This is a genomic window from Lentzea miocenica, from assembly GCF_033949945.1.
Lineage (GTDB): Bacteria > Actinomycetota > Actinomycetes > Mycobacteriales > Pseudonocardiaceae > Lentzea > Lentzea miocenica.
This window is the reverse complement of sequence record NZ_JAXAVW010000003.1, coordinates 1-53,857: the sequence shown is the minus strand read 5'-3', so window position 1 is coordinate 53,857 and position 53,857 is coordinate 1. Positions and strand designations below refer to the sequence as shown.

Sequence of the window (53,857 nt, the reverse complement as noted above, 5' to 3'; positions counted from 1 at the left end):
GCCTCCAGCGGTCCAAGAACTTTGATCTCCATGATGGGAGCCCTCCCCAGTTCCAGTTTCAGCGGCGGCTTGCTGTTGTCGTGCCATCAAGTTCACCTGAGCGGGGCTATCGAACGCCACGTAGCGCGGCACGACTCCGAGATGGCGAACTACCGCTGCCGATGTGAGATATTCACGGGGCCGGACGTACCCAAACAAATCCTATGGGTAACCACTTGAACACCCGTCGTGATCAGCACGATAAATACTGGTCCTTTCGAGCGAAATTTGTTGAAACCAGGAACTGCGGCAGTATCATCTGGACCGGTTCAGAAGTTGATCGAGACGGGACTGCACTGTCTAGCATTTGCCCTGGGTTCGCCGAGAAGCCGCAGGAGCGAGCTCGGTCCCTTGGGGGAATCGTGAATGAGTCGTCCGAACCGGCGAGACCCGGCGGGATCATCCACGCCGCAGTAGCGGGCATCTGCCTGGCCGACCTGGCGCGGCTGCTTCTGAGCGACCGGGAAACGACTCATTCCGCCATATATCTCATCGCATTGGCCTTGGTTCTCGCACTGCAGGCCCTCCAATTCGGTCAGCTGAACGCACCCACCCGCCGCATCGCGCTGGCAGCACAGGCCGTGCTCGCGTTCCTGCCGTACCTGCTGGTCGATCACATGTGGATCGCGGCGCCAGGCCTGGTGGCAGGCAACGCACTGGCCCTTTTCAAGCCTGTCGCGGGCTGGACCGCGTTCAGCCTGACGATCGCCGCGACGGCCCTCCTGCAAGCCCCGCCCCCTCTGTCCTGGCCCCCGCCGTCCTCGCTGCTGGAAGCCGTGATCGTGGCGACCGCGACGGGCCTGCTCGTCTCCGGCATCGCGTTCCGCCCGCACGCACCTCCCGAGCCGGCCGGCGCGGCACTGGCGGAAGAACGCCTCCGCGTCGCCCGCGACCTGCACGACCTGCTCGGCTACAGCCTCAGCGCGATCAAGCTGAAGACCGAACTGGCCCATCGCCTCATCTCGGAGCATCCGGACCGCACCCAGGAACACCTGGTCGACATAGTGGACATCGCCGGTCGCGCCCTGACGGACGTGCGCTCACTGGCCCGCAGCTACCGCCGCCTGTCGCTGTCCGACACCTCGGTCTCGGCGAAGACCGTGCTGGCCGCCGCGAACATCGACGTCCGCGTCGAACTCGACCACAGCCCGCTGCCGGAGGAGATCGAGACCGTGCTGGCCACGGTCCTGCGCGAGGCCGTCACCAACGTGCTGCGCCACAGCGACGCCGAGAACTGCGAGATCACCGTCAGCCAGGCCGACGGCGCGGTGAAACTCGACGTCGTGAACGACGGCGCCACCGACCGGCCGATCTCCTCCGACTGCAACGGTGTCCGCAACCAGGCCGAACGCGTCCAGGCAGCCGGCGGCGTCTTCGTCGCCCGTCACGTGGGCACCGACCGCTTCCACGTCCACGCCTCGATCCCGACCGCGGCCTGAGCAGGGCCTGAACCAGGTCAGAACCAGCCGGCCTTGCGGGCGATGCGGACCGCGTCGACGCGGTTGCGGGCGTCGAGCTTGCCCGTCGCCGCCGTCAGGTAGTTGCGGATGGTGCCGACGGACAGGAAGAGCGTGGTGGCGATCTCCATGGCGTCCGCGCCGTCGGAGGCCAGCCGGAGCACTTCGAGTTCGCGCGGCGTGAGCGGGCACTCGTCGGTGTCCCACGCCGAGAGGGCCAGCTGTGAATCGATGACCCGGCGGCCGACGGACACCCCGCGGATGGCGTCGGCGAGTTCGTTGACGGGGGCGTCCTTGAGGATGAAACCGTTCACGCGGGCGTTGAGCGCGCGGCGCAGGGTTCCCGGCCGGCCGAGACTCGTCAGGATCAGGGTGCGCGTACCGGGAGCCGTGTCGTGGATGACCGTCGCGGCAGAAAGGCCGTCCATACCCGGAAGGTCGATGTCGAGGACGGCGACGTCCGGTTGGCTCTTTGCGACAGCGGGCACGATTTCGTCACCTGTGGCCACCGAGGCGACCACCTCTATGTCTGGTTCGAGATTCAACAAGGCGACCAATGCGCCCCGGACCATTTGCACGTCCTCGGCGAGTAAGACCCTGATCATCATCAGCCCCCTTGCTGGGTCCCCCTGCCCACTTTTCGAGTTTTACACTCGGTCACCGTGCCGGACAAGCATTTGAGCTGAGCACAGTTTTTACTACTCCGAATGCGCTAGGTGCAATTCGTGATGCCTATAGGCTGATGACGTCCAGTCACTGGGCGCTGACAGATAGACACGACTCCGGTCACGCGCGAGCGGAACTCCAGCGACCCGCATTACGGGTGCAATACCTCTTCACATCACGTGTGTGAACGGGGCCGGCGACGAGACCGGCCCGGCCGAAGGACTTCGGCCGGGCCGGACGACACGACGAATCGTCAGCGCGTCTCTCCCCACCGCTCCAGCAGTTCCAGCCCGCCGTCGACGGTGATCACCTGACCCTGGATCCACGCGGCCTCGTCGGCGCACAGCAACGCCACCGCGTTCGCCACGTCCTCCGGCAGCGTCACCCGGCCGGACGGGCTCTTGATCGCGAGCCGGTCCACCAGCTCGGGGTCGATGTTCATCGGGCCGTTGTCGATCACGGTCGTCACGACCGCGTTCACCGCCACCCGGTACCAGGCCATCTCCAGCGCCAGCGTGCGGATCACCCCGTGCACAGGCGTCACCGTGTAGCCGGCGACGACGACGCGGCCACCGTCGACGAACGCCTTCGCGAGCGGTTCCACGACGTTCAGCAGCGGCGTCATGTCCGGGGAGACCGCGTGGTGCACGAACAGGTCGAGCCGCCCGCGCTCCAGCTTCACCTGCTCGAGCAGCACCCGCACGGCGTTCTCGTCCTGGATGTCCAGCGGCACCACGGACGCCGAGCCCGGCTTGCCCCCGAGCACGAGCAGGGCGCGTTCGGCGTCGACGTCGCCGGGGGACGTGGTGATGATGACGTGTGCGCCGTTGTCGCAGAGCTTGCTCGCGATGGCAAGGCCGAGACCATGCGTTCCCGACGTCACCAGAGCGATCTTGCCGTCGAGTCCCAGGCGCGTGTTGACCGGTTCGATCATGATGCTGACCACCTCGTTGTCCGCGTGGTGATCGACGTTGCGCCCGGCCGCTAGGGCCGAACTCGACTACTTCTTGCGCAAACCCTCCAAAACGCGCAGGATCGCGCGTTCGACCTCTCGCCCGGTGCGCTTCGGATCGGACGAACTCGCGATGGTGCTGGCGCCCGCGGAGAGCGCCCCGAACAGCAGCCGGGCCATGATCTCCACGGGCAGCTCGTCGATCTCACCGGCATCCACGAGCAACTGCACGGCCGTGCGGAGCAAACCGAAGCTGAAGTGCTCTTCCGCCTCACGCCAGCGTTCCCAGCCCATGACGACCGGCGCCTCGTGGACGATGATCCGCTGGTACTCCGGCTCCAGGCACTTGCGGACATAGGCACGCAGTCCGGCGGTCGCCGTCTCCCACGCGTCGCCCTCGGCGGTGACCACCGCGGTCAGCGATTCGATCGACCGGGTCTCCACCTGCGTGAAAGCCGCCTCGAACAACGCCTGCTTGCCACTGAAGTGGTGGTAGAGCGCGCCTTTGGTCACACGGGCGCGTTTGACGACCTCGTCGAGCGAGGTGCCCGCGTACCCGCGCTTGGTGAAGAGGTCCACCGCGCTGTCGACCAGCGCCTGCCTGGTCGACTCCGAGTACTCGGCACGTCGTGTTCGCACGGCCGAAACGTATCTCACATACCGACGGTACGTACCGGTGGTATGGTCGTGTCATACCGAGGGTATGCGAGAGACCGGGGGTACGAGACATGGGCTGGACAGACCACTACCGCCGCCGTGACGCGCTCGACGCCGTGCTGCGTGACGCCCGCCGCGACCCGTCCGCACCGCTGATCGTGGATCCGGACGTCTTCGGGTCGCTGCACGAACTCCTGCTGGCGCTCGACCACCGCTGGCAGAACAAGCTGACCGCGCGCATGGAGGCCGCCGCACTGGAAGGCCCCGTGGACGAGCACGTCGTCACCGCGGAACTGGCCGCCGACGAGCCGGTGTTGCGAGCGGTACTCGACGCACACCTATCGCTCGGCAGTTACCGGACGGTAGGAATGACTCCATGAGTCGTTGGACCGAAGCCGACATCCCCGACCAGACCGGCCGCACCGTCCTGGTGACCGGCGCGAACTCCGGTCTCGGCCTGCGCACCGCCCAGGTGCTCGCGGCCAGGGGCGCCCACGTGATCATGGGCTGTCGCTCGGTCCAGCGAGGCCAGACGGCCAGGAGAGCGGTCACCGGGTCCGCGGAGGTCCTCGAACTCGACCTCGCCGACCTCAGCTCGGTGCGCACCGCCGCCGAAACGGTCTCCGCGAAGGTCGGCGCTCTCGACGTTCTCATCAACAACGCGGGCATCATGGCCGTCCCGAACGGCCGGACCGTGGACGGCTTCGAGCGCCAGTTCGGCACGAACCACCTGGGCCACGCCGCCCTGACATGGCTGTTGTTGCCCGCACTGAGGCAACGTCCGGGCGCACGCGTCGTCACGGTCGCCTCTCTCGCGCACCAGTACGGCCGCATCGACTTCGACGACCCGAACTGGGAACGTCGCCCGTACAGCTACCGCGGCTCGTACGGCCAGTCGAAGCTCGCCAACATCCTGTTCGCACGTGAGCTGGATCGGCGCTCATCGGACGTGACGTCCATCGCCGCACACCCCGGCGTCACGGTCACCGACCTGACCAACAACATGGCGAGCGCGCACAACTCGTTGTTCCTGCGCATCGGCGGCAAGATCAGCCACCTGTTCTCGCAGTCCGTCGAGATGGGCGCGCTGCCGCAGCTCTACGCCGCCACCTCCCCCGACGCACGTGGCGGTCAGTACTACGGCCCGGACAGCTTCAACGGGATGCGCGGCTACCCCGCCGTCTCGCGGATGACCGCGGCCGCCCGTGACGACCTCGCCGCGAACCGCCTGTGGGAGCTCACGATCAAGCTGACCGGCATCACGCCGGACCTGCCCTGACGACGGCCTCCGCGGGGGTGCCGGCGCCTTCGCCTGGGAGGGGAGCGGGGAAGGCACCGGCGGGCCCGGTCGTCACCTCCGGGCTCCACCGGAAGCCTGGTTTCAGCACTTACCCTCGGGTCGGATGTGCGTGACGCCGGACACGCGGGGGTGCAGCGTAGGGTGAGGACGTGACTGTGGTGCCTGAGGGTCGGAAGCTGCTGCGGCTCGAGGTCCGCAACAGCCAGACGCCGATCGAGAAGAAGCCTTCGTGGATCAAGACGCGGGCGAAGATGGGCCCCGAGTACCGGGAGCTCAAGAGTCTGGTCAAACGCGAGGGCCTGCACACGGTCTGCGAAGAGGCCGGCTGTCCCAACATCTACGAGTGCTGGGAAGACCGCGAGGCCACGTTCCTGATCGGCGGCGAGCAGTGCACCCGGCGCTGCGACTTCTGCCAGATCGACACGGGCAAGCCCGCCGACCTCGACCGCGACGAACCCCGCCGCGTCGCCGAGTCGGTCCAGGCGATGGGCCTGCGCTACTCCACCGTCACCGGCGTCGCCCGTGACGACCTGGAGGACGGCGGCGCGTGGCTGTACGCCGAGACGGTCCGGCAGATCCACGAGATGAACCCCGGCACCGGCGTCGAACTGCTGATCCCGGACTTCAACGCGGTCCCGGAACAGCTCGCCGAGGTCTTCGAGTCCCGCCCCGAGGTGCTCGCGCACAACCTGGAGACCGTCCCGCGGATCTTCAAGCGCATCCGCCCGGCGTTCCGCTACGAGCGCTCCCTCGAGGTGATCACCAAGGCCCGCGAGTTCGGCCTGGTCACCAAGTCGAACCTGATCCTCGGCATGGGCGAGACCCCCGAGGAGGTCACCGAGGCGCTCAGCGACCTCCACGACGCGGGCTGCGACATCATCACCATCACCCAGTACCTGCGCCCCTCCCCGCGCCACCACCCGGTCGAGCGCTGGGTGAAGCCGGAGGAGTTCGTCCAGCACAAGGAGACGGCCGAGCAGATCGGCTTCCTCGGCGTGATGGCGGGCCCGCTGGTCCGCTCCTCCTACCGCGCCGGCCGCCTCTACGCCGAGGCGAAGCAGAAGCGCGGCGAGGACCTGCCGGAGAACCTCCAGCACCTGCTGACCGTGTCCGCGTCGCAGGAGATCACCAGCCTGCTCGCACCCCGCTAGTCCCCCGCACTGCACTGATATATCGGCCGTTCACGCCGATATGTCAGTGCACGCGAGCGTCGGCTTTGGAAGTTGTCATCCGGAACTCGACGGTAGCCTGGAGATCTGGCGTGCCCAGTGCCTCACGGAGGCGTGGCAGGCCCTCGTCGTCGATGCGACGGCGGATCCCACGCAGATCCGCGTCGCCATGGGCGCGGACGACGAGGGCCAGGCGTGGCGCGGTGTGCGGGCCGGTCAGCGCCGCCTCGACCTTGCGCACACCGGGGTAGGTGGTCACCTCGTCGGCGAACGGCGCGGCGGCCGTCGCCGTGGTGATGCGGGTGGCGCCGGCGTCGTCGGCCCAGCTCCAGGTCGAGATCCTGCGGCGCGGTACCTGGGCGATGAGCCAGCGCAGGCACAGCAGCGCGATCACCACCGCCGCGGCCGCGACCACCACCAGCACCCACGTCGGCGGCAACACCGTGCCGGGCACCAGCACCGCGTCGCGGTCGATCCCCGGGACGAACCCGAGGTGCACAGCGGCCGCCGCGGCACCCGCGGCCAGCAGGATCAGCCCCAGCAGGCCGAGCAGGAAACGGTTCACGGTGTGCTCCTCAGGGCCTTGACCCGCACCACGACCTGCGGCGGCCGGGCCAGGGCGAGCTCGCCGACGCGTTGTTCGAGCGCCGCGCGGACGGCGTCACCAAGTCCGTCGGGCACGGAGCGCCGGGTGCGGACCACGGTCTTCACCCTGCGGCGGCGCACCTTCACCGCGGCGGACTCGACGCCGTCGACGTGGGCGGCGGTCCGCAGGGCGTTGCGCAGGCCGCGCACCGACACCGCGGTGCGGTCGTCGAGCGGTGCGGTCCTGGCTCGGCCCGGCACCACCGCGACGAGCAGCAGGACCAACCCGATGGCCGTGGCGACCCCGCTCGCCACTGCCATCTCGGGTGCCGACCAGGTCGTGTCGTGCAACCGACCGGCCAGCGCGTCGTAGGACAGCAACGGTGCTTCGCCGAGCGCGAGCTGGATCGCGGACACCGCGACCAGCACCGAAGCGGCCAGCAGGACGAGTGCCGTGAGAGTGGCGGGCAGCGCCCGGCGGGAGCGGCGAGTCATACCACCCTCCGCACCGGTGCCGCGGGAGCCCGCAGCACCCCCACCGAAACGTCCACAACGGACACTTGAAGGCCGGTGAGCGCGCCGACCCGTTCGACCAGGTGCGCGCGCACCCGAGCCGCCGTCGACGCGACCGGCGCCGGGTACCGCAGGTCGAGACGCGCGTCGAGCGCGGCCACTCCCCCGGTCACCCGCGCGGTGACCGCGGCGCCGAGCACGTCCGGCACCTCCAGCGCGGCACGTCCGGCGATGCGGCTCACTGCCCGGTCCGCCACGGTGGTCAGTCCCGGGGCCGAACCTGGCTGCACAGCGAGCGTTGCGGTCATCGTCAGCTCCCTGTCAGTCCCGGTCGCGGCCCAGCAGCTGCGCGAGGTCGAGCTTGCCCTCGGCGACCCGGCCCGCGACCAGGCCGAGTGCGCCGAAGACGAGCACGAGCAGGAACGCGCTGAAGCCGCCGAACGCGGCCGCCAGGCCGAGCGCCAGCCCGGTCAGCAGGCCCAGTGCGGTGGTGCTCATGGCGCTCCCCCTCACTGCACGCGGGTGGTCTCGGGCTCTTCGCCCTCGGTGTCACTCGGGATGTGCACGTCGTTGACGTTGATGTTGACCTCGACCACCTCGAGTCCGGTGATCTGCTCGATCGCGGTGATCACGTTGCCGCGCACCGACTTCGACAGTTCCGCGATCGGCACGCCGTACTCGACGACGATCTCCAGGTCCACCGCGGCCTGCTTCTCGCCGACCTCGACCGACACGCCCTGGCCCGCACTCGCGGTGGCGCCGGGAATGCGGTCGCGCAGCGCGCTCAGGGCACGCGTCGCGCCGCCGCCCAGCGCGTGCACACCCCGGATCTCCCTGGCCGCGAGGCCCGCGACCTTCTGCACCACGACGTCCGCGATGGTGGTCGATCCCTTGTCGGTCACGAGCTTTCCGCCCGCCACACCGTTCTTCTCCACCGTCTGCGTGCTCATCGCTACCCCTTCCCTCGAAGTGTCCACATCAGAAAAGACACGGCTCGCGACGAGAACGTCACGCCCCGTTCAGGTGATCAAGCGCACGTTTGTCCACATCGGTCACAACGATTCGCATGACCGCGTTTTCCCATTGCGTGCCAACAAGAGCAGCACGCAGCACTTCACCGGCCTCCGCCAGCGGCAGCGGTAGCCGGGTGGCGACGACCCGGACGCACACCAGGTCGTCCTCGACGTCGACGGCCAATCCGTCCATGTCCCACGGCATCCACGAGCGAGCGGGCGCGGACGCCGGCGTCGACGGCCGCAGCCCTTCCACCTTTTCCAGCGCCTTCAACAACTCCGCCACGATCAACATGCGACGTCCACGACGGTGACGAACACGGACTCCACCTCGACACCGGTGAGCTCCGGCACGAGCGCGCGCACAGACCGTTGCACCGCACGAGAAACGGCCGCGGCCTGGTCCTCACCCGAGATCACCACGTCCACCTCCAGCACCACGGCCGCTCCCGACCACCGCACCCGCACTCCCTCCACGGGCGCGGGCCGCAGTCCCTTGATCTGCTGCCGCGCCGCGCGCACCACCGAAGTCACCAGACCCGCCACGCCGGGCTGCACGCGCACGCCGGCCACCTGCTCGGCCGCGTGCACCGCGACCGCCGCCACCGCTGGGGTGGACACGACTGTCTCGATCACTCGCTCACCCCTCGAGAACATCGGACACGACGAGGTCGAGGCCGGCCAGCCGCACACCGATCCGTGCGGAGGCCGCGGCCAGCACCCTGCGCCGCACCTCCTCGTACGTCTCGTGCGTGACTCGTCCCACCGTGATCGCGATGCTGAGCTCGACCTCGATCAACGGGTCCGCCACCGTCGACTCCGGCGCCTCCACCACCCGGCACCCTCGTGCCCGCACACCGTCCACACCGTCCGCCGCGTACCGAAGAACCGCAGCGACCGCGCGTGTGCTGATCCGCGCCAGACCGTCACCGGGCAGCGGCACGACGTCCGCCCGTCGCACGTCGGCGCGCACGGCCGACATCACCCGGCTGACCAGGTCACCAGGCGGTTCGACCTCCTCGCGGACCATCTCCGCGGTCGCCGCCCGCAACACCTGAAGGCTTTCCCGCACCGCGGCGCAGTGCGGGCACGTGCGGGTGTGCTCGTCGGCGAGGTCCATCGCCTCCCAGACCTGTTCCACGTCCCGCCCGCACGGCAGGGCGTAGTCGGACGTCACCGCCACGGCGCCATCACCTCCGCGAGTTGTGCCCGTGCCCGCGCGAGCCTGCCGCGCACCGACTGCTGGGTCGTGCCGATCGCTTCGGCGATCTCGTCGTAGGACCGGCCGTGGACCTCGCGCAGCACCCAGCACGCCCGCTGTTCCGGCGTGAGGCCGCGCAGTGCGGCTTGCAGCGCGTCGAGCTGCGCGTTCACCTCCACGGCGCGTTCGGGCCGGGTGCGTGGTGCCGCCGACTCGTGCTCGTCGAGCTCGGTGTCGGTGTGCGGCTTGCGTTTGCGCAACACGTTCAGGCATTGGTTGGTGGTCGTGCGGTAGAGCCAACCGAGGAAGGCCCCGTCGTCGTTGAGCTGCCCCAGGCGTCGCCAGACCGTCAGGAACACGTCCTGCACCGCGTCCTCGGCGTCACCTGTGCTGCCCACGATGCGCAACGCCAGCCGGTACATCGGCCCCTGGTAACGACGCACGAGCTGCTCGTAAGCCCTCATGTCGCCGTCACGGGACCTCGCCACCAGCGTGGCGTCGTCGAGTGCGGCTGCCTCTGCCACGCTCATGCGCACACTCCCGCCCGTATTTGCTTCGTCGCCCGATGGACACGTTCGATCGCGGAACGTCACGCGGTTCCCAGATTTCCCGGTCGTGACCACCCTCACCCGGTTTTCACCCGACCGTGGCGTGACGTCCTGGCGGTGACGGCTGTCGAACAGGCGTCAACGAACTCGGCTCAGGAGGACGCGATGTCGCTGTCGGACAAGATCGGCAACAAGGCGGAGGACCTCGGCGGCAAGGCCAAGGAGGCCGCGGGTGAGGTCACCGGCGACCAGCAGCTAGCCGACGAGGGCCGCGCCGACCAGGCGAAGGCGGCGCTCAAGGACGGCGTGGAGAAGGTGAAGGACGCGGTCGGCGGTGTCGTGGACAGCGTCGCCAAGCACCTCAAGAAGTGACCAGCTGAATCAACCCGCTGGGTCAGGTGAGACGGACCTCGCTCACGACGACGCCGTCGAGCTCGCGCACGAAGTCAGCGCCGAACGCGCTGGACGGCGTGTGCGAGCCCGGCGCGACGCCGTTGATCTTGCCGATGGCGCGGAGCACGGAGTCCGCGGTGAGGCTGTAGGCGTTCGGCGTGGTGATCGCGCATTCGACCTTGGTCTGCGCGTCCCACGCCTCGCCGAACACCTCGGCCCTGGTGTTCGCGCGCTTGCGCTCGTCAGGGCCCTTCACCTTCCCGGCGACGGACTTCGCGACGCGCTGCACGATCGGCGCCTGCAACACCGGGGCGAAGACCTGCTGCAGCTGTCCGAGCACGCCAGGCACGATGGTGAACGTGGTGATGTTCGGTATACCGGTCGAACGGTATGCAGTAGACACGTCACCCCACGGGATACTGCCTACCTCACGCGGTCCTGACCGGAAGTAGGCGGTGCGCCTGCGGTGTCCGATGCGGACACTCCTCAGGTCGCCGTTCTCGCGGATCCGCCCACCAACCGCGGCAGCCTCCACGGACGTCTTGGTCGTTCCCGCGCTCGCTCCTCCTCCGACGACGAACGCGAGGTCGAGGTGCGTGGCGGTCGGCAGGGCGTTCTTCAGGATCGCCGCGACACAGTCCGTGGGCACGACATCGAACCCGGCGCCGGGCAACAGCACGATGCCCGCCCTGCGCGCGTCGATGTCCCTCAGGCCGATGGACTCGAAGACGTCGATCTCACCCGTGATGTCGAGGTAGTGCGTGCGGGTCTTCAGGCAGGCCTCAACCATCGCGGTGGAGGTGTGCGCGAACGGTCCGGCGCAGTGCACGACGGCGTCGACGTCCTCGAGGTGCGCCTGCGCCTGGCTCAGGTCGAACGCCCGGTGCTCGAGCCCCAGCGCGTCGGCGATCGGCTCGACCTTCTCCCGCGTGCGACCGGCGAGGATCGGCCGTTCCCCGCGCTTGACCGCGAGCTCGGCGATGAGGCGTCCGGTGTAGCCGTTGGCGCCGTAGACCATCCACGTCATGCCGCGACCTTACCGGCGAGTAGCGTTGCGTGAAGCGACCAAAGAGCCGATCAGCAGTAGTACGCCGAAGCCGATCGGCGGCAACGACCAGAGCAGCCGGCGATGCCTCAGGTCGGCGCAGATGTCCACATAGGCCGGACTGACCGCGGAGGCGGCGGGCTCGTCGAAACCGATGCCCAGCCCGTTGCCGCACGGGATGAGCGTGCCGCTCGGCGCCTCGACGGCCAGCATCACGAGCAGGATCGCACCTCCGCCCAGCAAGAAGGCGAGGCCGACCACAACGGCGAACGTGCGCACGGACATGGAAGAAAGTTACGTCTCAAATGGACTGGGGGATAGCCCTGGTCAGACGTATTTGGGGCTGATCCCCTAATCCCCGGCTAAACGCTCTCACGCCCCCCGTCCCACAATGCGAGCGAGAACGAACAGCGCTGCTCCACCCGGCCGTTGCGCGGATGCGGCGCAGGGTCGCCGACCTTGATCCATCCGAGGCGTTCGTAGAGCCGCACGCCCCTGATGTTGTCGACGAAGACCAACAGCTCGGCGTTCCGGTATCCGTTCTTGATCAACGCATCGGGCAACGCGCGCAGCATCGCCTCACCAACGCCCCTGCCCCACGCATCGGGGTGGACGCCCACGTAGTTGATGAAGGCGGTGTTCGCCTCTCGCGGCTTCGTCTCATGTGGACCGCCGGCGATGAACCCGACCGCCTCATCGCCTTCCAGCGCGAGCAGGAGCAGCGACGGCTCGTTCTTGAGCGCGTTCTCGATGCCGGGACGTGCCTGCGCGAGCGAAGGAACCTCGTCGTAGCCGTCCCTCGCCGTGACCGCGTGCGCCCAGATCAGCGCGGCCGTGTCGACGTGCTCAGGTCCCCCTTGGATGATCTCCATGCAGGCCAGCGTCTCAGCGACGGAGGACGACCGGAAGCGATTTAAGGCTGCTCATGATGTCGTTGTGCGTCACCGCGGGCTGCCCGTCGCCCGCGTACACGGCGCGCGGGAACCTGGCCGTGAGCTGACGCAGCACGGTTTCGGTCTCCAGCCGGGCAAGCCCCGCCCCGAGGCAGAAGTGCGGCCCGTGCCCGAACGTCGCATGCCCCGTCGTATCGCGGTCGACCCGGTACTCGGCAGCGTCCTCGTGCGCCCGCGGGCACCGTCCCGCAGCTCCGAGGTTGATCAGCAGCAGCGTGTCCTCCGGGACGGTCGTGCCGTCGATGTCGACCGGCTCCGTGGTGATGCGATGCGTCGCGCTGCGGACCGGTGGGTTCTGCCGCAGCGTCTCCTCGACGAGCGCCGGCACCAGATCGGGGTCAGCCGCCGCCTTCTCCCACAGCCCGTTGTCCAACGCGTCGTGCGCGACGTTCGCGATGAGGGCCGCCGTCGTCTCGTGGCCCGCCACGACCAGAAGGAACGCCATCGCCATCAGTTCGTCGTGAGTGAGGCGGTCACCGTCGTCGTCGGCCGCAACCAACGCACCGAACAACGAACTCTCGTCCAGGACATCGCTCGTGAGCAACGTGTGGAAGTACCCGCCCAACGCATCGCTCGCGGGCTGGGAGACCTCGGAGTCCATCGACATCATGGTCTCGATCAACGTGCGGACCCGCGCGCGATCTTGCTCCGGCACGCCGAGCACCTCGCCGATGACGTGCATGGGCATCGGCACGGCCAGCGCGTCGACGAGGTCGACCTCCGTGCCGGCCGGAAGCCCGTCGATCAGCGCCGCGGTGATCTCCTCGATGCGGGGCGCGAGCTGCTGCACCGCCGCGCCGTTGAACGCCTTCACCGCGAGCGCGCGCAACCGTGCGTGCTTCGGGTTGTCGCTGTTGAGCATGCTCGGCCCGAACAGCCCGGCAAGGTCCGCCTGCGGGCTGCCCAGCGCGGCGAGCTGACGCTTGATCTCGCGCTGCAGAGCATCACTGTCCTTGGACAACCTGCGATCGCTGAGCAACGCGCGAGTCAGCTCAAGCCCAACCGTGACCACCTGCACCCGCACGCCGTTGGGAAGCGTCACCGCGTGCAGTGGTCCTGCTGCTCGTGCGTCGTCCTCGATCCGATGGTGTTCGCGTGCACGCAAATCGCCGCCGGTCAGCAGGTTCGACATGGTCGGGCAGCCTCCAGAACTCGACTACTGCAGTGCGTCCAGCACCCCGATCGTTTCTACCGCAGGCAACCGCGGCGGAGAGGCGGCAATGGCCTTCCGTCCCAGCACCCACTCCGGCAGGTGGTGCTGCAACGCCGCGCGCCCCTGCACCGTGATGTCGACCGGCGCCGCCATCCCGTGGTCCATCGCCCGCTCGGGCTTGACCCACGCGATCCACCCGCGCAGCGCCAGCACCTCCAGGTCGTCCGCGTCCCACTGCTTGGCGGGCCGGTGCTCGAGGTACCAGCTCGTGGCACCGCGGTGCACGCCACCCTGTTCCACGAGGGCGAGCAGCTTGATCTGCTCCTGGGTGACGGTGGTGCTGACGGGCTTCGCGGCCTTGCCCTTGCGCTTCACAGGTCGTCGTCCTTCGGAGGTGGCGGGCCCAAACGTCCCCGACAAACGCGAACAAGATACGGCACCACACCGACTCGTTCCAGCTGTCCGAGTCGATCGGGCGAGGAGCACCCCGCGCTCCCGGCGTCAGCCAATGCGCCCAATCAACCTCGAATGGAATAGCCGGTCGACACCTCAGCCCTTGTTCGGAGCGACCGTAACGCCTTTGCGGACGACGCGATATGCCCACAGCTGACAGAAGTGGGCATTGAAGCGAGGTGCATGTGCTCCGCGAACTCCTGATCACCGTGACAATCGCGGGTGGCACAGCGCTGCTTCAGACCATCATGAAGGGAAGCAGTCGAACAAATCGTGCGGGGAGTCGCCACGGACTCAGTGTCGACGACGGGCTCTTCTGGTCGGACTGGACCATTTCCGCAGTACTCGCGTTGTCGGGCTCGGTCATCGCCGCAACAGGAAGCGGCAAGCCACTCGGGCCGGACGTGGGTGCGATCGCCTGGGGATACGGCGCCATCATCGCCGGCGGCATCCTGTTGCCGTTCTTCCTCCGCACGTTCGCATACGGCCCCAACGCCCAGCTGAACCGCATGGGTCCCGGAGGAAGCGGATGGCTCATCCTCGCGAACGCCGCCGGTATCGGCATCCTGTTCATGGCAGTTGCCGCGGGGGTGCAGGTCTATGAATGGTAAGAAGAAAAAGAAAAAGGGCGACCAGGCCCGTGACGTGGCCGCAGCGCTGGCAGGGGCCGCCTCCTTCGCGATTCCCATTGCCGGAGTCGCCACCGTGCTGGGCGTGGGCGCGGTTCCGGCACTCGGCGTTGCCGTGATCGCGAGCGCCGCCGCCACTCAAGTCGCTTCCGCGTACATCCGGGCCAAAGACCGCAAAGAGAAGAAGCCGCCCAAGCGGCGCGATGAGCCCGAAGAATAAGTGTGGTGGGAGCAGTTGAGGCCCTTTCAAACCACTCCACCCCAGTTCAGCGGCTTCTTGATCTTGCGAAGACCTGGCCGGATACGCCGAACGGCGCAGGCCCTGCACCGCCACCCAAGCCCTTCAAGACCCTCCGCAAGCTCAAGCCCGCCGAAGTGGATGAGCTCGTCGAGCAGTACCAAGCCGGCTCCAGCGTCTACCAGCTCACCAAGCACTACGGCATCCACCGCATCACTATCGGCAGACTCCTACGCTCCCGCGGCATCGACACCACAGCCTCAGCACTCACGCAGGAGCAGGTCAGGGAAGCAGCCCAGTTCTACACCGACGGTTGGAGCTGCAAGAAGATCGCTAAGCACTTCGGCGTGGGCGCTGAGACGGTGCGTGAACGGCTACACGAAGCTGAGATACCGATGCGAGGGCCACACGAGAGGGCGCAGAAGCGGTGAACCCTCACGACACCAGCTACCGTTCGATCCCTGGAGGCATGGGACCAAACTTTGACGGCTTGATCTGCGCCAGTGTTGAGTCGAACTCACCACGATAGAAGAGGATGGAGTCATCAAACGGCCCGTGCAAGTGGCCAGCGAGCACTGAGTACTTCGGCTCGCCCGACTTGGCTTCTTCCTTAAGTACTGGACTCTGGCGAATCTGAACCCGCCATACCGTTGCCACACGTTCCGTGAAGCGCGGCTCACATACGAACATGAACTCACACCGTTCGGTGAAGTACCTCCGCATGAAAAAGTATTCGATGCTCAGCATTACAACATCGGACCATCGCACAAGACGGCGGACATCACTGAGATCAAAACGCCGCATGAAACGTTTTAGCGTGAGCCGACTATTTATACTGCTCCAAGATACAGCCGACCGGCCGATAATACATTCAAAGTCGTCACTGGAACCAGGCTTCAACAGCCGCCCGTTGGTTCGCTTGAACACGACGCTGCACTCGCCATCCCGGTTTACCCAGTCTCGGCCGTATGGTTTGTGCGTCAGCAGGATATCGTGACGAGTGTTGTTAGTGAGGCTTCCCCGCACAACAACTTCCAAGCAAGCATCAACAGCTACGCCGTCTAGCTTTTCAAGCTTGAACCGCGTTTCGACGAGTTCAAAGAAGTTTAGCTGTTCCCGAGGCTTTTCTTCAACAGGCGGTGCATCAGCCAGCCGATACTGAATCTCGTCGATGCTCATGCCGACTGCCGGCGGCGGATCCGCCTTTGCTGTCTCGTAGGCGGTCTGTGCCGCCCGTTGGGTCAGCTTTAGTGAGTTTCTCGCGATCTGGCTTGAACGAAACGAGAAGAGCATCGAGCCCAGCGCGACGATGGCTGACGCTATAGGCAACACGCCTACCCAGTTGACCTGCACACTCACCCCATTACTTAAGCAGCCCGACAGCATCTGTAAACCTTCCAAAAAACAAGAAGGCGATGATAGCAACCACAATACCTAACGTCTTCAGCGTGGGCCAATGCACATTAATGCCGCCGCTGAGACTCTCGACAAAGCGCGCTGCGCGTCTACGCGGCAACACTGGTGGCTCCGGGTCCCCGGCCGTCATTACTCCGATGCGCTCAACGAAGTCCAGCGGATTGCGGCTGGTGGTGAGCTGCAGCGCCAGAAACCTACGCTCCTGATAGGCGATGTCGGCCGCCGGGCCATCCGCCACCTGCAGCGCGTTCAATCGAAGCGATTGTGCCAGCTGACGAGCTGTCAGCACTATCTGCTCATAGTCGTACTGCGCGAATCTTCCCTGAGCACGCCGAACCGACCACTCGATCAAGCTTGCAATCTTAAAGCTGTCCTCGTGCTGCTCATCCCTCCATGCACCAGGACGATGCAGCACGAACCTGCGCTCATGCTTCGCCGGCTGCGACTTCTTCTGCTTTTCTCGCTTCTGAGGCACTCGATAAGCAATCGTAGTCCTCGTACAGAGATCAGCGAGAGCAGACTCAGGGCGAAGCACAGTCCACAGTTGAACAAGCAGTTTTCGCAGAAGCGAGAGCGTAACCACTCCCGCGAGCACTGCACCCACCCTAATCCCGTCACTTCGACTAAAGGCATCACTCTTTCCTGGCGCCGCTACAAGCACGGCCAGAATAAACAGGCCGCACATCGATACAGTCGACAGCACGCTGCCTATTGCCCGATATACCCACCCGTGCAGGTACGTAACATGAGCCGCACTCAAGCCATTGTCTGAAACACCCCGGAGCCAGATTCGGAAGTTGGTCCCTTGACGGTACGCAAGATAGCTAGCCCTCAGCGAGCGTAATGACTTAAATGCGACATACATCAGCGCTACGATGACAAAAATCTTGAACCCGATTCTTCGCTCGCTCTCCGGGAGCCTGAGAAGAAAAACCTCCCCTACACGCTCTGCCAGGGCCGCATATCCAGTCAAGGCGATGGCGACCCCGGCGGCAACGCCGGTCCAAGAGGCTCGAATGAGCTTACGCCTCGGCATCACAAATGGGCGCCCGTCGACCTGAGGTGTCAAGGCAGCCGCATACTCGCCGAGCGCCATGAAGAGACCGAAGTGCGCGAAAGCACTGTAGGCCAGCATCATGGCGAAGAGCAGGAGGATGGCTCCATACCTAGTAAGAAACTCAGACAACAGCACTGCCCCTAGCCTGAGGTTATATAGAAGGACGGCGTTTACCTTGACGGCTACGCACCCCTCAACGTTGAACGCCAAACGGGTGAACTTCGGCATAGGACTGCAACCCCGTTAGAGGTAACACTGCGAGCGATACCACGTCAGTGACGACTGGATGCTGCAATTTCCACCATATGCGGTGCTGCCTCGACCTGGCTAAATAGAACTACCGAGCGATCATCGACGCCCCGCCGCAAGCTCGAGGTGCAGAGAGCGTGCGGCCTGGCGTGGATACGAACCCTCCCGCCAGGCAAGGGTCATGCGGTTCATAAGCGAGCACACATGGTGCAAGCCATCGTGGTCCCAGCGGACCTCTCCGAGCCCATCAGGCTGGAGCAACTCGAGAAGCACGACGCCGGCGCGTTCCGCCGGATCGTAGGCGGCAGGTTGGAAGCGGTGCAGCTCAGCGATCCTGCCGCGGGCGTCTACTTCAACGACGAGGGCAAGCTCCAGGAGCTGCCCATCAACCACCGCCTCACCATGCTGCTGCGGATGCACAACAAGCTGTTCCGCGGCGAGGACGTCATCATGGGCAGCGGCCTCATCGTGGGCCCTCCCGATCACGAAGGTGATGATCAGGACGCGCCCGCAGAGCTAGTAAAGCTGCTGTTCAACACCGCGGAGTACCGCGTGCAAGCCCGAAAGGCAGGCACGCGTAGTTGGCACACCACCCTCGGCACCGTCCTCGAGTGGACGGATGCGTACCGGCTGGCGCTGAAGATCGGGCTGGAGTGGCGCAACGTGATCGCCGACGTCCGGGTTGTACCCGAGCTGCCTGCGGGGCTGCTCGACACCTGGTACGAGATCGGCAGCGTCACACCACCGCTGCACGACGCAGTCGATCCTCCGTTCTCGAAGGACAGCTTCATCGGCTGCTTCACGCTGGCCGAGCTGGAAGAGCGCGTCGGAGAATGCTGGTGGGTGCTCGGCACCGCCTTCTATTACCGCGACGCCTGCTTCATCTGCATGGAAGAAGGCGGAGACGACTGGCTCGTCATCCGCCATGACGTTGCAGTGGGTCGCACGGCGCTCTGGCCGCGGATCAAGGCCAGCGAGTTCAGCAAGTTCGTTGCCCGGCTGCTTGCAGCCACCAAGGAGCAGTGCTTGCGGATGGAGTACTGACCCTCGCCCGTTGCGCCGACTGCGCAACGGGCTTCTTCCAGTGGCTCTATCGTTCTGGCTTGATGCGACCTGGGATCGGCCACGGCAGGTCTTTGATGGTCATCCCTTTTGAATCGTTCGCCGACGGAGAGGGGGGAGAGAAGGCCTTCAGCTGCTCTTTGCTGAGTCCGGCAAAGAGACCTTCTTCCTTGATTAGCCCGCTGCCAATATCGGCGTTCGGGTCACGGCGGCCCGGCTGGGGCAGGTACAAGCCTTCGAGTGGCGAATCATCCGGGTGATGGTAGATCGAGCGGCTTGCATGGCGAACGATTTCCTGGTTTATGGATCTGGCTACCATAGCCGTTCCGGCGATCTCAAAGTCAGGTGCGTTGGCATCTGGAGTTCTGTCGCGAGGTTGAATCATCACGGCGGCGCGACGACTAAGTGGGACCAAGAATGCATCGGCGGTGAAAATCCCTACGCCGTGTTCAGGTGGGTAGTCCGGGGCTACGGTCATGGCGACAGGGCGATCAGAGGTCACCAATGCCCGGCGAGTAAACCGAAAGACAGTCCAATGCGCGTCGTAGAGATAGCGACTCATTCCGTTGTGCAAGGACATCAGCACCTTGAGATGCCCGTTAATCTCCGGCATAAGCGTCGGGCCGCCAGGTTTGGTAAGGTCCTGCCACTCCCATTCAAGTTCCTCGTCTGAGATGGTGCGAGCCTCGGCCTTCTCGATGATCTCGCGCAGGGCGGCCTTACCGGAAACGCCAACAGTCAATCTGATCAGTGTCGCCTTGAACTGCGTTTGACTGGAACGAACATCTTCGCCTCGGAGGTGCTGGAGAGCTATCCATAAGGATAGTGCCGCCCGAGGCTCATCTCTGAGTGACCACTCGCCTTCGCGAACGCTGCGCAGCGCATCCGCTGCGGGCTTTTCGATCTCACTGAAGGTGCGCTCGAAGATGTCGGACTGTGAACCGTCGGGGAGCGTCACGGTATAGAAATCTCTTATGACGCTCGCATCCGAGGAGGAGACAATATGACTCTTATCCCCAGGTAGGACGACGCGCCGCAGCTGGTTAGCCTCGTTTGCGAAGCCTTTCAGGTAAAACTGCGACACTACGTGCTGTCGACGAACCAGCTTCGCCATGATGCATCGCCCTCACTTCATTTCCGGCCTGGGCCGAACTCAGGACCGGAGCATGCTAACACCTCAGCGGTTGCGGTCTTACGCGAAAGGGTTAGCGAGTAACGTGTCAGGCGCGGAACCGATATAGAGAGGTTGAGGTTCTGGTCAGCTGGCTCCTCACTGTGAGACGTCCGAACACCGCCCGGCGTTCGAGCCATTCCGACCGTCGGAGGACTAGAATTGCTCACCTACTTGGGAGGCACCTTGAGCAAGCGCGTAGTGGACTACGACGTGTACTACGTTCCGTGGAGTCTCGGTGATCGTGAGGCGATGGCGCGCTACGCCGCCGAATGGCTGGCTGAGCAGCAAGGTGCTCCGCTGTTGTTGTTCCCCGACAAGCCCAGCTCAGAAGGCGATCGGTTGCTCAACAGGTTGACGGCTGGTGCCGCCGCCGCGACACCGCGGAACCTGGGCAGCTCCGGGTGGTCCAAGGGACCAGTACTCGCGGCATGGCCGACGGATGACGTCTTCGAGCTGCTGACGCACGGGTTGAGGTCACGAATCACGGCGCTGTGCGTCATGGAGTGGGGCGACTCGGACGAGGTGCAGCGCACGTGGTTGGCCGGACACCAAGCGCGCAGTGTGGTGGACGGTGCAGTCCATCCCAGCAGCACAGTCACGCTCGACCCGGTGGTTGAGGTCGCGATGCAATACCTAGAAATGAGTGTCAATCACGGCAACAGTCTGACCGGACCCATGGACCGCCGTGACGCGGTCGAGACCCTACGCGCGCTTCACAAGGCTGGCTATCGCTACAACGTCGAGGAGCTGTGTATATGGGCGCTCGGCAACGGGTTCAACTTCCGCGAGGTTGAGCGGCTCAAAGAGATCGCGATCGGTGTGCAGCAGGGCAAGCGCTTCCGGCTTCAAGCTGGAGGCTTCCAGCCCAACATCGTGAAGATCTGGCAGGCGGAAGCGGAGGAGAAGAAAAAGTAGCTCAGACCTGGCATGCTTCGTGCATGTTGGCCCCAGACCCAGCCGCCGAGGAGTACGCCGCCCTGCTGCGGCGACGGCGGGCTGAGCTTGCGCCACACCTCGATAAGCACGTCACCAGCCAGCATGTCGTCTCTCGCGTCGTCCTTCATAGGTTCGGACGGATTGAGGATGAGAAGGCTGGCTTGCAGCTGGCGCGAATGGATCTGCACCACCTGGAGCGGCGACCGAAGCTGACCGGCCCGAAAGGGTGTGGCAAGGTCGATAACTTCATCCGCTACGCCTCGGAAGACGCAGAGAAGACCTGGGGTCGTATCGAAACCAGGTTGCCTGTAGCACTTGCTGCAGCGGACGACGGATCAATACTAAGCCACCCCGATCTGATTGACATCATCAAGGAGGTCATGGCTCTTCATGTCGTACGGGGTAAAGAGTCCGCCGTGATCCATAAGGAGGCCTGGAGCTGGATCGAGGCGGCGAGCCGTCATGCTCTTCGTGGTCAGATCGAGGTACTTAGGCAGTTCACTCTTGCAAGAACGGGTCTTTATTTGACAGGCGCCGACTGGGCTGACCGTGCTATCGACCAGCTCCACGCCAATACTGAAGCCGATTATGACACTGGCTTCCTCTTCCGTATGCAGCAGGAGCGAGCGTTCGAGAAGGTCCGGACCTTTATTCATCGACATGGTTTGGAGTTCCTCGAATCACGTGAGGCGCACTTCCTCATCGGTGATGTGCCGGCAGTTGCAACGCGGCAGGACCGCCAGGAGGTCGGGCTTCTTGGCGGGATAGCCGTCGATGACGCGCACAGCATGGTGATGCCGCTCGGGCCGAGCCTGACGGTGGCAACCAGTCCGATTAACGCACGTGGGGTCGTTCCGCCGGACATAGTGGAACATCTCAACAAGGTCCAGGTCGCGGCGGCACAGGACGAGGTCTATTTCCATCCAGCTAGCGGGCTCGAAGACTTCGTACGTCGAGAGATGGCTCGGATGAGCGGGGACGAGTAGCAGCCTTGCCTTACAGTTCGTCGTTCAACACCCATACGAACGCGACCCCCGCCCGCGGCAGCGTCCACCCATCGAAGCTGATGTTCACGGTCTTCGCGTCATCCGTGCGGCGGGAGTGCTCCACGCGAGGTCGCTGGCTACTGGAGATGTAGTCGATCGTGTTCATGCGCCGGATGCCTGCCGAGGCGTAGTCGAGCTGCACGTGCAACCCCTTCGCCGGCCTCGGCACGTCAAGGTAGAGTTCGTGACCATGCCGCTGCACGAGAGCTCGGTAGGTGTAGGAGAGAGTGACTTCCTGGTCAGGTGGCACCTTCTCACCAAGGCTGGCCGTGTAAACCTGCGCACCATCTCTTGAGGTCCGCTGGATCTCCCTCTCCTTACCGTCCACCAAGAGGCTGACGAGTTCAAAGACGTCGGGATCTTCTGCAGCAAGCCCACCCGAGAGATCGAAGTGCCACACCGCGGTGTTCGCGGGGTCGTGCAACATCTCTCGATACTCACGCTCGCCCGCCACGCAGGCGAAGCGCAAGGTAGGGCTCGCAGACCGCACCTTGTACTCCCACCGCACCGTGGCCGCGAACATCGAGCCAGGGCCGGAGACGGGACCGCCTGCCCACGGCCGTAGGGACACTGACACGTCGACATCACGCCACCGCTCCGCGGCGTTGATCACCTGATCACGTACATCCGTGTAGAGATCCTGCGCCAGCTCCTTGTCCTTAAGCCGCAGTGCAAGAGCGTTGGCGGCAACCCGGTCGAGAAGGTCGTCGGAGGCAGCAATCGTCTCCAGCGTCTCTGGCTTGAAGGCCAGGCTGTCGATCACCGCGCCGCTGAAGGCTGGGGCTTCGTGTCGAATCGCCTTGCTGATGAGCTTGTCCAGACGCCTGTCACCTGCGGCACGGTCAAGGATCTGGAAGTAGATGCCCAGCACTCCGAAGCCGAAGAACCCCGCGCCCAGCTCACCGAGCGGGATCGGTAGCGGGAAGGCAAGAAGCCACTCGACCGCTGGCGGCCACTTGTTCAGCATCAGCAAACCGATGCCGATAACCGTCGAGAGCACGGCGATGAGCTGTGCCTTAGTTTCATAGAGCTGGTCGAGCGTGTCCTTCATTCACCATCGATTGTAGCAAGCATTGCATTAATTGTTAATACTAACCAACTTTCCCTGGACGCAGACTGCATACCAAGGAATTGGAACAGACCACCGGCCTTCGGGGCCACGTCCTGCGACACCAACGCTCACCGTCACCGTCGCCATGTAACACCCCGCAGGACACCTCCGACGTACCAGGCGCGGCGCGCCGCCTATCTGCGGCGAGCGGCAGCTGCGCGCCGTTGATCGGTCGACTCTGTGATCCCAATCACGCAATCGAATGAGCACCCTGCGTCACAATTCCTTGAATTCGAGAATATTGGCCATTGATTGGCCAATATTTGGCTTAGCGCGAGCAGCTGACAAGGTTGTCAGCCAAACCGTACGGCCGGTACCTACTTTCGAGTTACTTGCGACGCGCCGCGTCGACTTGCGTAGCGCTTATTAGCTCGACGAGACTCAGCCTCCAGCTAACCGGCAAAACCTGCCGCTCGGCGCAGAACCTTGAACCGAAGCAGACGCCACCCGTTCGTGTGAGGCATCCTGATCACGTTCGGGTCACACCAGGATCTCCCGAGCACACAAACGCGGCCCCCTGCGGGAACAGGGAGCCGCGTGAAGCTCCACCCCATCCGCCTGGCCTAGCAACCAGCAAGTTATTCCGGAGGAAGCGCGTTGAGTCTAGGGCTGTTGCCCGCGTTCCACTAGAGCCTCGGCCGAGTGAATCGGCCGCTCAGGTGTTCGCCTGCGCACAAGCCCCGTCGAGGTCGATCGACCTTCTCTCTCTTCACAGTCGCGTTTGGTGACGCTCCTGCGCATCCGAAACGTCGGGCACGACGTCTTCGCGATCAACGCTTGAGGCACTACGGTTGCCGGGCTCTTGCTCAGCCACGATCCCGGCAACCGTTGGCACACAAGCAGTCGCGCGGTCAGCGCTCTCACTTGCCGTACGGCCACGGCCGTACACATCAGACTCAACGTCACGGCGGGCGCACGCCATCTGGCTGCGCTCGTCGTTGCAAGGCAAGGACGACTCACTTGACAGGCACAGCTCTTCCCACCGGCCCCGCAGCGCTCTATCGCTTCCCGGCCGGCCTCCCCCTTACCGACTACCTCAAGCTGGCCGACGGCGCAGAGGTTGAGTTCGACGACGCCATGGAGATCGCGGGCGCACCTGCGCACGTTCTCGCAGGTGTGCGCATCGTTGATGAGGCCAAGTGGGCTCGACACCCACGACGGGTGACCGGCCTCGACCTCGCATTGTCCGCCATGACTCCCTTCACCGTGGTTCTTGTCGAGATCGACCCGAACTGGGTCATCGCTGCGTGTTGGGGTGCCAGCGCGCGGCATCTGCTCGACGACGTTCTGCTCGACGAAGGTTTCGGCCTGCGGTTCGGCATTCGTCGCCTCGACCCCGTGAAGCTGCGCACGTTGAACAGCAACTCGCTCGACACCAGCTCCCGCAGCAAGCAGACCTCGTTCCCCCAGGGACACTCGCTCTCTGGCTTCGGGCTTGAGCCTGCGGGTGAAATCGTCACCAGGCTGGCAGGTCCTGCCAACCTGGAGGGCCTCACCTACCACGCTGCGACTGACGGGCGAGCCTGGCAGATTAAGTGCGGCAACTCGCTGCACATCCAGGTAGGCCGCTCTCCGGAAGAGTTCATCGCGGATCTGCGTGCGATCTCAGGGATCGTGGACTCAAGCGACGAGAACTCGCCGCTGCGATTCCTCAACGAGGTACGACCGGTCAGCTCCAACCACCCGCTGAAGGCCGAGCTCGACGCTCGATTTGCGGTGGCGCTGAGCGGTGACGAGCGCTTCGGCTCCATCGGGATCTGTTGGCCTGCCGCGGTGCACGGCGTGGTGGAGGAGGCTGACTCCTTCATCAGCACAAGCATCGGGGGTCTCGGCCCGCTGCTGCTCAACGCCGACTTCGGCGTCGAGGAGATCACTGCCCGGTTCGCACACATCACCGAAGGAGCTCGCCTCGCAGAACTGGAAGCAGCACGCTTCGTGCCCTGCGAGGACAACCAGGGCCAGGAGGAGCTCTGCCGGCCGATCTCGATGTTCAAGTGGATCGCCTTCGAGACCACCATCGGCGACAAGACCTTCTGCCTACAACAGGGGCGGTGGTACGAGCTCAGCAAGGACTCCATCGACAGGGTCAACGAGCAGCTGGCCGAGCTCATCGCGAACAAGAGTTCGCTGCTGTTTCCGGTATGGGAGCGGCAGAAGGGCAAGGACGACGAGCACCGCTACTGCGAAGACGAGCTGGCGGCACAGCCGGGCTTCCTTTGTCTGGATCAGGACTTCGCAAAGACGGCGATGCACCCGAAGCTGGAACTCGCGGATGGCATCGGTCCGGACGACGAGCTGATCCACATCAAATGGCCGTCGCGCGCCGCGGAACTCGGGCATCTGTTCAACCAGGCGCAGGCGTCCGCATGGTCGCAGCGCCTTGAGCCTGAGGCACTGCAGCAGCTCCGGGAGAAGGTGAGAGCGCTCGACAACACCCGCACGGTCACCGACCGGCCGCGGACGGTGGTGCTGGCGCTTGGTGGCCGCCCGTGGGAGGTCGAGAAGATCTTTCCTCTCACGAGGGTCAGCTTGCTGCGCCTGAACCAGGACCTCACGTACCTCGGCATCAAGCTCGAGTTCGCTGACATCCCGTCTGTGACGAAGCCGAAGAACACGACAGTCACGAACCCGTCGAACGGACAGGCGGCCTAAGCCCGGCGCAGGGGCGGCCGCCGGCCGCTTCGGGTTCAATACAAGGCGAGAGCCCTGGGTGTTAGAGGCACCCAGGGCTCTCGCGTGTGCTGGCGAGCTATCAGGTGCCGCCCCCGCCGCCGCTCATCGCGATGCGCATCTCGCCACCCCCTTGGGAATCCGGTGAAAGCGGCCGATCGACCACCCTGGCGGCGATATCCGATTTTGGGATATTTGCAACGGCGGTTGTGCGCTTTCCGGATGGACAAGTCGATCTACTCGGCGGCGTACCAGCGGCTATGCGCACTTCTCCGGGAGATCCGCACCGAGGCCGGGTTGACCCAGGTGCAGGTAGCCGAGCGCCTCGACGAACCACAGTCTTTCGTGAGCAAGTACGAGTCCGGCGAGCGCCGGCTGGACGTGGTGGAGTTGCGCCTGGTGGCCGAAGCGCTTCAAACGACGCTCACCGCAGTGATCACGAGGCTTGAGGAAGAGCTGGCCAGGTAGCACAGCTGCCCGATCCTCCAAAATTCTCGGTTCACATACCGAAAATCGCGCAAGCGGATACACAGTTGCACACAGTCGACTCGTTAGCTAAATCAAGAATTTAGCGTCGGATTAGGCATAAGAACTGCGAATAAGTCACCCAGACGGCCTATGGCGCCGCCCAGCAGCTGATCAATATGGTCTTTCCTGGGGCGAGCAACCGAAAGGCTACCAAGAAGTCCCGCCATCCGGAGGACGCAGCATAGCTATCCCTTACAGCTGGCCCGACATCTTTCCGATGCGGGATCCTTCGCATGCTTGCCGCCAGACACAGATATGGTATACACGCGACGGCGCGGCAATAATATGCTGGTGTAGTCTCAATGAGGGGGGACATGAAGAAGATATCAGCAATGGCAGCGGTGGCGGTTGCCTTTGCGGCAACTTTGACTGCAACGAGTGCGCAGGCAGCGGACTTCGTGAGCACTGCAGATCGGATTTCACTGCAGAATTTCACGCAGACAGCGAAGGCTCGCTACGGCATCGATCTGAACTCTGCGGACTACAAGGTAAGCCAGAGCGCGGGCGTACGGATCATCCATCGGAAGGATGTACCGACTCCTGAAGCATCTATCACCAAGATGCCGAACGGCAGCACGAGAGTAGGAGCCAGAGTTCAGCATACTTCCCCCTCAGGTACTGAGGTTGAGAAGCTGGCTGCGCCAGGGGAAGTCACTGTCCAGCAAGAGGTACCGTGGCGGCAACCGTCTTGTTTCAGCCTCACCGATGAGGAAGATCCAGCAAACATCGGAGACATGCTGACATGTTCAGCGTGGGCACGAATGTCTTACCCAGGAGAATCACGCTTCAACTGGGGCTACAAGGTCTACGGAACTTGCACCCACACGAACAGAATCAACACCTACGAGCTCGATGGCTGCGATGTACAGACCCAGCAGCTGACCTTCGCTCATTCTCCCAAGCTGTACTGGAACGATTGGAGCCCTAGAGGTTCGGTCGATCTTCCGAACTGCGACGACAGAGCGCTAAGTGTTGGCTGGGGCGGGGTAACCGCTGGTCACACCACAAGGGTCTGCGAAAGGCTCAATCCGTATCCCGGCGTGGATCCTGGAACCATGATCGCTGCGTGGATCGGCGACGCCTGGAACGGAGAATCCCGCGAAGTCGCATTCGTAGAGGCGTTTGGCGCTGAAAACACGCTCGCAATTGAGATGTACAACGAAGCTTACTACTTTTACTCGCCGTGCAGCCTGATTCCCCCAAGTTTCGACCTGTGCGGTTGACCTGAATAGGTAGCTGGCCGCATACTACGCACTCTACGGTAGCGGCCAGCTACCTGCAGTAGGGGGATGAGATGAAGGACGAACGCCGTCGATCCACCAGGATCTTTTTTGCTGTCGTTGCGATCCTTCTGCTCACCGCCGCTGGCGTTGCCGTTTGGAAAGCCGCCAGTCAGTCGAATGTCGGAGAGCCAGTAACGCAGGAGGACGCCGAGATCCTCCTGGAAGAGACGGTTGCCTACGCGAAGGCAGGCGACTACGACGGCCTTTGCCGTTCGCTGGCCACCGAGCCTTCCGTGTGCCGGCAGCTCGCAGAGGATGCTCGCGCCCAAGCTCCGTCAACCGGCGGAGCTCACCCAGCGGTAACCGGGTTCACGGCAGACGCTGGTCAGTTCAGCTTGAACCGGGTATCTGTTCTCCACCTTCGAGGCACACGCGCCGATGGAACGCAGTACACGAGCGATTTCGCAGTGGTACGCAGGCCGAGCGAAGGTGGTCGTCAGGTATCGAGCCTGACCCCGGTGTACTGGTCTGGCGTCAAGTACAGCGCTGGGCAGCCATGTAAGGACGGCGAACATCAGGGAGATGCCTGCGGCGCGAACACTCGGAAGATTGCGCCGTAGCGGAGCAAGTTCGCTGGAGCTGGCTTGTCCCATGAATGCCAACCGCCCGGACCCCTGTCGATCACCTGATCGATAGCCGTACGCCGGTAGGCGGACGTGCAGTTTTGCCGATCCTCCACGAGTTCACCGTAGGTATGGTGCCTAACGAGTGCGCGCACGAGGAGGTCAGCATGCCGGTGCACGGTGACGTTCCCTGGCCGATCCCTGAGCACACATCCGCGAAGCACGACATCTACAGGCACTACCTGCGTCGCTGGTTTCCGATCCTCATCAGTGGAGCGAACGGCTATCCATCTGCGACCTATGCAGAAGGCTTCTCAGGGCCTGGCATCTACGAAGGCGGCGAGCCCGGATCACCTGTGATCGCGATCCAAGCCCTCCACCAGGAGGTCCCTGCTACCAAGGGAAATCAGCCGGTTCCTGTTCATCGACGACGATCCGCGGTGCATCAAGCTCCTCAACGAGCAGCTCGCGCCAGTCGTGGCCAGTTCGCCACGCGCGGCCCCCTCGATGCCGATCAAAGTGCAGCAGGGCAAGTGCGAAGAGATCCTCGAAGACGAGCTCACCAAGATCAACGCTTGGGGCCAGCCAATCCTCGCGGTTCTCGACTCGTGGGGCAACGCACCAGTCTCGTTCCGGCTGCTGCAACGCCTGGCTGCGAACCCTTCGAGCGAGGTCATCGTCACCTTCGAGCCGCAGTACTTCGTGCGCTTCGTGACCGAACTGGGCGACTCTGCTGACGAGGTCTTCGGCAGCGACCGGGCCTGGCGTCAGGTGGCAGATCTGCCCGATGGTCCGACAAAGCGCCGGCATCTGCTGGACTGCTACCGGCACACCTTGAAGTCAGCGGGCTTCGGCTTCCTGCTTGACTTCGAGTTGGTCGACCGCCGCGGAAATGTGCTTTATCTCGTGTTCGGCACCAGACACAAGCTCGGCGTGGAAAAGATGAAGGACGCGCTCTGGGAGGTCGACCGTGCATACGGCGTCGGCTTCCGCGACCCTCGGGATCAGCAAGAAGAGGCACTCTTCGCCGTCGACGAGCCACAGCTCGCGCCCCTCGGCAGGCTTGTGCTGCCTGAGATCGCAAAAGCCGGTCTACACGGCCGCAAGGTCGGCACCTTGATCGACTACACCCTGTGCGAGACCGTCTTTCGCAAGCAGCACATCATCCCAACGATCGAGTCCCTGCGAGCACAGGGCAAGGTAGAGACCAGGAAGCCCGGCCGCATCACCTACGGAACCGAGGTTCGTACGCCCGCTTCCTAGATCCCGCTCAGAACGGCCGGCATCTCGTTGTGCACTTGTCCGTCGAGCTCCCGGCCACCAGCCTTCGGATGACGGCCACCCCACTGCTTGTGGAAGAACGCAACGCCGCCAGCCGCGCAGGCATCCCGGATACCTCGCACCCAGTGCGGGTCACACGGCCGCGCACCAGGCCCCGACTCTCCACCAGTGATCACCCAATGGATGCCTTCGAGCTCCAGCGACGGAAGCGGCCCGAGCAAGGGCTCTGCGGAGATGAAGCGCACCGCAGCACCGACCTCGCGTAGATCATCCACGCGGGCGAGTTGACTTTCGTCCTCCGCGGAGACGCCCATCCACACATTCTTGGGCCAGTCCAGGCGATCCGCCATGCGGCGAAGACGCGACGCACGCTTCGTGAGCACCTGGTAGGTGTGCTGCGGCGTCTCACGCATCACGGTGAAGACGTCACGCACGAACCCGATGGGCACCTTCGCATGGAAAAGGTCAGACATCGAGTTCACGAAGACCACCCGCGGCCGTCGCCACCGGTACGGGAGCTCGAGCGCATCCGGGTGGATCGCCACGCCGAAGCCTGGGCCGGAGGTCCGCGGATCGCCATCGGTCTGGTACTTCTCGGCGCCCATCGCCTTGAGCCGCTTGGAAAGCGTGAGCGCGTAGCAGTTGTCGCAGCCCTTCGAGATGCGATCGCAGCCGGTGGTGGGATTCCACGTCGCTTCTGTCCACTCAATCGGACTGCTGTCAGACATGGCTCTCCATCTCAGGGCGGAGTTCGATGCTACTGACTTGCCGGCGCAGCAGACGCTCTGGGCTCGTTGAGCCACAACATGATCACCGGTGAGCCTGCTCGAACTCCTCGATGATGCTGGTGGGGATACGGCCACGCTCGGAAAGTTCGTGCCCGTTGGCCTTGGCCCACTCACGGATGGCCTTGGTCTGCTCCTTCGTGCGGGACTCGGCCACGATGGTGCGGCTGGTGTTCGTCGCCCTCTTGGTGCGGCCACCCATCCGGCGGGCCCTCGCAACGAAGTCCGCCAGGGCGTCACGGAGCCTGGCTGCGTTGTCCTTCTTGAGGTCGATGTCGTAGGTAACACCGTCCAAGCCGAAGCTCACAGCTTCAACATCTTCGGCGGCGGTGCCATCGAGATCGTCAATGAGTTGCACGAGAACTTTCTGCGCCACGGACGTACTCCATTTGGTTGCGGGCTTCAGGTTTAGGCGGTGACTTTAGCAAGATCGCTTTTGCAAGCTGGTGCACCGACACCGGGCTTTCAGCGGTAACGCGAAGGTTCACCGGAACGACGCAGCCAGCGTGCACCGCCGTGAAGGCCGCGACCTAGACCGGCGCCGGCTCGAACTGCTGGCGGCGGTGTTCTTCGTCGCCCTGGTCGACACGGTGGTGGCAGTTCAGATGGTGAGCTGGTGGACGACCGCGGCAGGCACGAACTCCGCCGCTGTTGCCAGCTTCTTGCTTGTACTCCGCCAACGCATCGCAAGCCACCCTGTCGAGAGGAGTCGTGATGACCAGCGCTGCCGCACCTGATCGCGCACAGCTGTCGAGGGAGTTCGATGAGGCAACGCGGGAGGGCTACCGCTTCCTCGTGCGAACCATCAGGTACCAAGCGAAAGCGTTCCTCAACATGGTCGTGATGGACGGCGGGGAAGTAACAGCTCACGCGCTCCTGCGTACGCCGAACGTGTCCGACGGGTTCGAGCGGTTGCGCCGAGAAAACATGTTGCAGCACAGCATCGAGGCGCTCGTACTGAACCCACGCTACGCCGAACTGTTCGCCGAGCATGAGCTGGAGATCGCACGGACTCGGCTTCAGGCAGTCGGCTTCGACGTTGAGGACTATCTGCCAAGACTCCCACCGCAGTAGGTGAGAACTCAACGCCCGCTGCGACGAGCTACCGCTCCTTGATGTCCACCGTTGAGCGCCCTGATGATCGCAGGGCGCTGGCGAGCTGGTACCCCTCACCTGATGACCACCACTGCGAGCAGGCCGGTCAACCCGATGCTCGACCACCCACCCATCGCCCTGAGCAGCGCATCTTCACGATTTGCGGATTGTTTTAGACACCTGCTCGCTACTTCGAACTCTAAGCACTTCACCTCCCTGCCACACGGGGAGTAACTCTGGGCTTAATCACCGTGCGACGGGGTGTACAGCACGCCAGCTGCCTCGAAAGAATGTGTCTGGCCGGCCGCCGACTGGCCCGCCGGTACTACGCAGAACTGAGGAGGTGAAGTAATGGGAGACAACGAAGGTTCGATTTATCAACGCGGCCCTGGTGGCGAGGTGCCCAACGGACAGAGCATCAACGGGACACCTGGCGCCTACGGGAACATCCCGCTTGACGGGCAGGCTCAGTCTGAGCACGTCACTGTGTACGGCGATGGATGGCACCGCAGCTGGGACAACCCGGGCACGACTGGTGATCACTCGACGGATCATGGAACCGGTCAGATCACCCAGCACTAGCACGACAGCCGCAGATCCCCAGCCGATTTGTCGGCTGGGGATCTTGCCTATAAGTGATGAGTCCTTAGGGTGGGCCAGACTCGAACTGACCATGCAAGCGTCTCACATCTCGAAATAGTTCCGATGTAAGCTTTCATGTGCCGCGGACACGGCGGCGATCCAACGCCGCTTCACCCTACTCCAATTTAGACACACAATAGACTTAATTGCAAACCGCTTAGGGCGTTCGCGAGCCCTCCACTTCCCGCAACAACTCATCCGGGTCCGGGATGCGGAAGGTAGGGAGCTTCTTCACCAACCACTCCTGGTCAAAGGCCACATCGGTCTGCTGCTCCACGAGCGCAAGGCAAGCCGCCCGGAGTTCGTCGGGCTGAAGCTGGAGTCCAACTCCCCACTCCGGGATGACGTCGTCGGGCGCGGCTGGCTGCGCGCCGAACGTCGGCTCGAAGTACGCCGTCACCGTGCCAGCGTGGGCTTCGGTAATGCGGAACATCCCATTGCCGTTCCAGTGCACCGAGAAGAAGTAGCCATCGCCTGCGGAGGCGCGGCGAGCGATCTCTGGCACAGTGCCGCTCCAGCCGTTGTTCTCCAGCGCAACCACGGCGTCCTGGTGCTCGAAGACTTGGAAGTGGAAGTCGTCGCCGTCGTCGAGGCCAGCATCCTCAGCCTCGACCATGGTCATGAGCTGGCGCTGCTCGGGGTGGCCCCCGTAGATACGCACCACCTCATTCACGCTGCGGCCACGGATGATGGCGAAGGTCATCACCACATCGAGCTGCTGCGCCCACTGGTAGCGGTCGATCAGCTCCCGCACGACTGCTCCTTCGCGATATCCACGCCTGTGTAGGGCCCGGTGGCGATCTTCTCCGGGTTGGTGATCACCACGGTGAAGGCACTGCCTTCCACGATGCCAGCCCGGCGGTACTCCTGCCGAAGGGTGCCACCTTGGCAGTTCTGTTCACGCATGGGCACTTCCATGATGCGCACGTTGGCGACGATGCCGCCCTCGGCGCTCGAGGCGAAGGCGTACTCGTCGCAGCTGCCCTTCGCGAACTGCGCTTTGAAGTTGCCGCATACGGCAGCGCGCCGGCCTGCGTCTGAACCAGGCGCTCCCTTGTGCAGAGCGAACGGCTTGCCCTCGGCCCACGCCAGCGTGATGTTCTGCGCGATGAAAGGCATCTTGGCTGCGTCGATGAGCACGACCTTCAAGTTGTCGCACTTGCGCTGTTTCAGCAGCTGGTCCGCGGTGCACTTGTCGGTCTTGGGCTTGGCGCCGGGCGCCACCTGGTAGGCGACGGCGGTATCAGCGGTGAGGTCGCCGAGGAGATCGGGGAAGCCTGGCACGAGCTGCGGGCCAAGGAGAACGACAGCTCCACCCACCACCAAGATCGGCAGGATCCCTAAACCGGTCTTCGTTGCCACCTGCAGCGCCCCCTCACGCACCTGTCCACGTGGCTTAAAGCACCCGATCTTGGCTTCAAGCCCGAGACGCCAGAGTCTCGGCTCAGCGATCTTGTGAACAGGACGGTTTGCGGGCAGGAACCGGACATCACTGTGCTTGAACAGCACAAACTCTGGAGCGCGCGTCGTGGTGCTTGGTGTACTTCCTACCTCACCAGGTAGCTAGGTATGGCCGCGAGTGGGAATCATGAAGAGGTCACCTTCGAACTCAAGGAGCCTTGGATGAGCACCCGGAGCACCAACACCACCGTGCGCACGCATGACGGCTTGAAGCTCGCGGGAACATTCGACGCGCCTGATGGCTCACCGCAACACGCTGTAGTGCTGGTTCATGGTGCTGGCGTCACCCGCGAAGAGGGCGGCTTCTTCACGCGACTCGCCGCGGCTCTCGCCGAGGCCGGCATCGCCTCGCTGCGGTTCGACCTTCCCGGCCACGGTGAGAGCGAAGGACGCCAAGAAGACCTGTCGCTCTCCGCGGTGCTCAACGCCATCGACTCCGGGCTCGACCACCTGAACGAACTCGCGGGCGTGACGCCGCCTTCGATCATCGCCGCCAGCTTCTCTGGTGGCACAGCGGCGTACTACGCGGCGAAGCGGCCGGAGGCGCTCAGCCGCTTGGTGCTGTTCAACCCGCTCATCGACTACCGGAAGCGTTTCGTCGACGAGAAGAAGGCCTGGGAGAACGGCTATATCAACGACCGAGGCGCCGAGCAGCTCCTCGAGCAGGGCTACCTCGGCCACTCGCCGACTTTCAAGCTCGGCAGGCCGATCCTGAACGAGGTGTTCTGGTTGCAGCCTCGGACGGTGCTCGGCGAGATCGTGGCCCCTACGCTGATCGTGCACGGCACCGAGGACACCTTCATCCCGGTGGAGTCGTCCCGTGAAGCCAACCGCCAGCTCACTTGCGAGCACCAGCTGCTGGAGCTCGAAGGTTCCCAGCACGGCTTCGCTGTTCATGATGACCCGGAGTACACACATCCGCAGAGCCAGAAGTGGCAGGCAGAGGTGATCGAGGCCGTCACCAACTGGCTGAGCTGACTACCATCCGCGCCCACGCTGCTGTTGGCGCTCGAACTCTCTCGCGTCCCGGCGCTGCCGCGTCATCTCCGCTATATCCAGCACTCCGCCGGACTCCATCACGTTGGAGATCATCTGCTCAATCGCAGCCGCCGGAACCACGTAGCGCGTACGGAGCCTGACTGCAGGAAAGGCATCTTCGCGGATCGAGCGGTAGATGGTGGCCTGGTCGACGCGCAGCACCCTGGCCGCCTCGGCGACGGTGAAGAAGAGCTTCTTCGGCTCCTTGGCTGAGTTCGTCACGCCGCCAGGCTGGAGGCGCTTGGCAGCGAACTGCTGACTACCAGCCAACGCGAGAAGGAACGTAGGCCATCTACCAGCAAGAATCGCTGAGTTCGGCGCTGAACTGGAGCAACTTCAGCGCCAGAACGAGCTACACGACGGCCTGGAGTTCCTTGACCGCTGGGCGGTTCTGCCACGGCGCCAGTACCTCGATGACACGTTCCAGCTCCCGGTGCGTGCGCTGCGAGCTGGAGCTGCTCGCGCGTTTCGCCGACTCCAAGCCCATCCTCGCCGCCTCGTCGGGCTCGCCGGCGAGCGCCAAGGATGCCGACATCCAGGACAGAAAGAATCCGTAGTCACGCGAGGAGAAGTGGTTCTCGGTAAGTGCTTCGCTGTAGAGGTCGACGCTCCGGCGTGGTTTCCCAGCTTCCGTGTAACAGACGGCCGTCTGCATGGTGAGCAGCGTGTCGTTGTAGTGCGCGCCGAGCGTGCATTCCTGCTTCATGCTGTCGGAGAGCAGCTGCCGCGCCTCGCCGAGCTTTCGCTCGACGGACGAAAGCGACGCCCCGAGCATGGCTTCGGCGCGCGCTTCCTGTTGTGCTGCTTCAGCTTGCACACGGAGCGGCAAGGTCCATGAGCCACCGCGTACGGCCTGTGTCAGGTCGAGCATCCGGTGCGGATCGCGCTCGTCGTAAGCGAGCTGTGCCTTCTTGAGGAGCACGTAGCCCTGCATGGCGGTGTCCCCGACCACCTGCGCCCACTCAATCGCGCGGTCATGCCAGTACAAGGCTCGGGTGAGATCGCCGGCATCCCGGTACAACCAACCTGCGAACTCCCCGCACTCCGCACCGAGCGAGAGCAGTTGGTGCCGAACGCCTGGCTGCACTTCGCGTGCGGCTTCTTCAATCGCACCAAGGATTCCGAGCACGATCGGCAGCGGCGGCGTCTTCATCGCCTCTGAGCCGCCGTCGCTTGACTTGCAGCTCACCAGCTGGTCCCTCAGCCGCTGCACCAGATCGGTATCCAGATAGCGGCGGGCGTCTTCCATAGCCGCGACGATGTGTTGGTGCGCCTCAACATCCAGCGCGGGAAGAGCCGAGGCGAGAACGCTGAACCTCAGCAGCGAACGGCGGCTTAGGGGGCTCATCGCGTCCTCTCGGCTCTCCGTGGCGAGCGTGGGAAACCCGCTCCGCGCAAGGGCTTTCGGATCGACGGGCAGCAGGACGGGCTTGCCGTCCACCAGAACCGGAAGCATCACCGCACCTGGCGACACCGTGGTGATCTCAGGCGAAACCACTTCGCCTTCAACCACCAAGGCCTCGTGCTTGACCGTAGCCGTCAGCAGCTCGTCGAGTCCTTCAAGTGTGACCTGAAGACAACGAGCCAGCTTGGCCCGAATCCACGGCTGAGGCCCCTTGACGAAGTCACCGGTGTCCCAGCGGCGCACAGTGCGTACATCGATGCCGAGGCGCTCGGCCAGGACCTCCTGGGAAAGCCCCGCCAAGATGCGCCTTCTGGCGAACGGACTGGGTTCCTCGTCCATCGTCGCCCCTCTCCCCCGTGCGCCAGGCCTCCCATTTGGCCAGGTCATCGCCCCGGCGTCCGGTTCATGTCCGGAAACCGCCGATCTATACGCCCTGTGTTTGGCCCATTACGACCGGTTTGGTGAGAGTACGGCCACACCCGGCCGGACGGCAACGGCGGCGGGAGAGGGTATGACCAGGCAAAAGACGCTGACGCCCGATGGTGCTCTCGATCCACTTCCTGTGCTCGACCGCCTCAGCGAGGTCGCCATCGAGGTGTTTGCTCATCACCTCAACTCCGCAGAGTGCTGCGTCATCTGCGGCACCGGTTGGCCGTGCCAGCAAGTAGTGCTGGCCGACCACAACCTGGCGGTGCTGTAACTGTGAACTTCCCAGACCGGCAGGGTCGGCGATGCTGTGCACCTCCCGACGCCCATCGCCGATCCTGCCACCCATCAGGAAAACGACCGCTCCTCTGCTACCTCCGGGTAAGGCCGGAGACGCCCGACGTCCGCATCGAGGTATTGCGCCGCACCATGGCGGCGTACGCCAGCCTTGAGGGCTTCGTCATCACCCGCGTCCTGGTGGACACGTTCTTCCTGCACACTGCTGCCTTCACCGAGCTGCTGGTGGCACTCGACAACGGCGAGGCTTCGCACGTTCTTGTGCCTGCACTGCACCACTTTGGACACGCCGAGGGTGTCCAACTCGCCATGAAGGAGCTAGTGGAGTCGAAGAACAGCACTCGCGTGCTGGTGCTGTTTCCCGCGCACGGCACGGGAGCCACGCCATGACTCTTCTACAAGCTCACGAACCTGGTGTCGTGGTGCCACACCTTCCTCAGCCCCGCGGTGAGGTTCGCGTGTACGAACTTGAGCTCGTGGCCGTGCCGAGCGCGATCACGTGCGCTCGCCTTCTGGTGGAATACGCGGCGATCAAGTGGCAGCTCGCTCCTGCGTGTGAGGAGGAGCTTGGTGACGTCGCCGAAGCGCTTGTCCAGCAAGCCATCACCGCTGCAGACAGCGACGCGGCCCCTGTGAACTGCTTCGCGTTCCGCCTGCGCCTTGTTCCACGAGCCGTGGTGGTTGAGGTCTGGGACTCCCACACGGAGGCACCGCACTCGCTCCCGGCCAGCACAGGCGAGGATGGTGGCTACGACTTTCCAGGCCGAGGCCGACGAGTGATGTGGTGCGCCGTGCGCACCAGCCTGGCACAGGAAGCGGCTGGGCTTGACGCCCCGGCCGGCATCCCGCGGCGTCAGCGGCTTCAAGGTCCTGCTCGCGCCAGTGTTGCCATGCAAGATCCGCAGCTACTCCAGCGGGTCCTTAGTGGACTGAGAGACCTGGACTCAGGCGAGAACCCAACTTTTCGCCGCTCTTAAAGCGGCAAGAAACCGCATTACACCACCCGCTACTGCCGCCCCAGCTCCTCGGAGCAGGGGCGGCGTTGGTCAGCACTGTCCTACAGAGGAGGGAGTCGCAGCTTATGACCGAACTGGCACAGCTGCCGCTCGCGCGTCAGCGCGGGCTTCAAGTAGTCGAGCGAGCCACCAAGCTTCGTGCTGGTGTGGTTGGCCTCGGCAAGCAAGCCCTGGAAGATCACATCCCGGGCCTGCTCGGCTCGGACGCCGCCGAGCTCGTCGCCATTTGCGACTCAAGTGGCGAGGTTCTCCGGGAGCAGCAGTTCAAGCTCGGCGTGTCGGGCTATACCGACGCCGAAGCGATGTTCGCCGCTGAGCAGCTCGACCTCGTCGTGGTGTGCGTGCCGCACAGCGAAGGGCGTCGAGTCGTTGAACTGGCGGCAGGGCACGGCATCCACGTGCTGAAGGAGAAGCCGTTCGCCACCTCAGTCACCGAGGCCAAGCAACTAGCGGAAGTTTGCAAGGAGGCCGACATCCGGCTCATGGTGACGTTGCAACGGCGGTTCAACCCGATCTACACCAGCTTCCCGCAGCTGGCGGACCAGATCGGTACGCCGATGATGGTGAACGCCACCTACACGATGCACACCACCGACCCCTCAGAAGGATGGCGGGGCCGCTCCGAGCGGGCAGGTGGCGGCTGCATCATCGACATGGGCTACCACCTGGTCGACATGTTGCTCTGGTACTTCGGCCTGCCGGATCGGCTGTTGGCCGACATCTCCACGAGCGCCCGGCCGGATCGCAGCTACGACACCGAGGACACAGCGCTCATCCACTTCAGCTACGACAGCGGGTTGTACGGCTCGTTGTTGCTGTCGCGCTTCATCGGGCCGAAGGCTGAAGAGATCAGGCTTATCGGGAACAAGGGCATCGTCCACCTCGAACGGGGCCGGATTCGCCGGCTGTCCAACGGCGGCGACGTAGTGGAGTCGCTCTCCCGCGAGCAGGCCTGGCCCTCGGCCGCGGTGAGCCAGATCAACCACTTCTGCCGGGTGATCGAGGGCATGCGGGAGAACGTCAGCGGCCCGAGCGAGAACCTCGCCCACCTGGCCTTCATCCAGAGCTGTTACGAGTCCGCCCGTTCGCAGGCTCACGTCAACCCGAAGGAGCTGCTGTGAACTCGCCCCTGGCACTGCTCGGTGGTGATGCGGCTATCCGTCAGCCTGGGCCGCACTTCAGCTGGCCCCCGATCACCGATCGCAGCCAGAAGGTGGTGGCGGAGCAGCTCGCCGAGAGCATCTCCATCTACGACCGCTCCGGCGTGATCGCGGAGCTGGAAGACGCGCTGGCCAACTACTTCGGGGTGAAGCACGCCGTCTTGATGAGCTCCGGCACGGCGGCACTGCACGCTGCCTACGCCGCGTGCGTCATCGAGCCTGGCGACGAGGTGATCGTGCCCGCCTACACCTTCTTCGCCACCGCCACGCCACTGCTGCACCTCGGCGCGATCCCCGTGCTGGCCGACTGCGACGAGACCGGGAACATCTCCGTGACCGAGGTGGCCGCGAAGATCACGCCGAACACCGCGGCGATCGTGGCGACGCACATGTGGGGCATCCCAGCCAACGTGCCAGCACTGCGAGCCCTCGCGCAGGAGCACCACCTGGCCCTCATCGAGGACGGCTCCCATGCGCACGGCGCCAGCCTCGACGGCCAGAAGGTCGGTAGTTTCGGCAAAGCCGCTGCGTTCTCGATGAACGGACCGAAGCCGCTGTCGGCGGGCGAGGGCGGCTTCGTGCTCACCAACGACGACGAGGTGTTCTACCGAACTCTGATGTTCGCGCACTACAACAAGCGCTGCCGCAGCGAGATCCCGCCCACTTCCGCACTGCATCGCTTCGCCGTCACCGGGACGGGACTGAAGTTCCGCATCCACCCGCTGGCAGCAAGCTTCGCGCTCGACCAGCTCGCTCACCTCGACGAGTACCTTGCCGGCCGCGCCGAGATCGCCAAGCTGATGTGCGACGAACTCAAAGAAGTTGCTGGTATCTCGGTACCGCAGCTGCCGAGCAAGCACCAGGCCGCTTGGTACGGCCTGCCACTCACCTACGTGCCGGATGAACTGGGCGGGCTCCCTGTCGAGCGCTTCCACCAGGCGTTGCTCGCCGAGGGTCTCAAAGAGGTCGACCAGCCCGGCTCAACCCGCCCCCTGAACCAGCTGCCGCTGATCCAGGACCCGGCCGCGCTGTTCCCGTTCCAGCCGGAGTTCGAGCGCGTGCAGTACTGGCCGGGCCAGTTCCCGGTGGCCGAGACGGTCCACCACCACACTCTGAAGCTTCCGGTCTGGCACCGGGAGGAAGATGTGCCGCTCGCGCGTGCCTACGTGAGTGGCATCAAGAAGGTGGTCGAGCACCACCACGACCTCAAGGGATGAACATGATCGACTCCACGCTGCTCACGCGGCTTGTGGCTGAAGCCGAACTCGACGGCGTCGTGCAGCTCGTAGTTGGCGCCATCGTTGAAGACGGCGGCAAGGTGCTGCTGCTCAAGCGACCCGCCGACGACTTCATGGGCGGCATCTTCGAGCTGCCCAGCGGCAAGGTGGAGCCCGGCGAGGATCTGAAGTCCGCACTCGTACGCGAGGTAGAAGAAGAAACGGGACTCCAGGTGGCCGTGGCTACGGCGTACCTCGGGAGCTTCGACTACCTCTCGGGCAGTGGCAAGAAGAGCAGGCAGTTCAACTTCGTGGTGGCCGTAGAAGCAACCGAGCCCGTCGTGTTGCAGGAGCACGACGAGTTCCTGTGGGCACCAATCGAGGACGAACTGCCGGTGACTGACGCGGTGAAGACGGTGTTCGAGGCGTATCGAGGACCGCAAGCCAGCTGAACGCGCCTAGTAGCTCAAACAGGGGTAGGGGCGTGGCATCGGCAAGTGAGCAGGTGCCGCGCCGCTATCCGATCCCGGAAGTATCTCCACAATAGGTTTCCGCGAACGTAGTCCTCCACAGCCGGTGACCAACACGCAATCTCCACCAGGCACTCGGCAGCAAATTGCACCCACAGACACAGGAAATTAGGCGAACAGATGCCCACGGCAGATACCAACGAATCCAGATACGTCCACAAGGCTATCGACGTGATCAGTCAGCTTTCAAACATTACATTCCAGATGACAGCTCAAGGGTTTGCCGGAAGAAAAAGCCCGACACTAGAGGAGCTCGAAACCCTCCAATCCAGCCTCGCCGAGCTGGAGCACTTGACGACACAATGGGTCGAACGCATCTCCAGCGAGTGAACCACACTCATTAACCAGGTTCACTCCAACGTATCCCGTACGTGTGCCCTACACGAACATTTTGAAAGTGCAGCGACAGGTCACCCAGTCTATCCGGCACAACAACCTCACCAGGTGATACCTTCTCGTATACCGACGCTGGAGGAAGCCCATCCAACTTCCATATCCGTTCAGGCACTCTATCGCGACCGAACCGAACCCACAGCGTAAAACTCTCGGTCTTCCTTAGAGGGATCTGAACGAAATGCGGGGCCATCATCTGGCCGCGAGGAATTCGAACGCGAATTGCGTAGACGTGCGTTCCTCCAGGAGGTATCGGTGCCGCCAGGTCTACCACGTAACGAAACTGCGACTCTGACGACCTCTTGACCACAACCAGTTCTCCCCCAAAAAGCAAGCTAACATCAATTCCATGCGGAACCAGGGCGTCCTCGACGTGTCGGGGAACACTGATCGAAGTATCAACAACGCTCAATTCTCTAGTGGCAACTATACACCGCTCTTCGTACATTTCCACCGAATCCAAGTCGAGCCTAAGAAGAGCTCGGACGCTTACAGTTTGCCATTTTTCAACAGCGTTTTCCTCATCGCACTCTTCCAATGAGTCGACCAGAGTCGGCCCGACGTTACTCGAGTAGGTCCCAACATCACTCAGCAGGTCAGAAACACTGCATTCATAGATTTCCGCCAAGTGTCCTAGCACCTCAAGTGACGGCTTGTAGCCCGTTTTCGATGGCCACAGCTCCCAATAGGAGATGTTTTTGAAGGTCTTCGAGTTTTCTGGCCACTTTGCACTCCAGACGTCAGCGACATCTTTTTGGCTCATCCCGTGAGCGACTCGCCATGCAACACGTGCATTGACGGAGAACTCTGTACACAAATGCTCGACGATCTCGCGAGTAGGCAGGCCCCGCGCCCTAGCGTCAGCCGCTACTCCAGCTAGTCGTCGGCGCTGGCCACTTTGCCCCGCCATACAATCGGCTCCTTCGAGTTCAACACGCCCGAGCTGCAAAGGATCAAGCAGCTCACTCAAGCTGTATCTACGAACAGTCGCTCACCGTTACAAGTAGTGTAAAATGATCACATGGATCCAACGTCTTCGTCGCATACTCTGCACCTTCAGGTGCCGTCACCGCTGTCTGTGATTAGAGACGACCGTCTCACAAATTCCGGTATCGAACTATACCTAAAACGCGACGATTTGATTAGCGATGAGATCCCCGGAAATAAGTGGCGAAAGCTCAAATATAACATTGAGGCTGCTCGCAGGGAAGAACACTCGACGCTACTAACGTTTGGAGGCGCATACTCCAACCACATCCGCGCCGTCGCTTCCGCAGGAGTCATATACGGATTCAAAACCATCGGCATTATTCGGGGCGAAGAACACGCTTCGCTAAATTGGTCCTTGGCTCGCGCTGAGGCCCTCGGAATGCGACTAGAGTACGTCGACCGTACTACCTACAGAAACAAAAAGACTCCGCAGTTTCTGAAGTCTATTCGCCAAAAGTATGGCAACTTCTATTTAATTCCCGAGGGGGGCTCCAATGACCTTGCAGTAAAAGGCTGCGTTGAGATTCCGCAAGAGATTCTCATTCCATTCGACCTGATCTGTTGTCCCTGTGGAACTGGCGGAACACTCGCTGGCATCTCCATGGGGATCAAGGACGGCCAGCATGCTCGCGGCTTCGCCGCACTCAAAGGTGCGTCATTTCTAGATCAAGAAGTTTCTGAACTGCAGCGCGCAACAGGCTCCCTGACTCACAACTGGCGTATCGAACAGGATTATCACTTTGGAGGATTCGCAAAGAGGAACGCGGAGCTAACGAACTTTATCCACGATTTCTCCGAACGGCATGGAATCCAACTCGAATGGACGTACGTCGCTAAAATGATGTACGGAATCTTTAACCTTGCGCAGCGCGAGCTTTTGAAAGACTCGACGGTGGTTGCAGTAATCACGGGCCCCGCAGAGCCCGCCGCCTAAACCTTGTCAACATAATCGGCCTGCGTAGCCTTGTTAACCTCTCCCGTGAGCCACGCTAGCGTCCAGTCACCAATATTCACATTGAATTCGGTATCAAAACCCAGCCACTTACCTCTTAAGCGGCGACCGCGCGGATCAACAACCATCTGGATTGCTCCATGATAAATCGCTCCCCTGTAGTAACCTGTTCCCGAAGTCTGCTCTGACCAAGATCCGGTGGCGATCGCGCCGTCAACCTGAAGTAGCAGTCGAACATCTGACCGTTCCTTATTGGCGATACTCTCGGCAACTATGACGTTTTCGGTCTGCTTGAGCACCATATAATGCTCGCTCTCGAATACTTGCCCAGGCCTCGAACTACTCGTGTAGGTGTAGTGGCTGTGCCAAATCCCGGTTAGGCTCTTTGGTTTTCCAACTGGCCAGAAATCTGCACCCACAATCGTAGGCGTGCTTGACAACGTATTCGCGCGTTGATCGACGTCAAGCAGCTCCTGCACGAACGCGATTACAAAGGCGCTGAAACGCTCGAAGATGTCGCGGCGAAAGTTCGCGAAGCGCTGCTCCTCTGCAGGACCATACCTTTTTCGAGTATCACGCAACAGGCCGCCTGGTGATCCGACAGGTCGCAACGAAGGCGGCTCCTCCTGAACACCAAAGAACAAATGGCGCAGTAGCTCTGCCTCACGCTCATTTCCACGCTGACCGAACTCCATGACCGTATCCCATATCAGTCGGCCAATTAGCGCATCGCGACCATGGAGTTGAAATCTGCGGATATGGCAATACTCTTCCGCAAGGAGCGTCGATTTGGGGCACGTTACCGCGTTCTGATTGTGCGACTTTGAGTCCAGGCCGCCGATTCCACGCTGCCGAATACGCGCAAGCTCGGCAGCTAAATGACTAGCGCGTATAAGAAGAACCGAACGATTTCCTGCCGTATCAGGGCTTGTGTCTCGACGGCCAACAGGCGAGTCATCTGAATTACTCATAGGCACATGCCCAAACTAGCGGCAAGCCTTCTATAGGCAGCCTTCGCACGCTCTTCCAGCCGCGCGTTCTGAGAAGTCACAATGTTTCGATATTTGCGAAAGTCTTGAATATCGACTACTTCCAAGCCGTAGTATTCAACTAAGGCTTCCCGGTCAGTCGCATCTAGATCCATAAAAGCCTCATGATGGAATTCGTATAGATTCTCAGCCAGATCTACCTCACGCAGATACTCCTCTACCATTGTCATTCTATCAATTTAACTCGATCCACTATTTTTTTGCAACTGCGCACACACGAGTTGGGCCGCACCCGTCCATGGTGCGGCCCAACTCGTGTGTGCGCAGTTACCTATCGTCAGAGTGGATCTTCCTGGCGGAATAGTTTCCGCCGTTGTTCTCCACATACCAGCCATCGACGTGTTGCGGGCCCGTGTCGTCGCGGTGGTGACCGTGCGGGTTGTTGATCTGCCCCTCCGTCTGCATGGTGACGTGCTCGCCCGGCGCCAAGCCGATCTGCTGAGCCGCCCTGATGGCGTCCTCTTCGCGCACCGCAGCCTCCTAGGTGTTGCGTTAGCCGTGGTCACGACCCTCTCAAACGGTCAAGGCGGCGTACACCCAGCGATGCAGGGAGTTTTGTGGATCCACTCCCTGCGCGGCGGGGAGCCGTCTCCAAAGACGCACACACTTCAATCAACGACAGAGGTATCGACACTTTTCGGATGTTCTTCGTATTTTTTTCGATATTTTTCAGCTTCATGCTCCTAAGCATCCACAAAGACGTGGTGAAAATGGAGAAAGGAGCATGGAGATGCAGATTCACTTCTGGTTCGAGCTTCTCGCATCGTTGATCACTCTCGTCTGACCTCCGGTAAGGCAGTTCGACAACCTCGAACTGCCTTACTTGTCAAGAAGGGCGTTATAGCAGTGATCTTTTTCTTGATCGCACTACTGGCAGCAACGTTGTGCTTTGGCGTGGGCGCGCTTGCCGGAATGGCGTGGCATCAACAGTTCATGAACGGTCGATCTAGACAACAGTCCGCCAAGCAGCTCGAACTCAACATTCGTGAGCGCGCACTTCAGACTGACATGGCACCGAGAAATGAGAGTGACCGCCGAGAGCAGGTGTAGCAATCCCGCGAAACCGTTACACAAGGCGTATCCATGCCGATGAGCGCGCGATCCTCGACATCCAGCGGGAACGGATGAAGCGACTTTCTCACGCTCTGCAGAATGCAGCGATCGGCGCTGCAGAACCGATTCCCCTCGTGGTCAACCCGAAGAAGGCGCAACGAGGCACGCTTCGTACTCAAGCCAGAGAGCACAAGCCTGCGCGCTATCGAAACGCCGGCACGCAGTCCTTCTAGATCGTAGTCGTTATGGGGGTCGACGAGCCGTCGACCCCCAGCTTTCGCCAGCCCTCAAATCGACACTGAAGGGATCAATCATCATGTCGGACGTTCAAGTAACAGTGGCGTTCAAGCGAGGTACTTCCTACGCCACCATATTCTTCTTCGCGTTCTTGTTGGCCCTAGCTATCGCCGCCTGCGGTTCTGAGTCCTCACCCCGCGGCGAACTCGGCGCGAACCAGGAGCTGCTGAAGTCCTGCGACCCGGCAGCTCCGCCTGCCTCGTTCGTCCAGATCGACGGCACCGGTTCCAGCAACTCAGACGCCATTGCCGCCGAGCGCATGACGGCTGTAGAAGCCGTCGCCCGCCGTACTGCCGTGTGTTCGGGTTATCTGCGAGTGGTGGTCTTCAGCTCCTCCAGCGCGGCCACCATCATTCTGTTCGACGGCCCGCTCAAGATGGACGGTGCCACGGAGAACGCCCGCTTGAAGCGGGTACCAGAAGCGATCACCAACGTCATGAACAAGGTGCGCTCGGCCTACACGCCGGCCGTGCAGGCATTGCCGCAGTCGGGCTCTGATATCACTGCGCAACTCCGGCTGGCGGCCGAATGGAAGCAGCAGCTCGGCGGTGACTACCGCCTGGATCTGACTGTTCTCTCCGACGGATTCCAGAACATCGGAGTGGATCTCGGTGCCCGAGCCCTGAACAAGCAGGAAGCCGAACTTCTGGCGCAGCAACCGGCCGTTCCCAAGCTCAGCGGTGCTTCCGTGGTCATCGCGGGCCTCGGTCGCGTTGCTGAAGGCGCACCGCCGTCCGCAGTTGTGGAGGGTTTGGTCAGCTACTACACCAAGCTCTGCCAGCGCACCGAGGCCGGTACCTGCGCGGCCGTCAGCGACTACGCCACCGCCACTCGATGAAGTCGACAACGACGCTCCCAGCGGCACCAGGTCACCCCTCGGAGGCCTGGGCCAAGGAAGCCGATCAGATCACGCTGCCGCGCCTCGGCACCGTGGGCGCCCACACCCGCCCCTCTCAGCTGGGCACCACCTACGCCGAACACGAGTACGCGGCACTCGCCGACGAGCAGGAGTCAGCGTGGTTGGCGAGCGGTGAGAACTCCGCCCGCCAACACGCGGCTAGCGCCGCCGGACTTGAGACGCCCGCCGCTTCGACCAACTTCGTCCTCGCTGAAGCAGGGAAGGAAGTGGTTGCAGCACAAGCGGATCGCCAGCACGCCACAAAGGTGCTCGCTCCATACGTTCGGCGAGGGCCGGGCGAGAAGCTGCGCTACTGGATCGCTTGGATTGTGCTCGTACTCGGCGACACCGGCGGTGTGTGGTCAGCTGCGGTGGTGAACGGCGATGTCCCCATGATCGCGTTCTTCCAGGCGTTGGCTTCCGGATTGGCTGCAGCTTGTTCAGGCCTGGTTGGAGCAGAGCTGAAAGACATGCGCATGGCGCAAGTCCGTCGCCGCGATCCCAATTCGCTCACTGATGATGAACGCCGCTACCAGCGCTTCTTCTCAAGCTCCAACGGTGGCGCGGCGATCGTGAAGCTCGTCGGCGCCCTCTCGCTCCTGGTGGTGGCGCTCGTGGCCGTGGGCATCTTCGCGCTCAGGGCCGCCATCGAGGGCAACATCTCCGGCCTGACCTTCGGCTTGCTCGCTGCTGCTACGGCACTTGCATCCGGGCTGCTGGCTTACTCGGCGGCCGACGACGTAGCGGATCTCCTCGCGTCGATGGGCAAGCGCGTCACTCTCGCTGAGAAGCGCTACCTCGCGCTTGCGAACCACAAAGCCATCACCAGCAGGGCCGTCCACGCCGCCACTGCTAGCTCAATCCAGGCAGAAGCCAAGCTGCGCGGCGAGGCCGCGGCCCAGCGGGTCGAGTCGCTCGGCTGGCGAGTGCAGCGCAACAACCCTGGTGTGCTTGGGCACGGCTTCGCGCCTGGCGAATCGCACGGCGCGATTGGCTGGCGTGCACGGCGAGGTGATGCCCGATGAACACCACACACCGCTTCCAAGCTTCGGTGCTCCTGAAGCCTCACCTGCTCGGCGGAACGTCCTTGAGCATGCTCGGCAAACAACCCGCCACAACGGTCGGCTACGACCTCGGCGACCCCGGCCGGCCTGCTGCGGTGCCGACACTCCTGATCGCGGTGGCCGACGACTCGGCGTCGATCACCGCCTCAGGCGGCACCGATCCGCTCGCCAACCGCTACATCGAGATGGATAACGCCTTCAGGACCGTTGCCCGGCGAGGTTCACGGCGCGAGCTGGCCGCCGTGCTGCACTTCGATTCCCCTTGCGATGCCGATGTCGCCCCGCGTCCGCTCACCTCACATTCCACTCGGGCGTTCAAACAGGGGCTTCGCAGGCCGACGATCGGTTACGGGTCGAGCCAGCTGGGTCCGTCGTTGCGCCGTGCTGTTGCGCTGACACAGGCACATCCGGAACACGAAGCGACGCTTGTAGTGCTGAGCGACTTCGAGTTGCTCGACGCCGATGTCGACGAGGTGCTCGCGCAGCTTGCGGCGTTCCCCGGTGGGGTGCATGCGGTGCTGCTCGGGGGCGACGCCAGCTGGCACCACTTCGATCCCTCGATCACCGTCACACCGATCCACCGCGGTGACTCGCCCGGATCGGTCGCGCGGGCGCTCTTCGCCAGCCTCATGACGCACCGAGGCACCGATCAGCCGTCTCAATGAACGCAACGTCCAACCACAGCAAGCAAACAGCCACAGAGACCCTGTAGCAATCAGATCAGCAAGGAGGACGCCATGAACGAGAAGTCACCACTACGCGACCCTGTTCACTATGTCCTTCGCGCCATTCTGGTGCTGTGCGGCGCGCTCATGGTTCTCGAAATCACAGTGGCGTACCTACGTACGTACTGGTCATGGATCGTGGGGCTCGGCGGGCTGGTCATGACGATCTGGCTCGTGGTTGCCGTCGTGCGCTGGGTCTGGTCACGCAGGCAGTAGCCGCTACGTGCTGCGCGCGAACAGGAATAACGCATTCGACTACATCGAACCTAGTGGTCAGAGGCCGCCGTTCGGTGTTGTCGAATAAGCAAAACCTGTATGAATCAGATAATTTCTAGCAGATAATGAAACTGGACTGCGGGGCGCCACATGCGGCAACTCGTAGAGGAAAGTCTTGGCGGACACCTCTACGACGCACACAGCGGCGCAGAGCCCACGTCCATATCAGAACCCTCGAAAACGAGGATTACACTCCATTTACACATAGACTGCGCAGCCTCGTCAAGCGCAGAGCGTGTTGCTGGCGTGTACTCCAACCTCGTTTCGAGCTATCGAAAGGAGGAAAGTCATGTCCGGGTCAGCCGAAGAACCCAATGTAGTAATTACAGCAAGTCCTCATGTACAACCGGCCGTTCTCACGCTGGCCCGCGCATGCATCGCCCTCGCTCGCTTGCAGTTGGCGGAGGAGAAGAAGTCGCCGAGCGCCAAGGTTCGCGAAGGCGGTGGCGACGCTCTCACTGAGGAGCAAAGCCATGAGTGACTTGATGTGGCGCGAGGTGATTCCTCCGCGGAACCTCAGCTTGGCCGCCGCCACCGGCCTCGTCCGTGCGCTCGCGGGACGGCCACGCTTCGGGCTCGCAAGCCTGCAACCCACCGTCCTCTTTGAACTGTGGCTGTCGAAGGAGTCCGCCCGCTGGCTCGTTGGCTACGACGAGCGTCTCGGCCGCCACTTCGCCGGAGACTTGGCGGCGCAGATTCCAAACCTGGCGTTGGTGACAGTGCAGGACTCGCCGAGGAAGCTGCCGACCACCGCACGCGAAGTGCGGCCTACCAACATGGCGTACCCGCTCCGGCTCGACACTGCGGCCTCCATCGCCACCGGGCTTCTGGGCCTTCGACAACGGCTGGGACAGGGCGAAAGCGTGGTGCTCCAGTGGATCGTGGGACCGAGCCACTCGCGCTCGATGCCGCCCGCGCGCCTGACGCCGTTGCAAGCACTCGGGCTCAGGCCCATGCCGAAGCCCACCAGCGGGGATCAAGCTGCCTGGCGCACCAAGGTTGCCGAGCCCTTGTTCGGCGTCCGGGGACGCGTAGGCGCGCTCGCCACAAGCACGCACCGTGCTACTCAGCTCATCGGGCCAGCCGTGAGCGCCCTCGCGCTTGCCTCCGGTCCGAATAACCGCGTGGTCGACAGCTGGCAGTCGAAGAACATCGCCAAGAGCCTGTTCATGCCAGCCGGACGGCCGCGAAGCTGGAGCGGCACGGTGAACGCCGCCGAGCTTGCCGCTCTTCTGGGGTGGCCTGTCGACGGTGTACAGGCACCGGGGCAAGACACCGCGCTTGGACCGCCATCTCGTTCGCTCTTGCTTGGTGACCGAGATGCCGAAACCACCACTGAACGCATCGTCGGCACCAGCACGCACCCACGGAGCACAGACAAAGCCGTTCGAGTTCCAGCAAGGAGTCTGGCCTCGCACGTGCACCTCGTTGCGCCCACCGGCGCCGGCAAGTCCACAACCTTGGCCAGGTGGGTGCTCCAAGACATCAAGGCCGGTCGCTCGATCTTCCTCGTGGAGCCCAAGGACGACCTGGTGACCGATGTGCTGGCCCGCTTGCCGAAGGAGCTTTGGCCCCGTGTTCGCCTCGTTGAACCGGGCGCTTCGGGACCCGTCACCGGGTTCAACCCGCTTGCCGGGCCGGTCGCAGACGCCGAGCGGCGTGCGGACTCCTTGCTCGGCTTGTTCCGCGAGCTGTTCGGCACTGCGCTCGGGCCACGCAGCAGCGACATCTTGCTGCACGCCCTGATCATGGCTGCGCGCCTCAAGGACGGCACGCTCACCGACATTCCCGCCATCCTCACCAACGACGGCTTCCGCCGCCGTGTGCTCGCGAAGGTGAGTGACCCGCTGACGATTGCGCCGTGGGCAGCTTGGTTCGACAGCCTCAGCGAGTTGGAACGTTCCCGCATCGTCATGCCAATCCTCAACAAGACGCGGGCGTGGACTGCTCGCGGCCCGCTTCGCCATCTTCTCGGGCAGACGGCCCCAGCTCTCCAACTCGATGATCTCTTCAAGGACGAACAGCTCATCGTCCTGGTGAGCCTCAATACCGGCTCCGTTGGCCCGGAAACGGCCAAGCTGCTCGGCGCGCTGCTGCTTCGGCAGCTACGCGAAGCCATCCAGCGGCAATCCATGGTGCCGCGGGACTCGCGTAGGCCTGTCTCCGTCATCGTGGACGAGTGGCAGAACTTCGTGGATGGCATGGATTTCGGCGACATGCTGGCCACCGCACGTGCACTTGAGAGCGGCTTCACGTTGGTGCACCAGCTGCTGCCTCAGCTGACACCGAGCCTCAAAGCTGCCGTACTCGCCAACGCCCGCACCCGCATGGTGTACCGGCCAGCCGAAGCCGACGCCAAGGAACTCGCCCGTGTCCTCGGTGGAGACATGACACCAGAAGAGCTGCTACGCCTCCCGGCATTCCATGCCGCGGCGCAGGTGCTCGTCGACGGCGCAACAAGCCGCCCATTCATCGTCAACACCTCGCCGCTCAGCGAGCCGACAGAAGATCCATCGGCTGCACGCCAAGCGATCCGGCAGCAGTTCGGAGTGCTACCCGAGGAGATCGACGCACGGCTTGTTCAACGGTGGCAGGACGGCGGCGGAAGCAACCCCGATGGAGGTGTTGGCTTCGTGCGAAGGAGGACATCGTGACGCGCCGTTCTCCTACCGCTCGCCCTACCTATCGCATCAAGCACGCAGCCACCTGGCCAGCCACGATGCCTAATTCACGCCACCGACACTTCGCCCCCGCCGGAGGTGCCCTGTGAGTGGCCGCGGGCGAGCCCTCCGGCTTCGTGAGCGGCTCTCCGAGCGCGACCTCGACATGCTCCGAGACCTTGCTCGGCTCCGCCTCCTCACTGGGAAACAGCTCCGCAGGCTGCACTTCGCAGCAGGGGACCTCACGACCCAAGCTCGCAAGGCGAGGAGCGCGGTCGGCCGCCTCGCCGAACTCGACCTCGTCGTTCGGCTCTCGCGGCGAGTTGGCGGGATGCGAGCAGGCAGCGAAGGCTTCGTCATCGGCCTCAGCGGCTGGGGGCACGCGGTGCTCGCGCTCGACTCGACGGCTGAACCTCGACGCCGGCGCCGGGTCATCGAAACCAAACCCGCCTTCCAGTCACACGTATTGGCAGTCAGCGAGCTGTATGTACAACTCGTTGAGGCCAGCCGCCTAGGGGTCGCAGAACTCATCGACTTCACCGGCGAGCCGGAGGCATGGCGCCGATTTGGTGGCATCGGCGGTCAAGCCGTGGTGCTCAAACCCGATGCCTTCGTTCGCCTCGGCATCGGCGAGTTTGAGGTGCTCGCGTTCATCGAGCAGGACATGGACACCGAGTCCTTGCCGACCATCGTGCGCCAGTGCGAGGTGTACGTCTCGCACTGGCGTAGCGGGCTGGAACAACGTCAGCTCGGCGCCTACCCCAAGGTCTGGTGGCTCGTGCCGTCGGCCCGCCGCCTCGACGCGATCCGCCGTGCCCTCAAGCGTTTGCCCGGCGAGGCGCATGCGCTTTTCGAGATTTGCCTTACCGCGGAAGCAGTCCCGCTTCTCACTCAACCACTGCCCGAAGGAGGTGCCCCGTGACCACCAAGCCCGAACTCTCCCTCAACCGCGTGCTGGTCGGCGACGCCCGAACTCGGCTGGCTGAGCTACCTGACGGAGTAGCCGACTGCATCATCACGAGTCCGCCGTACTGGAGCCTCCGCGACTACGGCCATGACAGCCAGATTGGCTGCGAGTCCTCCGTGGACGCGTGGGCTGACGAGATTGCAGCAGTGTGTGCCGAGTTCTCACGCGTTCTCTCACCAACCGGAGCTCTGTGGCTGAACCTTGGTGACTCTTATGCACGTGCTCCTCGCGATGGGGCAGCGAAGAAGAGCCTTCTGCTTGCACCACAACGTGTTGCTTTGCAGCTGACGCGAGCTGGCTGGCTCCTGCGCAACCAGATCGTGTGGGCCAAGAAGAACCCGATGCCGTCCTCCGTCGGTGACCGCCTCACCACCACCCACGAGTTCATCTACCTCTTCACCAAGCAGCCTCAGTACTACTTCGACCTCGACTCCATCCGCGAGCCGGCCGCCGCCACCATGACCGCCAGCAGGCTGGCACGGCCTGGCTACCCGCCACGCTCAGCCGCGCAGAACCTGGGCGGAGGAACCACACCACGCGTCGATCTGAACAGCGGCCTGGCGGACATGAAGGCGCGTGGAGTCCAGAGCCACCCGTTGGGAAAGAACCCCGGCGATGTCTGGCAGTTCAGTACGGCCAGCTTCCGGGGCGCGCACTTTGCAACGTTCCCGATCGACCTCGTGCGCCGTCCGCTGCTCAGTACCTGCCCAGAACGCATCTGCACCACATGCGCTACGCCATGGCGCAGGGCACCACAGGTGATCAACGGGCGACGGCTCGCAGTAGGGCCGCTGCGGGCGAGCTGCAGACACGAAGCGTGGCGTCCCGGCCGTGTACTGGATCCGTTCCTGGGAGCGGGCACGGTGGCGCTCGCAGCCGAGCAACACCGGCGCGACTGGCTTGGCGTCGAGCTGAACCCGGCCTACGCCGCGATGGCTGAGCAGCGCGTTGCGGAGTGGCGCACCTTGAAGCAAGCGACACCGTCCGATGAGAACACCAATGCATAGCGAAAGGAGGAAAGAAGCTATGGAAAAGCAACCACACCAACGAAAGGGGGCCGAACAGCGCCCAGAGGTCAACAGCTACGGCACTGATGACCCAGACAGGCAAGCAGAGATCGAGCGCGCACGCGCTGACGCTTCGGCTGAGCGCAAGCGCAACCGTGCAGTGCTGGAGAGCCTTGTCAGTCGTGGCATGGCGCCCGATGAAGCCGAAGCGGTCATCGAGTACGTCCACAGTCTCGGCGGGCAACTCGTCCTTGACCTCTCCGAGGCTGGCGACCGCTCTCAATCAAGGCCGGAACGCGAACGTCGCTACCGCCCGCAGGTCTACGCCGTCGACCTCGATAGCCAGGAACGCGGCATCCAGCATGGCCTCTGGATCGACGCCGATCAGGCTCCAGAGGCGATTGCCGCTGACATCGTGGCGATGCTCGCAAGCTCGCCCACCGTTGACGCATCGAAGTGGGCGGTCGGTGCGTCGCAAAGCTTCGCCGGGCTCGACCTCGCTGGCTGTACGGAGCCCAAGCTCATCTCGAAGTTGGGCTGCGGCGTGCATGAACACGGGGCCGCCTACGCCGCGTGGGTGGCGATCGTTGGCACCAAGGGCTTCGACGAGCTCGACAAGTTCAACGACTTCTACGTCGGCTCGTACGAGTCACCCGAAGCATGGGCACGCGAGGTCGGCAGTGATCTTGAGTGGGAGTCACACCTTGACCAGGTCGTGCAACCAGACCTTCGCAACTACGTAGCGATCGACTACGCCAAGTTCGCACGCGAAGCCATGCGGCAATGGGATGCCGTACAGGGGCACGACGGTCGGCTCCACGTCTTTCTCAGATGAGTACCAGCTCTGGCCGTCACTCCTCGGTGGCCTGTGGCCGCTCGCCCGCCTTGCACCAGGCGGGCAGGCAGTCACACCACACCGAGGAGAGGAAGAGCGTCATGACAGACCCCACCGGAAGGAACGGCGTGAAGACGCTCGGCATCAAGTTGCCGAGCGAACTGCACGCGCAGTTCGCGCTTGTGGCGCAGCTGGACGAGCTGAACTTGGGCGACGCCGTGCTTCGCGCGGTTGAGCTGTACGTGCAGACCAAGCGTTCGGAGCCGGACTTCGCCGCGA

At 63.4% G+C, this 53,857-nt stretch carries 66 protein-coding genes and 1 pseudogene (1 of these 67 cut by a window edge); 35 read left to right on the top strand and 32 right to left on the bottom strand.

Annotated features, from left to right (window positions below; all coding sequences use genetic code 11):
* Positions 1–32 carry the 5' end (the start) of an AfsR/SARP family transcriptional regulator gene (locus tag SK803_RS04350; RefSeq protein ID WP_319964431.1) on the bottom strand. The gene continues 784 nt to the left of window position 1, outside the view, so 32 of the gene's 816 nt are visible here — the first part of the coding sequence; its start codon is at positions 30–32; its stop codon lies off the left edge, out of view.
* Between the two features lie 369 nt (positions 33–401).
* Between SK803_RS04350 and SK803_RS04345 the strand changes: the two genes are divergently transcribed.
* Positions 402–1,478, top strand: a complete 1,077-nt coding sequence (locus SK803_RS04345) for a sensor histidine kinase (protein WP_319964430.1) — start codon at positions 402–404, stop codon at positions 1,476–1,478.
* Positions 1,479–1,495: 17 nt separating this feature from the next.
* Here SK803_RS04345 and SK803_RS04340 read toward each other — a convergent pair whose 3' ends face one another.
* From SK803_RS04340 to SK803_RS04330, 3 genes are all read right to left on the bottom strand, one after another.
* Positions 1,496–2,101 carry a response regulator transcription factor gene (locus SK803_RS04340; protein ID WP_319964429.1) on the bottom strand — a complete coding sequence of 202 codons (606 nt, stop codon included), beginning with the start codon at positions 2,099–2,101 and terminating at the stop codon, positions 1,496–1,498.
* A 314-nt stretch (positions 2,102–2,415) separates the two neighbouring features.
* A complete protein-coding gene (locus SK803_RS04335; protein ID WP_319964428.1) occupies positions 2,416–3,096 on the bottom strand; it encodes an SDR family NAD(P)-dependent oxidoreductase in 681 nt (226 codons plus the stop codon).
* A gap of 66 nt (positions 3,097–3,162) precedes the next feature.
* Positions 3,163–3,753 (bottom strand): TetR/AcrR family transcriptional regulator, encoded by a 591-nt coding sequence (locus SK803_RS04330; RefSeq protein ID WP_319964427.1) that lies wholly within the window; start codon positions 3,751–3,753, stop codon positions 3,163–3,165.
* An 89-nt stretch (positions 3,754–3,842) separates the two neighbouring features.
* On the opposite strand from SK803_RS04330, the gene SK803_RS04325 reads away from it, so the two are divergent.
* The 3 genes from SK803_RS04325 (at position 3,843) to lipA (ending at position 6,222) form a co-directional block, all read left to right on the top strand.
* Positions 3,843–4,151: a hypothetical protein gene (locus tag SK803_RS04325; RefSeq protein ID WP_166050559.1), complete on the top strand. Its 309-nt coding sequence runs from the start codon at positions 3,843–3,845 to the stop codon at positions 4,149–4,151.
* On the top strand, positions 4,148–5,050 hold the full coding sequence (locus tag SK803_RS04320) for an oxidoreductase (RefSeq protein WP_319964426.1): 903 nt from the start codon (positions 4,148–4,150) through the stop codon (positions 5,048–5,050). The genes SK803_RS04325 and SK803_RS04320 overlap by 4 nt, the downstream gene beginning before the upstream one ends.
* Positions 5,051–5,220: 170 nt before the next feature.
* Complete coding sequence (lipA, locus tag SK803_RS04315; protein WP_319964425.1) at positions 5,221–6,222, top strand: lipoyl synthase; 1,002 nt, start codon at positions 5,221–5,223, stop codon at positions 6,220–6,222.
* A gap of 43 nt (positions 6,223–6,265) precedes the next feature.
* Here the strand turns inward: lipA and SK803_RS04310 are convergent, their stop codons facing one another.
* From SK803_RS04310 to SK803_RS04270, 9 genes are read right to left on the bottom strand one after another with little or no spacing between them, the layout of a single operon-like run.
* The gene (locus tag SK803_RS04310; protein ID WP_319964424.1) at positions 6,266–6,805 is read right to left on the bottom strand and encodes an alkaline shock response membrane anchor protein AmaP; all 540 of its coding nucleotides are present in this window, start codon (positions 6,803–6,805) and stop codon (positions 6,266–6,268) included.
* Positions 6,802–7,320, bottom strand: a complete 519-nt coding sequence (locus tag SK803_RS04305) for a DUF6286 domain-containing protein (RefSeq protein WP_319964423.1) — start codon at positions 7,318–7,320, stop codon at positions 6,802–6,804. The genes SK803_RS04310 and SK803_RS04305 overlap by 4 nt, the downstream gene beginning before the upstream one ends.
* Positions 7,317–7,646 (bottom strand): Asp23/Gls24 family envelope stress response protein, encoded by a 330-nt coding sequence (locus SK803_RS04300; RefSeq protein WP_319964422.1) that lies wholly within the window; start codon positions 7,644–7,646, stop codon positions 7,317–7,319. Before SK803_RS04300 ends, SK803_RS04305 begins: the two co-directional genes overlap by 4 nt.
* Before the next feature lie 13 nt (positions 7,647–7,659).
* On the bottom strand, positions 7,660–7,836 hold the full coding sequence (locus tag SK803_RS04295; protein WP_093600157.1) for a hypothetical protein: 177 nt from the start codon (positions 7,834–7,836) through the stop codon (positions 7,660–7,662).
* An 11-nt stretch (positions 7,837–7,847) separates the two neighbouring features.
* The gene (locus SK803_RS04290; RefSeq protein WP_319964421.1) at positions 7,848–8,288 is read right to left on the bottom strand and encodes an Asp23/Gls24 family envelope stress response protein; all 441 of its coding nucleotides are present in this window, start codon (positions 8,286–8,288) and stop codon (positions 7,848–7,850) included.
* A 58-nt stretch (positions 8,289–8,346) separates the two neighbouring features.
* Positions 8,347–8,646 carry a hypothetical protein gene (locus SK803_RS04285; protein ID WP_319964420.1) on the bottom strand — a complete coding sequence of 100 codons (300 nt, stop codon included), beginning with the start codon at positions 8,644–8,646 and terminating at the stop codon, positions 8,347–8,349.
* Entirely contained in the window at positions 8,640–8,987 is a 348-nt protein-coding gene (locus tag SK803_RS04280; protein WP_319964419.1) for an Asp23/Gls24 family envelope stress response protein, read from the bottom strand. Before SK803_RS04280 ends, SK803_RS04285 begins: the two co-directional genes overlap by 7 nt.
* A 4-nt stretch (positions 8,988–8,991) precedes the next feature.
* Positions 8,992–9,534, bottom strand: a complete 543-nt coding sequence (locus SK803_RS04275; RefSeq protein ID WP_319964418.1) for an anti-sigma factor — start codon at positions 9,532–9,534, stop codon at positions 8,992–8,994.
* Positions 9,525–10,082: an RNA polymerase sigma factor gene (locus SK803_RS04270; protein ID WP_319964417.1), complete on the bottom strand. Its 558-nt coding sequence runs from the start codon at positions 10,080–10,082 to the stop codon at positions 9,525–9,527. The genes SK803_RS04275 and SK803_RS04270 overlap by 10 nt, the downstream gene beginning before the upstream one ends.
* 135 nt (positions 10,083–10,217) lie before the next feature.
* Here SK803_RS04270 and SK803_RS04265 point away from each other — a divergent pair, with 135 nt between their 5' ends.
* Entirely contained in the window at positions 10,218–10,472 is a 255-nt protein-coding gene (locus SK803_RS04265) for a CsbD family protein (protein WP_406601481.1), read from the top strand.
* Positions 10,473–10,494: 22 nt separating this feature from the next.
* Here the strand turns inward: SK803_RS04265 and SK803_RS04260 are convergent, their stop codons facing one another.
* From SK803_RS04260 to SK803_RS04240, 5 genes are all read right to left on the bottom strand, one after another.
* The gene (locus SK803_RS04260) at positions 10,495–11,520 is read right to left on the bottom strand and encodes a saccharopine dehydrogenase family protein (RefSeq protein WP_319964416.1); all 1,026 of its coding nucleotides are present in this window, start codon (positions 11,518–11,520) and stop codon (positions 10,495–10,497) included.
* 9 nt (positions 11,521–11,529) lie between these two features.
* Complete coding sequence (locus SK803_RS04255) at positions 11,530–11,823, bottom strand: hypothetical protein (protein WP_319964415.1); 294 nt, start codon at positions 11,821–11,823, stop codon at positions 11,530–11,532.
* Positions 11,824–11,900: 77 nt separating this feature from the next.
* Positions 11,901–12,410: a GNAT family N-acetyltransferase gene (locus tag SK803_RS04250; RefSeq protein ID WP_319964414.1), complete on the bottom strand. Its 510-nt coding sequence runs from the start codon at positions 12,408–12,410 to the stop codon at positions 11,901–11,903.
* A 13-nt stretch (positions 12,411–12,423) separates the two neighbouring features.
* Entirely contained in the window at positions 12,424–13,623 is a 1,200-nt protein-coding gene (locus tag SK803_RS04245) for a cytochrome P450 (protein ID WP_319964413.1), read from the bottom strand.
* Positions 13,624–13,647: 24 nt separating this feature from the next.
* Positions 13,648–14,019: a hypothetical protein gene (locus tag SK803_RS04240; RefSeq protein ID WP_319964412.1), complete on the bottom strand. Its 372-nt coding sequence runs from the start codon at positions 14,017–14,019 to the stop codon at positions 13,648–13,650.
* A 263-nt stretch (positions 14,020–14,282) separates the two neighbouring features.
* Here SK803_RS04240 and SK803_RS04235 point away from each other — a divergent pair, with 263 nt between their 5' ends.
* Genes SK803_RS04235 through SK803_RS04225 form a run of 3 tightly spaced genes read left to right on the top strand, consistent with a single transcriptional unit; the run spans position 14,283 to position 15,395 of the window.
* Positions 14,283–14,708 carry a hypothetical protein gene (locus tag SK803_RS04235; protein ID WP_319964411.1) on the top strand — a complete coding sequence of 142 codons (426 nt, stop codon included), beginning with the start codon at positions 14,283–14,285 and terminating at the stop codon, positions 14,706–14,708.
* On the top strand, positions 14,698–14,946 hold the full coding sequence (locus tag SK803_RS04230) for a hypothetical protein (RefSeq protein ID WP_319964410.1): 249 nt from the start codon (positions 14,698–14,700) through the stop codon (positions 14,944–14,946). Before SK803_RS04235 ends, SK803_RS04230 begins: the two co-directional genes overlap by 11 nt.
* 5 nt (positions 14,947–14,951) lie before the next feature.
* Positions 14,952–15,395, top strand: coding sequence for a hypothetical protein (locus SK803_RS04225; RefSeq protein WP_319964409.1), 444 nt, complete (start codon positions 14,952–14,954; stop codon positions 15,393–15,395).
* A gap of 16 nt (positions 15,396–15,411) precedes the next feature.
* On the opposite strand, the gene SK803_RS04220 is transcribed toward SK803_RS04225, so the two are convergent.
* Together SK803_RS04220 and SK803_RS04215 are read right to left on the bottom strand one after the other, a co-directional pair.
* Positions 15,412–16,323, bottom strand: a complete 912-nt coding sequence (locus tag SK803_RS04220; RefSeq protein WP_319964408.1) for a hypothetical protein — start codon at positions 16,321–16,323, stop codon at positions 15,412–15,414.
* Between the two features lie 4 nt (positions 16,324–16,327).
* Positions 16,328–17,665 carry a hypothetical protein gene (locus SK803_RS04215; RefSeq protein ID WP_319964407.1) on the bottom strand — a complete coding sequence of 446 codons (1,338 nt, stop codon included), beginning with the start codon at positions 17,663–17,665 and terminating at the stop codon, positions 16,328–16,330.
* A 225-nt stretch (positions 17,666–17,890) separates the two neighbouring features.
* On the opposite strand from SK803_RS04215, the gene SK803_RS04210 reads away from it, so the two are divergent.
* Positions 17,891–18,730, top strand: a complete 840-nt coding sequence (locus SK803_RS04210; protein WP_319964406.1) for a DUF3846 domain-containing protein — start codon at positions 17,891–17,893, stop codon at positions 18,728–18,730.
* Between the two features lie 46 nt (positions 18,731–18,776).
* Here the strand turns inward: SK803_RS04210 and SK803_RS04205 are convergent, their stop codons facing one another.
* Positions 18,777–19,862: a DUF4238 domain-containing protein gene (locus SK803_RS04205; RefSeq protein WP_319964405.1), complete on the bottom strand. Its 1,086-nt coding sequence runs from the start codon at positions 19,860–19,862 to the stop codon at positions 18,777–18,779.
* Between the two features lie 243 nt (positions 19,863–20,105).
* Between SK803_RS04205 and SK803_RS04200 the strand changes: the two genes are divergently transcribed.
* Both SK803_RS04200 and SK803_RS04195 read left to right on the top strand, forming a co-directional pair.
* Entirely contained in the window at positions 20,106–20,837 is a 732-nt protein-coding gene (locus SK803_RS04200) for a hypothetical protein (RefSeq protein ID WP_319964404.1), read from the top strand.
* 23 nt (positions 20,838–20,860) lie between these two features.
* Positions 20,861–21,844 carry a DUF4238 domain-containing protein gene (locus SK803_RS04195; RefSeq protein ID WP_319964403.1) on the top strand — a complete coding sequence of 328 codons (984 nt, stop codon included), beginning with the start codon at positions 20,861–20,863 and terminating at the stop codon, positions 21,842–21,844.
* A gap of 10 nt (positions 21,845–21,854) precedes the next feature.
* On the opposite strand, the gene SK803_RS04190 is transcribed toward SK803_RS04195, so the two are convergent.
* Positions 21,855–22,955, bottom strand: a complete 1,101-nt coding sequence (locus SK803_RS04190; RefSeq protein ID WP_319964402.1) for a hypothetical protein — start codon at positions 22,953–22,955, stop codon at positions 21,855–21,857.
* A gap of 1,020 nt (positions 22,956–23,975) precedes the next feature.
* On the opposite strand from SK803_RS04190, the gene SK803_RS04185 reads away from it, so the two are divergent.
* From SK803_RS04185 to tcmP, 6 genes and pseudogenes are all read left to right on the top strand, one after another.
* Positions 23,976–25,667, top strand: a complete 1,692-nt coding sequence (locus SK803_RS04185) for a TIGR04141 family sporadically distributed protein (protein ID WP_319964401.1) — start codon at positions 23,976–23,978, stop codon at positions 25,665–25,667.
* A 240-nt stretch (positions 25,668–25,907) separates the two neighbouring features.
* A complete protein-coding gene (locus SK803_RS04180; RefSeq protein WP_319964400.1) occupies positions 25,908–26,153 on the top strand; it encodes a helix-turn-helix domain-containing protein in 246 nt (81 codons plus the stop codon).
* 374 nt (positions 26,154–26,527) lie between these two features.
* Positions 26,528–27,436 (top strand): hypothetical protein, encoded by a 909-nt coding sequence (locus SK803_RS04175; RefSeq protein ID WP_319964399.1) that lies wholly within the window; start codon positions 26,528–26,530, stop codon positions 27,434–27,436.
* A gap of 71 nt (positions 27,437–27,507) precedes the next feature.
* Entirely contained in the window at positions 27,508–28,056 is a 549-nt protein-coding gene (locus SK803_RS04170) for a hypothetical protein (RefSeq protein ID WP_319964398.1), read from the top strand.
* A 35-nt stretch (positions 28,057–28,091) separates the two neighbouring features.
* Positions 28,092–28,382, top strand: a pseudogene (locus SK803_RS46480) (hypothetical protein); the annotation flags it as partial.
* Between the two features lie 67 nt (positions 28,383–28,449).
* On the top strand, positions 28,450–29,322 hold the full coding sequence (gene tcmP / locus SK803_RS04165) for a three-Cys-motif partner protein TcmP (protein ID WP_319964712.1): 873 nt from the start codon (positions 28,450–28,452) through the stop codon (positions 29,320–29,322).
* On the opposite strand, the gene SK803_RS04160 is transcribed toward tcmP, so the two are convergent.
* Both SK803_RS04160 and SK803_RS04155 read right to left on the bottom strand, forming a co-directional pair.
* Complete coding sequence (locus SK803_RS04160) at positions 29,319–30,068, bottom strand: DUF5131 family protein (RefSeq protein ID WP_319964397.1); 750 nt, start codon at positions 30,066–30,068, stop codon at positions 29,319–29,321. The genes tcmP and SK803_RS04160 overlap by 4 nt on opposite strands.
* An 82-nt stretch (positions 30,069–30,150) precedes the next feature.
* The gene (locus SK803_RS04155) at positions 30,151–30,501 is read right to left on the bottom strand and encodes a histone-like nucleoid-structuring protein Lsr2 (RefSeq protein ID WP_319964396.1); all 351 of its coding nucleotides are present in this window, start codon (positions 30,499–30,501) and stop codon (positions 30,151–30,153) included.
* Positions 30,502–30,631: 130 nt separating this feature from the next.
* Between SK803_RS04155 and SK803_RS04150 the strand changes: the two genes are divergently transcribed.
* The gene (locus tag SK803_RS04150) at positions 30,632–30,862 is read left to right on the top strand and encodes a hypothetical protein (protein WP_319964395.1); all 231 of its coding nucleotides are present in this window, start codon (positions 30,632–30,634) and stop codon (positions 30,860–30,862) included.
* On the top strand, positions 30,840–31,199 hold the full coding sequence (locus SK803_RS04145) for a hypothetical protein (RefSeq protein WP_319964394.1): 360 nt from the start codon (positions 30,840–30,842) through the stop codon (positions 31,197–31,199). The genes SK803_RS04150 and SK803_RS04145 overlap by 23 nt, the downstream gene beginning before the upstream one ends.
* 820 nt (positions 31,200–32,019) lie before the next feature.
* Here SK803_RS04145 and SK803_RS04140 read toward each other — a convergent pair.
* The gene (locus SK803_RS04140) at positions 32,020–32,616 is read right to left on the bottom strand and encodes a DUF6461 domain-containing protein (protein ID WP_319964393.1); all 597 of its coding nucleotides are present in this window, start codon (positions 32,614–32,616) and stop codon (positions 32,020–32,022) included.
* The gene (locus tag SK803_RS04135) at positions 32,604–33,371 is read right to left on the bottom strand and encodes a NucA/NucB deoxyribonuclease domain-containing protein (protein WP_319964392.1); all 768 of its coding nucleotides are present in this window, start codon (positions 33,369–33,371) and stop codon (positions 32,604–32,606) included. The genes SK803_RS04140 and SK803_RS04135 overlap by 13 nt, the downstream gene beginning before the upstream one ends.
* A 114-nt stretch (positions 33,372–33,485) precedes the next feature.
* Between SK803_RS04135 and SK803_RS04130 the strand changes: the two genes are divergently transcribed.
* Positions 33,486–34,301 carry an alpha/beta hydrolase gene (locus tag SK803_RS04130; protein WP_319964391.1) on the top strand — a complete coding sequence of 272 codons (816 nt, stop codon included), beginning with the start codon at positions 33,486–33,488 and terminating at the stop codon, positions 34,299–34,301.
* Here SK803_RS04130 and SK803_RS04125 read toward each other — a convergent pair whose 3' ends face one another.
* Both SK803_RS04125 and SK803_RS04120 read right to left on the bottom strand, forming a co-directional pair.
* Positions 34,302–34,583: a helix-turn-helix domain-containing protein gene (locus SK803_RS04125; protein ID WP_319964390.1), complete on the bottom strand. Its 282-nt coding sequence runs from the start codon at positions 34,581–34,583 to the stop codon at positions 34,302–34,304. It lies immediately after the preceding gene.
* A gap of 130 nt (positions 34,584–34,713) precedes the next feature.
* On the bottom strand, positions 34,714–36,105 hold the full coding sequence (locus SK803_RS04120) for a helix-turn-helix domain-containing protein (RefSeq protein ID WP_319964389.1): 1,392 nt from the start codon (positions 36,103–36,105) through the stop codon (positions 34,714–34,716).
* A 172-nt stretch (positions 36,106–36,277) separates the two neighbouring features.
* On the opposite strand from SK803_RS04120, the gene SK803_RS04115 reads away from it, so the two are divergent.
* The 6 genes from SK803_RS04115 to SK803_RS04090 all read left to right on the top strand — a co-directional run bounded on the left by SK803_RS04115 (position 36,278) and on the right by SK803_RS04090 (position 40,742).
* Complete coding sequence (locus tag SK803_RS04115) at positions 36,278–36,466, top strand: hypothetical protein (protein WP_319964388.1); 189 nt, start codon at positions 36,278–36,280, stop codon at positions 36,464–36,466.
* Between the two features lie 155 nt (positions 36,467–36,621).
* Positions 36,622–36,879: a hypothetical protein gene (locus tag SK803_RS04110; RefSeq protein WP_319964387.1), complete on the top strand. Its 258-nt coding sequence runs from the start codon at positions 36,622–36,624 to the stop codon at positions 36,877–36,879.
* Positions 36,880–37,570: 691 nt separating this feature from the next.
* A complete protein-coding gene (locus SK803_RS04105) occupies positions 37,571–38,626 on the top strand; it encodes a Gfo/Idh/MocA family protein (RefSeq protein WP_319964386.1) in 1,056 nt (351 codons plus the stop codon).
* Positions 38,623–39,882, top strand: coding sequence for a DegT/DnrJ/EryC1/StrS family aminotransferase (locus tag SK803_RS04100; protein ID WP_319964385.1), 1,260 nt, complete (start codon positions 38,623–38,625; stop codon positions 39,880–39,882). The genes SK803_RS04105 and SK803_RS04100 overlap by 4 nt, the downstream gene beginning before the upstream one ends.
* A gap of 2 nt (positions 39,883–39,884) precedes the next feature.
* Positions 39,885–40,334, top strand: coding sequence for an NUDIX domain-containing protein (locus SK803_RS04095; RefSeq protein ID WP_319964384.1), 450 nt, complete (start codon positions 39,885–39,887; stop codon positions 40,332–40,334).
* 249 nt (positions 40,335–40,583) lie between these two features.
* Positions 40,584–40,742, top strand: a complete 159-nt coding sequence (locus SK803_RS04090; protein WP_319964383.1) for a hypothetical protein — start codon at positions 40,584–40,586, stop codon at positions 40,740–40,742.
* 10 nt (positions 40,743–40,752) lie between these two features.
* Here SK803_RS04090 and SK803_RS04085 read toward each other — a convergent pair whose 3' ends face one another.
* On the bottom strand, positions 40,753–41,568 hold the full coding sequence (locus SK803_RS04085) for a hypothetical protein (protein WP_319964382.1): 816 nt from the start codon (positions 41,566–41,568) through the stop codon (positions 40,753–40,755).
* Between the two features lie 258 nt (positions 41,569–41,826).
* On the opposite strand from SK803_RS04085, the gene SK803_RS04080 reads away from it, so the two are divergent.
* On the top strand, positions 41,827–42,729 hold the full coding sequence (locus tag SK803_RS04080) for a 1-aminocyclopropane-1-carboxylate deaminase/D-cysteine desulfhydrase (RefSeq protein ID WP_319964381.1): 903 nt from the start codon (positions 41,827–41,829) through the stop codon (positions 42,727–42,729).
* On the opposite strand, the gene SK803_RS04075 is transcribed toward SK803_RS04080, so the two are convergent.
* The 3 genes from SK803_RS04075 to SK803_RS04065 form a co-directional block, all read right to left on the bottom strand.
* Positions 42,726–43,442 carry a hypothetical protein gene (locus SK803_RS04075; RefSeq protein WP_319964380.1) on the bottom strand — a complete coding sequence of 239 codons (717 nt, stop codon included), beginning with the start codon at positions 43,440–43,442 and terminating at the stop codon, positions 42,726–42,728. The genes SK803_RS04080 and SK803_RS04075 overlap by 4 nt on opposite strands.
* A 272-nt stretch (positions 43,443–43,714) precedes the next feature.
* Complete coding sequence (locus tag SK803_RS04070) at positions 43,715–43,966, bottom strand: hypothetical protein (RefSeq protein WP_319964379.1); 252 nt, start codon at positions 43,964–43,966, stop codon at positions 43,715–43,717.
* Between the two features lie 97 nt (positions 43,967–44,063).
* A complete protein-coding gene (locus SK803_RS04065; RefSeq protein WP_319964378.1) occupies positions 44,064–44,267 on the bottom strand; it encodes a hypothetical protein in 204 nt (67 codons plus the stop codon).
* Positions 44,268–45,165: 898 nt separating this feature from the next.
* Here SK803_RS04065 and SK803_RS04060 point away from each other — a divergent pair.
* The 8 genes from SK803_RS04060 (at position 45,166) to SK803_RS04025 (ending at position 53,578) form a co-directional block, all read left to right on the top strand.
* Positions 45,166–45,984 (top strand): hypothetical protein, encoded by an 819-nt coding sequence (locus tag SK803_RS04060; protein ID WP_319964377.1) that lies wholly within the window; start codon positions 45,166–45,168, stop codon positions 45,982–45,984.
* Positions 45,981–47,069, top strand: a complete 1,089-nt coding sequence (locus tag SK803_RS04055) for a hypothetical protein (protein ID WP_319964376.1) — start codon at positions 45,981–45,983, stop codon at positions 47,067–47,069. The genes SK803_RS04060 and SK803_RS04055 overlap by 4 nt, the downstream gene beginning before the upstream one ends.
* Positions 47,066–47,773 carry a hypothetical protein gene (locus tag SK803_RS04050; protein WP_319964375.1) on the top strand — a complete coding sequence of 236 codons (708 nt, stop codon included), beginning with the start codon at positions 47,066–47,068 and terminating at the stop codon, positions 47,771–47,773. The genes SK803_RS04055 and SK803_RS04050 overlap by 4 nt, the downstream gene beginning before the upstream one ends.
* 72 nt (positions 47,774–47,845) lie before the next feature.
* Positions 47,846–48,049 carry a hypothetical protein gene (locus tag SK803_RS04045; protein WP_319964374.1) on the top strand — a complete coding sequence of 68 codons (204 nt, stop codon included), beginning with the start codon at positions 47,846–47,848 and terminating at the stop codon, positions 48,047–48,049.
* Between the two features lie 533 nt (positions 48,050–48,582).
* Positions 48,583–50,763 carry a type IV secretory system conjugative DNA transfer family protein gene (locus SK803_RS04040; protein ID WP_319964373.1) on the top strand — a complete coding sequence of 727 codons (2,181 nt, stop codon included), beginning with the start codon at positions 48,583–48,585 and terminating at the stop codon, positions 50,761–50,763.
* A 172-nt stretch (positions 50,764–50,935) separates the two neighbouring features.
* Positions 50,936–51,691 carry a replication-relaxation family protein gene (locus SK803_RS04035; protein WP_319964711.1) on the top strand — a complete coding sequence of 252 codons (756 nt, stop codon included), beginning with the start codon at positions 50,936–50,938 and terminating at the stop codon, positions 51,689–51,691.
* Positions 51,688–52,743: a DNA-methyltransferase gene (locus tag SK803_RS04030; RefSeq protein WP_319964372.1), complete on the top strand. Its 1,056-nt coding sequence runs from the start codon at positions 51,688–51,690 to the stop codon at positions 52,741–52,743. The genes SK803_RS04035 and SK803_RS04030 overlap by 4 nt, the downstream gene beginning before the upstream one ends.
* Before the next feature lie 19 nt (positions 52,744–52,762).
* Positions 52,763–53,578 carry an antirestriction protein ArdA gene (locus SK803_RS04025; RefSeq protein ID WP_319964371.1) on the top strand — a complete coding sequence of 272 codons (816 nt, stop codon included), beginning with the start codon at positions 52,763–52,765 and terminating at the stop codon, positions 53,576–53,578.
* Positions 53,579–53,857 lie beyond the last annotated feature (279 nt).

What these genes read in the sequence shown, in the direction of transcription:
- SK803_RS04340 (WP_319964429.1), bottom strand. Translation starts at nt 2,101, where the DNA reads ATGATCAGGGTCTTACTCGCCGAGGACGTGCAAATGGTCCGGGGCGCA.
- SK803_RS04335 (WP_319964428.1), bottom strand. Translation starts at nt 3,096, where the DNA reads ATGATCGAACCGGTCAACACGCGCCTGGGACTCGACGGCAAGATCGCT.
- SK803_RS04325 (WP_166050559.1), top strand. Translation starts at nt 3,843, where the DNA reads ATGGGCTGGACAGACCACTACCGCCGCCGTGACGCGCTCGACGCCGTG.
- SK803_RS04320 (WP_319964426.1), top strand. Translation starts at nt 4,148, where the DNA reads ATGAGTCGTTGGACCGAAGCCGACATCCCCGACCAGACCGGCCGCACC.
- SK803_RS04305 (WP_319964423.1), bottom strand. Translation starts at nt 7,320, where the DNA reads ATGACTCGCCGCTCCCGCCGGGCGCTGCCCGCCACTCTCACGGCACTC.
- SK803_RS04300 (WP_319964422.1), bottom strand. Translation starts at nt 7,646, where the DNA reads ATGACCGCAACGCTCGCTGTGCAGCCAGGTTCGGCCCCGGGACTGACC.
- SK803_RS04295 (WP_093600157.1), bottom strand. Translation starts at nt 7,836, where the DNA reads ATGAGCACCACCGCACTGGGCCTGCTGACCGGGCTGGCGCTCGGCCTG.
- SK803_RS04290 (WP_319964421.1), bottom strand. Translation starts at nt 8,288, where the DNA reads ATGAGCACGCAGACGGTGGAGAAGAACGGTGTGGCGGGCGGAAAGCTC.
- SK803_RS04285 (WP_319964420.1), bottom strand. Translation starts at nt 8,646, where the DNA reads ATGTTGATCGTGGCGGAGTTGTTGAAGGCGCTGGAAAAGGTGGAAGGG.
- SK803_RS04270 (WP_319964417.1), bottom strand. Translation starts at nt 10,082, where the DNA reads ATGAGCGTGGCAGAGGCAGCCGCACTCGACGACGCCACGCTGGTGGCG.
- SK803_RS04260 (WP_319964416.1), bottom strand. Translation starts at nt 11,520, where the DNA reads ATGACGTGGATGGTCTACGGCGCCAACGGCTACACCGGACGCCTCATC.
- SK803_RS04255 (WP_319964415.1), bottom strand. Translation starts at nt 11,823, where the DNA reads ATGTCCGTGCGCACGTTCGCCGTTGTGGTCGGCCTCGCCTTCTTGCTG.
- SK803_RS04250 (WP_319964414.1), bottom strand. Translation starts at nt 12,410, where the DNA reads ATGGAGATCATCCAAGGGGGACCTGAGCACGTCGACACGGCCGCGCTG.
- SK803_RS04245 (WP_319964413.1), bottom strand. Translation starts at nt 13,623, where the DNA reads ATGTCGAACCTGCTGACCGGCGGCGATTTGCGTGCACGCGAACACCAT.
- SK803_RS04230 (WP_319964410.1), top strand. Translation starts at nt 14,698, where the DNA reads ATGAATGGTAAGAAGAAAAAGAAAAAGGGCGACCAGGCCCGTGACGTG.
- SK803_RS04215 (WP_319964407.1), bottom strand. Translation starts at nt 17,665, where the DNA reads ATGCCGAAGTTCACCCGTTTGGCGTTCAACGTTGAGGGGTGCGTAGCC.
- SK803_RS04210 (WP_319964406.1), top strand. Translation starts at nt 17,891, where the DNA reads ATGGTGCAAGCCATCGTGGTCCCAGCGGACCTCTCCGAGCCCATCAGG.
- SK803_RS04205 (WP_319964405.1), bottom strand. Translation starts at nt 19,862, where the DNA reads ATGGCGAAGCTGGTTCGTCGACAGCACGTAGTGTCGCAGTTTTACCTG.
- SK803_RS04195 (WP_319964403.1), top strand. Translation starts at nt 20,861, where the DNA reads ATGTTGGCCCCAGACCCAGCCGCCGAGGAGTACGCCGCCCTGCTGCGG.
- SK803_RS04190 (WP_319964402.1), bottom strand. Translation starts at nt 22,955, where the DNA reads ATGAAGGACACGCTCGACCAGCTCTATGAAACTAAGGCACAGCTCATC.
- SK803_RS04180 (WP_319964400.1), top strand. Translation starts at nt 25,908, where the DNA reads ATGGACAAGTCGATCTACTCGGCGGCGTACCAGCGGCTATGCGCACTT.
- SK803_RS04175 (WP_319964399.1), top strand. Translation starts at nt 26,528, where the DNA reads ATGAAGAAGATATCAGCAATGGCAGCGGTGGCGGTTGCCTTTGCGGCA.
- SK803_RS04170 (WP_319964398.1), top strand. Translation starts at nt 27,508, where the DNA reads ATGAAGGACGAACGCCGTCGATCCACCAGGATCTTTTTTGCTGTCGTT.
- SK803_RS04160 (WP_319964397.1), bottom strand. Translation starts at nt 30,068, where the DNA reads ATGTCTGACAGCAGTCCGATTGAGTGGACAGAAGCGACGTGGAATCCC.
- SK803_RS04145 (WP_319964394.1), top strand. Translation starts at nt 30,840, where the DNA reads ATGACCAGCGCTGCCGCACCTGATCGCGCACAGCTGTCGAGGGAGTTC.
- SK803_RS04130 (WP_319964391.1), top strand. Translation starts at nt 33,486, where the DNA reads ATGAGCACCCGGAGCACCAACACCACCGTGCGCACGCATGACGGCTTG.
- SK803_RS04120 (WP_319964389.1), bottom strand. Translation starts at nt 36,105, where the DNA reads ATGGACGAGGAACCCAGTCCGTTCGCCAGAAGGCGCATCTTGGCGGGG.
- SK803_RS04115 (WP_319964388.1), top strand. Translation starts at nt 36,278, where the DNA reads ATGACCAGGCAAAAGACGCTGACGCCCGATGGTGCTCTCGATCCACTT.
- SK803_RS04110 (WP_319964387.1), top strand. Translation starts at nt 36,622, where the DNA reads ATGGCGGCGTACGCCAGCCTTGAGGGCTTCGTCATCACCCGCGTCCTG.
- SK803_RS04105 (WP_319964386.1), top strand. Translation starts at nt 37,571, where the DNA reads ATGACCGAACTGGCACAGCTGCCGCTCGCGCGTCAGCGCGGGCTTCAA.
- SK803_RS04095 (WP_319964384.1), top strand. Translation starts at nt 39,885, where the DNA reads ATGATCGACTCCACGCTGCTCACGCGGCTTGTGGCTGAAGCCGAACTC.
- SK803_RS04085 (WP_319964382.1), bottom strand. Translation starts at nt 41,568, where the DNA reads ATGAGCCAAAAAGATGTCGCTGACGTCTGGAGTGCAAAGTGGCCAGAA.
- SK803_RS04080 (WP_319964381.1), top strand. Translation starts at nt 41,827, where the DNA reads ATGGATCCAACGTCTTCGTCGCATACTCTGCACCTTCAGGTGCCGTCA.
- SK803_RS04075 (WP_319964380.1), bottom strand. Translation starts at nt 43,442, where the DNA reads ATGGAGTTCGGTCAGCGTGGAAATGAGCGTGAGGCAGAGCTACTGCGC.
- SK803_RS04070 (WP_319964379.1), bottom strand. Translation starts at nt 43,966, where the DNA reads ATGACAATGGTAGAGGAGTATCTGCGTGAGGTAGATCTGGCTGAGAAT.
- SK803_RS04060 (WP_319964377.1), top strand. Translation starts at nt 45,166, where the DNA reads ATGTCGGACGTTCAAGTAACAGTGGCGTTCAAGCGAGGTACTTCCTAC.
- SK803_RS04055 (WP_319964376.1), top strand. Translation starts at nt 45,981, where the DNA reads ATGAAGTCGACAACGACGCTCCCAGCGGCACCAGGTCACCCCTCGGAG.
- SK803_RS04050 (WP_319964375.1), top strand. Translation starts at nt 47,066, where the DNA reads ATGAACACCACACACCGCTTCCAAGCTTCGGTGCTCCTGAAGCCTCAC.
- SK803_RS04045 (WP_319964374.1), top strand. Translation starts at nt 47,846, where the DNA reads ATGAACGAGAAGTCACCACTACGCGACCCTGTTCACTATGTCCTTCGC.
- SK803_RS04040 (WP_319964373.1), top strand. Translation starts at nt 48,583, where the DNA reads ATGAGTGACTTGATGTGGCGCGAGGTGATTCCTCCGCGGAACCTCAGC.
- SK803_RS04035 (WP_319964711.1), top strand. Translation starts at nt 50,936, where the DNA reads ATGCTCCGAGACCTTGCTCGGCTCCGCCTCCTCACTGGGAAACAGCTC.
- SK803_RS04025 (WP_319964371.1), top strand. Translation starts at nt 52,763, where the DNA reads ATGGAAAAGCAACCACACCAACGAAAGGGGGCCGAACAGCGCCCAGAG.